We start from the raw sequence: 56648 nt of genomic DNA, 5'->3' as shown, positions 1-56648 counted from the left end.
AAGGCGGAGGTCGGCAAGAGCGTCCGGGAGACCGACGATCTGGTCGTGAGTGTGCTGCGCGGCCACCGGCTGATCGGTTACGACGATCCGGCGGCCGGCCCGCTGCAGTTGACGGACCGCCTGATCACGATTGTGCGTGTCTCGGGCGGCGCCTCGCCACTGACTACGCCGCGCCAGCAAGGGGTGTGACAGCCTGCGGTGACTCGCCTGCGGTGAGTCGCGCGTGCTTCGGACGGAGGCGGGCAACGTGTCGTCCGCCTCGGACGGCAGGCGACCGCGACGCGTCGTAACCCCGCCGCCTACCCGTCGCGCCGCCGCCACGGAGTAGCCTCGCCGCCATGCATGCGATCACAATCCCCGCACCCGGTGGCCCCGAGGCGCTCGTATGGGCCGAGGTCCCCGATCCCGTACCCGGCGAGGGCGAGGTCCTCGTCGAGGTCGTGTCCAGCGCGGTCAACCGCGCCGATGTTCTGCAGCGGCAGGGCTTCTACAGCCCACCGCCCGGCGCGTCCCCGTATCCCGGTCTGGAGTGCGCCGGCCGGATCACGGAGGTCGGCCCCGGCGTCACCGGCTGGTCGGTCGGCGACGAGGTGTGTGCGCTGCTCGCGGGCGGCGGGTACGCGGAGAAGGTCGCCGTGCCTGCCGGGCAGCTGCTGCCCGTACCGGACGGCGTCGATCCCGTGATGGCCGCGGCGCTGCCCGAGGTGACGGCCACGGTCTGGTCGAACGTGTTCATGGTGGCCCATCTGCGCCCCGGCGAGACGCTGTTGGTGCACGGTGGCTCCAGCGGTATCGGCACGATGGCGATCCAGCTCGCCAAGGCCGTGGGCGCACGGGTCGCGGTGACTGCGGGCGGTCCCGAGAAGCTGGCGCGGTGCGCGGAGCTCGGAGCCGACATCCTGATCGACTACCGGGAGCAGGATTTCGTCGAGGAGCTGAGCAAGGCGACGGACGGGGCGGGCGCGGACGTCATCCTCGACATCGTCGGTGCGAAGTACCTGGACCGGAATGTGAAGGCGCTCGCCGTCAACGGCAGGCTCGCCATCATCGGCCTGCAAGGTGGCGTCAACGGCGATCTCAATCTGGGCGCTCTGCTGAACAAGCGCGCCGCGATCACCGCAACGTCCCTGCGCGGCCGTCCGCTCGCCGAGAAGGCCGCCATCGTCGCCGCCGTGCGCGAGCATGTGTGGCCGCTGATCGGCAGTGGCGTGGTCCGGCCGATCGTGGACCGTACGCTGCCGATGTCGGACGCCGCGGAGGCCCACCGGGTGCTGGAGTCCAGCACCCACATCGGCAAGGTGCTCCTGCGCACGCCGGCTGCGGCCTGAACGCAGCCGGAGACACAGCGGGCCCGGCACACGCTTCTGTGTGCCGGGCCCGCTGTCGGTATGTACGTGGATGAGATTGAGGTGCGGAAAGGCCGGCGTACGGCCCTTACAGGTACGGGCCCGATCGGATCGCTCCGTGCGGGTCCGAGCCGTCGTCGTCCTCGTGACCGCTGCCCGGCGGAAGCGCACGGCGCATCTGTTCCAACTGCGCGCGGGCCGCCATCTGCTGGGCGAACAGTGCGGTCTGGATGCCGTGGAAGAGACCCTCCAGCCAGCCCACCAACTGGGCCTGTGCAATCCGGAGTTCCGCTTCGGAAGGGACCGACTCCTCCGTGAACGGCAGGGAGAGTCGTTCGAGCTCCTCCACCAGCTCCGGCGCGAGGCCGTCCTCCAGCTCCTTGACGGAGCTTGCGTGGATCTCCTTGAGCCGGACCCGGCTCGCCTCGTCGAGAGGAGCCGCCCTGACCTCTTCCAGGAGCTGCTTGATCATGCTGCCGATGCGCATGACCTTCGCGGGCTGTTCGACCATTTCTGTCACCGGGACCTCACGCGATTCGTCGTCAGTGCCACCGCCGCCGCCGATCGCCATGCCGTCCTGTCCCACTACGAGGACTTGGGGGTGCTCGTGCGACCGTTCATTCCTCGGCATCTCCATGCCGCCATTGTCTCGCACACGTGCTGTTCAACAGGGTGGTGCCCCCGATTACGGTTGATCCACCATTCTCGGGGGCAACGAAACCGCCCGGTCAGCCCCGCAATCAGCCTTCGACCGCGGTGTCCGGCCGCGCGTCACCCGGCCCGGCGCGCCACGGTCTGCCGTGAGCGGGTGAACGCCGCCGCACCCAGCCCGGCCAGCAGTGGCACCACCACGGCCAGCAACCCGATCGTCGCCCACGGCAGCACGATCGGCGTGTAGGCGGACTCCATCGGCTGCACCCGCATGTTCTTCACGGCCTCACGCAGATCGATGAGCCGGAGCGCCACCGCGGGCACCAGACCGGCTGCCGTGCCGAGCAGGACGCCGGTGAGCGCGACGACCAGGCACTGGAAGCCGGAGAGGGTGCGCCGTACGCGTGGGGGTGCGCCCACCGCGCTGAGCGTGGTGAGGTCCGCCTCCGCGTCGGCCTTGGCGAGACCGGTCGCGATCGCGGCCGCGCCCAGGGTCACCACTCCGGCGAACAGGGAGAGGAACAGCAGGATCGTGTCCTGCCGCCCGGACGGACCCCTCTCCGACTGGAGATAGATCCCGCCGCCGGCCACTTCGACCGCTGCCGAGACCCGCTGGTCCTCGCTGTCCGTCGGCTCATGGGCGACCGCGTAGACACTGCCGTACATCTCGGTGTGCAGACCGAGCTGTTTCGCCGTCTGCAGGGGCAGGATCATGCGAACCCCGGGTGTGGTGGCGTACTGCTCGGGTGCCTGATACACCTTCAGCCGGTCGGTGCGGGTTTCGGCCTTGCCCGGGTGCAGCTTGCGGTTCTTCTTGTCGCGGTCGTTGTACTTGTGGACGGCTTTGAGGATGACCTCGCCGTTCTTCGCGTACGCCGGGTTGAGCAGCACGGGGGTGCCGGCGGCCAGGGCCTTGGCGGCCGCGGGGTCCTGGAGCTTCACATAGGTGGAGAGAAACTTGGCGTCGCCCAGGATGACGCCGTCCGCCAGGCCGATGAACGGGCTCGCGTACATCAACTCGTCCAGGCAGGCGGGGGACCGCATCAGCTTCCTGTGCTCTTCGGCGGAGAGACTCGCGGCGAGTTTTTTCGCGCCCTTGCCGACGAGCGGGCAGGAGTGGCCCTTGCCGGCGGGCTTGATCAGCTCGACCGAGCCGCAGCCGTTCTCCTCCTCGTAGTAGACGTTGCAGTCGCTGCCCGCCCAGACCCGGCCGACTTCGGCGTGTCCACCGGTGACGGCGAGGTTGCGTTCGACGGCGGAGCGGGCGAGCGGGAGCCGGTCGACCGCCTTGCCGTCGGAGGCGATGAGCGCGACCGTGCCCGGGGTGAGGTTCGCCGTGTACTCGAACTCCGATTCGGCCTGGCCGCTGGACATGTAGGTGGCGATGGCCACCGAACCCGCGACGGCTGCCATCACGGCCGCGACCGCGGGGGCCGTACGTCCCCGGTTGCGGGCCGCGTCGCGCAACGCCATCCGCGGGGAGAGCGGCAGCCTGCGGCCGAGTCGTCCGAGGAATCCGACGATCACCGGGATGCAGCCGAGCAGGCCGAGTTCGGCGACGACCGATCCGCCGGCGACCAGTGTCGAGTTGCCGCTGGTGCCGCCGTAGACCGAGACCGCGATGCCGATCAGCAGGGTGATGGAGCCCAGCACCGGCAGTACCCGGGAGCTGCGGCGGATGCCGCGGCGGCCGCTGAGCGACTCCAGCACGGACTGCCGGCTCGCCACGATCGCGGGTACGAGGGCTGCCAGCAGACCGGTGACCAGGCCGATCACGGCGATGATCAGCAGCTCCGACGGGTGCACGGCCAGCGATCCGAAGCGGTGTCCGGCCCAGCCCTCGATCATCGGGCGGAACACCGCCGTGAGCGCGAATCCGGCCGCGACACCGGCCACGGCACCGACGCCGCCGAGCACCAGCCCACCGGAGAGGACCACGGCCCGGACATGGCGCCGGTCGCCACCGCACGTACCGACGAGTCCGAGCTGGCGGCGGGAGCGGCGGGCGCCGACCGCGAAGGCCGGTCCGGCGAGCAGCACGAGCTCCAGGACGGCCATGGCCACCACGGTGATCAGTGCCGCGCTGAGTTCCTCGGAACCGCCGTACGAGCTGCCGCTCATGGACCGGGCCATCGGGACCTCGGAGTCCGGCGGCGGGTCGATGACGACCTGCCGGGACACGACGAGGACACCCTGAGCGTTGGCGGCGAGCACGTCGGACCAGCTCACGCCGGCCCCTTCGGCTCCCTTGACCAGCCACTCCTTGGAGTCGGCGTTCGGCGGCAGCACCTTCTTGTCGTGCTTCGCCGTGTTCGTCCACGGGGCGATGACCGCCCCCGGCTCGGCGTACAGCGCCGCGGACTTGAGGTCGTCGGGCTGTTCGACGACACCGGTGATGGTGTACGTGCGTTCGGCTCCGTGCAGAGTGGTGCGCGAACCGACGTGCAGCCCCGACTTCGTCAGGAAGGGCTCCGTGGCAGCCATCTCGCCGTCGCCGTGCGGGAAGGCGCCCCGCACGAGGGCGACCTTGCCGCGGGCCATCGGGTCCGACGTCCGGAACTCGACGATGTCGGCGGTGGTGATGCCGTACTTGGTGGTGACGGTGGCCGGGACGGACTGAAGGCTGATCGCGTGCGCACCTTTGGGAAGCGCGGTTCTTATGTCGATCGGCGGAACGGGTTCGTCGCCCGGCCCCGCGCTGTCCTCCGAAGCCGGGCTGTACGACTGCCCGTCGGGCATCTGCTGGATCGCACCTGCCCCCATCCCCGGATCGCTGAACAGCGCGTCCGCGGAGCCCATCGAGGCCGTCAGCTTCTCGGCCCGGGTCGGCTCCACACTGCGGTACGTCACATCGGCGGCCGTCACCCCGAGCACCGGCAGTGCGATCATCGCGACGACCAGTGCGCTGCGGCCCTTGGCCCGCATCGCGTCGCGCCGGGCGATCCTGAGGGCGGCACGCCAGCCCGTGAACACGCTCACTTGGCGCCCTCGGCGGCGAGCAGCGAGTCGGCACCGGCGGTCAGTGTCTGGTCGACGATCGAGCCGTCCCGGAGGAACACGACCCGGTCCGCCCAGGCGGCGTACCGCGGCTCGTGCGTCACCATCACCCCGGCCGCACCCTGGTCGCACCGATTGCGCAGCAGGGCGAGGACGGCCTCACCGGTCTCGGAGTCGAGTGCCCCGGTCGGTTCGTCGGCGAGCACCAGGCGCCGGTCCCCCACCAGCGCGCGGGCGATCGCGACCCGCTGCTGCTGGCCGCCGGACATCTCGTCGGGGAACCGGTCGGCGATCTGCAGGAGGTTCATCTCCTCCAGCGCGGCCCGCGCCTCCTTGCGCGCCTTGCGCACGGAGACCCCGTCGAGCTCGCGCGGCAGGGCGATGTTCTCGGCCGCGGTCAGCGCCGGGATCAGGTTGTAGTCCTGGAAGACATAGCCGACGCTGCGTCGGCGCAGGGCCGCGACGCCCTTGCGGCCGAGGGCGGAGATGTCCTGCCCCTCGATGATCACCTGGCCGCCGGTCGCGGTGTCGAGACCACCGGCCAGGGTGAGCAGGGTGGACTTGCCGGAGCCGGACGGGCCCATCACGGCCACGAGTTCACCGGTGTGCACCGAGAGGTTGATGCCGCGCAGGGCGTGCACCTCGGCGATGCCGGTTCCGTGGGTACGGGTGAGGGCGCGGAGTTCGAGCACGGGAGCGTCGACCGGCAGGGGCGCGGCGGACAGCCGGGGCGACGGGGTTGCGGACGGGTCGTGCGAGGACATGGTGAGTGGTTCCCCCTCAGGAATGGTCTGTGGTCAAATCCGGGTACGCGGGCGGCCTGCGACGTGGCAGAAGGCGGCCGGCGCCGCATGCGGGCGGGCAAGCGCCGCGATCGAGAACAGCCGGTGCTGCGTACGCGAGTGATCAGCGCCGTGTACGCGGGCGGGCAGGCGTGCGCGCCTGGGCATGGTTGGCCGTACGCGCCTCTGGTTCCGGATCCGTGGCAGCGGCCTCGGCGAGACGGACCAGCCGCGACTCGCAGTGGTCCAGCCAGCGGGCCTCGGCCTCGGCCTGGAAGATCAGCTGTTCCAGCACGAGCAGCCAGGCCACCTCGTCGCGGTTGCCCGGGACGTCGGCGAGGGCCTGCGCCTTCAGCCGGGTGTAGTCCTGCATCGCTCTCACCGTGTGGTGGCGCTGGGACTGGATGACGGCCCGGATGTCGACTCCGGGCGCGCCGACCGCCATGGCGAGCTTGATCGCCAGCTCGTCGCGGGGCGGGCTGCTGCGGTCGACGGGTGTCTCGAACCAGTTCCGCAGCTCGGTGCGCCCGTCGTCGGTGATCGAGTAGAGGGCGTGGCCCTGGTCGTCCTCGCCGTCCTGGATGACCAGGCCGTCGCGTTCCAGCCTGCTGAGTGTTGTGTACACCTGGCCGACGTTCAGGGGCCAGGTGGAGCCGGTGCGCGACTCGAATTCGGTGCGGAGCTGGGAGCCGTAGCGAGGCCCGCGCTCCAGGAGGGCCAGGAGCCCATGGCGGATCGACATACTCAGTATGTATACCGAGTATGTCGATCGGTGCAAGCCCCCTGAGCCGTTCAGTTCGTACGGCGCAGACGGAGTCCGAGGAAGCCCAGACCCAGCCCTATCAGGGCGATTCCGGTGCCCAGCGACACCAGCTGTACCTGCCGCGCGGCGGGCTGTTCGAGGCCCTGCGGCGCGAACCGGCCCGGCACCGGGGAGCCGCTGACCGTGGTTGTCGCCGTGATCGTCGCCGAGGGCGGTACCGCCGGGGCCGTCGCGGCAGGCAACTGGTCGGACTGCTCGAAAGAGTCGTCCCGTTTCGCGAGCTCCTGCGTGGAGAACGGCCGCCCGGGCCGCAGCCGCCCTTCCCCGGCCTCTCGCCCGGCCAGCGGGGGCTGCGCCTTTGGGTGCGCGGGCCGTCGGGTGGACCAGCCGGCGGACGGCGAGGGTGAGGGCCGGTCGGAAGCGGAGGGCGAGTGGGAGTCGGAAGCTGAGGGCGATGGCGAGTGGGAGTCGGAAGCTGAGGGCGATGGCGAGCGGGAGTCGGAAGCGGACGGCGAGGGCGAGGGCCGGTCGGAAGCGGACGGCGACGCCGGGGCGGAGGGGGTGGCCGGGGCGCTGTCGGACGGGGTCGCAGTCGCCCGATTAGGAGGTTTCGACGGCGGTTCGGCCGAAGGGGCGATGGGCCGCTCGGCCGGTGGGGCTATGGGGGTATCGGCCGAAGGGGCGGCCGGCGGATCGGCCGGGGGAGCGGCGGCCGGCTCGGCCGGGGAGTCGGCGGACGGCCCGGTGGACGGAGAGGAGGGGGGAGTCGTGGGGGTCTCGGGGGCCGCCGGGGCGGCTGCCGATGGGCTGGTCGGCCTGCGTGTCGACCCCGGCGTCCAGCCGGTTTCGCGCTGATCCGCGCGCGCCTGACCCTGCACCGGCCCTAGCGCCGCCCCCGTCGCTATCACCAGGCAGGCCAGGCACCTCGAAGCCCATGGGGGGAGGAGTCCTGAAGCCATGAGGCCAGCGTCACATGTACCGATATGTCCGGCATCCGGTGGAACAGAAGGCGAACCGGCCCGGCACACCTCACGCGTGCCGGGCTGTCACTTCCGTACGAACAGCGCTGCCGTCGAGCAGCGGTACCGCTGAACGGGCTACCGCCGAACAGCGCTACCGGCTTGCTCAGGCCGGGTCGCCGGTGGAGATGCGCAGCTCGAAGTGGGCGCCCTTCTCGGGGATGGCGGTACCCGCAGAGGGGAACTGGTCGATGATCTGGTCCTCGGCATAGGTGTTCCCGGCGACCTCGATCGTCTTGATCGTCCAGCCCGCGGCCAGGGCGCATTCCTTCGCGGAGACGATGTCCTTGTACAGGAAGCTCGGCGCGTCGACCTTGTTCGGGTCGTCGTTGTCCTCCATGGCGTCCGTGCAGTCCTCGGTCTTCATCGTCCGGTTCCGCTCCGGATCCTTGTGCTCGCCGGCCACTGTCGAGCTGCTCGGGTCGCCGCCGTTGCCCGAGTCCGAGCCCGGGTCGTCCCTCAGCGACAGCACCGTGATCAGCCCGCCGATCGCGATCAGCGCAACCACGATCGAGCCCACGATCACGGGCATGTTCCGCTTGCTGCCACCACCGCTGCCGGAACCGCCACCACCCACCGGCTGCGGGGCGATGTCGTACGGCGCCGGTGTCCGGTACTGATGCTGCACCGGAGTCGGGGTCCCGTACGCCTGGTTCGCCTGCGGGTAGCCGTACGACGGGGAATGGGCAGGGGTTGGTGTCGGCGGGCCGTACGGGCCGGGCTGCTGCTGGTACTGCTGCGGCTGGTACGGCATCTGCACGCTCTGCGGCGCAGGTGTGGACTGGTCGACCGGCGGGAAGACCGCCGAGCCGACGCCCGAGCCGCTGTTCGCCGGTGCGCCGCCGCCGACGATCACCGGGGCGCCGGTCCGGCCGCCCGCGTTCAGCACGCGCGTGATCTCGTCCTGCATCGCCGCCGCGCTGGGGAAGCGCTCGTTCGGATTCTTCTTCAGCGCGCGGGCCACCAGCGCGTCCATCGCCGGGGTGATCGACCGGTTGATGGAGGACGGCGCGACCGGCTCCTCCTGGACGTGTGCGTACGCGATGGCGAGCGGGGAGTCCGCGTCGAACGGGATCCGGCCGGTCAGCAGCTGGAACAGCATGATGCCGACCGAGTACAGGTCGGAGCGCGCGTCCACGCCACGGCCGAGGGCCTGTTCGGGAGAGAGGTACTGGGGGGTGCCGACGACCATGCCGGTCTGCGTCATCGACGTGACGCCCGACTGCATGGCGCGGGCGATGCCGAAGTCCATGACCTTCACGACACCGCGCTTGGTCACCATGACGTTGCCGGGCTTGATGTCGCGGTGGACCAGGCCCATTTCGTGACTGGTGTCCAGCGCGGCCAGCACGTCGCCGGTCACCTTGAGCGCCTTTTCGGCCGGCATCGCACCGTAGTTACGGATGTCCGCCTGGAGTACGGAGCCGAGCGGCTCCCCTTCCACGTACTCCATGACGATGTACGGCATCAGCGCGCCGCCGAGCTCGTCCTCGCCGGTGTCGAAGACCGAGACGATGTTGGTGTGCTGCAGCTTGGCAACAGCCTGCGCCTCGCGCCGGAACCGCTCACGGAAGGACTGCTCGCGCCCCAGCTCCGTGTGCAGCGTCTTGATCGCCACCTGGCGGTCGAGCGCGGAGTCGTACGCCAGATATACGGACGCCATTCCGCCTTCGCCGAGCAGGTCGCGGAGCTGGTAACGGCCACCGGCGACCGAACCGCCCGCGTAGCGACCCTGGGCACCGTGTGCGCCGTCCTGGCTCATGACTTGCTCCCCCTAGGCGCGCGTCTCACGCGAAGATCCCTATTACGCGCCAAGTCTGCCCGAGGGGTACGTCACGTCAAGCCGGGTACCCGTTCCGTGACCCTATGCACAAGAAGCGTCTCGGAAGCGTTACAGGAACCGCATGGAATTTGCGTGAGCGGTGCGGCAGCCGGTTGGATGGCCCGTCCCTCTCGAAACGGGGTGTCCGACAGAGGCTGTAGCGTGACGTGGCAATGCAGCAAGGCATGCAAGACACCGTGAGAACGCGCGGACGCGCGGACAGATACGACGGCGAGGACTGATGGCACCCGGACCCGAAGCAAACGGCGGCGGAGTTTCGGATGCGGCCGACTCCTGGGGCATCGGCGGTGTGGTCGGTGACGGACGTTATCGGATGACGCACCGGCTCGGCCGGGGCGGCATGGCCGAGGTGTTCGCGGCCGAGGACGTCCGGCTCGGACGTACGGTGGCAGTGAAGCTCCTGCGTTCCGATCTCGCCGAGGACCCGGTCTCCAAGGCCCGGTTCACTCGTGAGGCACAGTCGGTCGCGGGCCTCAACCACCACGCGATCGTCGCGGTGTACGACTCCGGCGAGGACGTCGTGGGTGGCCAGACCGTCCCGTACATCGTGATGGAGCTCGTCGAGGGCCGCACCATCCGTGACCTGCTGCTCAATGCCGAGGCCCCGCCGCCGGAGCAGGCGCTGATCATCGTCTCGGGCGTGCTGGAGGCCCTCGCCTACTCCCATCAGCACGGCATCGTGCACCGCGACATCAAGCCGGCGAACGTGATCATCACGCACTCCGGTGCGGTCAAGGTGATGGACTTCGGCATCGCCCGTGCGCTGCACGGCGCGCAGTCGACGATGACCCAGACCGGCATGGTCATGGGAACGCCGCAGTACCTCTCCCCCGAGCAGGCACTCGGCAAGGCCGTCGACCACCGCTCCGATCTGTACGCCACCGGCTGTCTGCTGTACGAACTCCTCGCTCTGCGGCCTCCGTTCACGGGTGAGACGCCGCTGTCCGTCGTCTACCAGCACGTCCAGGACATCCCGGTCCCGCCGTCCGAGGTCGCGGACATGGTGCCGCCGGAGCTGGACGGGCTCGTCATGCGTTCGCTCGCGAAGGACCCGGACGACCGGTTCCAGAGCGCCGAGGAGATGCGCGGGCTGGTTCAGTACAGCCTGCAGATGCTTCAGGTGCAGGGCGGTCACACGGGTACCTGGAACACCGGCCCGGTCGCCGTGCACGAGGGGGGCCACACCCCCGCCATGGGCATGGCGGGCGGCACGATGGCGATGGGGCACCCGCAGCACGGGGACACCTCGCAGGGCCCGATCCTGCCGCCGATGAACCCGGACGACGGCGGATACGACGGCGGTCACGGGGGCGACGGCGGACGCGGCAAGCTCTGGCTGTTCGTCGTCCTCGCGCTGATCGCGATCGGGGCCGGTGTCGCCATCGCGGTCAACGCGGCGAACACCGGCGACAACAACCACAGAAAGACGCCGACCACGACCTCCAGCACCCCGGCGCCGACGAAGAGTTCGGAGGCGCCCAGCGACGAGGACACGAAGGTGGTCCCGCCGCAGGACGAAACAACCGGCGGGGAGCAGCAGCCGAGCTGGCAGCCGTCCACCTCCCCGTCCACCACGCCCAGCAAACCGTCCGAGGCCCCGTCCGAGACGACCACCCCGCCGGACACCGGCACCACCGGTGGCGGCACGACGACCGACGGCGGTACGAGCACGGACGGTGGTACGACGACCGACGGGGGCACGACGACCGACGGTGGTACGACGACCGACGGTGGTACGACGACCGACGGGGGCACGGCCGGCGACGGCGGGACCACCACCGGTGTCAACGGAACGGCGGGAACCGCCGCGGGCACCACTCCCTGATGTGCCGGGGCCCTCACTCGGTGAAGGCCTCGCGCACCGTCTCGTACTCCCGCGTCCACCAGACCGCCAGGGCCGACACCGCAGGAAACTGCGGGTCGGCCCTTCGGTCGTGCAGGCGGTACCGCCAGTGCAGTATCCAGAAGTCGTTGAGCCGCTCCCACCACACCCGGTGCACCGCGGCGGCGAGTTCGGCGGCGCTCGCCCCGGCTGCCCGCCGGTAGGCCCGCGCGTACGCCCGTACCTTCTCCAGTTCCAGCTTCCCGGTCGGCTGTACGAAGAAGATCACCGCGGCCCTCACCGCCTCCTCGGCGCGCGGCTGAACCCCCAGCCGGTCCCAGTCGATGATCGCCACCGGGTCCTCGTCCCGGTACAGCACGTTCAGCGGGTGGAAGTCGCCGTGCACCCAGCCGGTCGCCGGGATGTCGGGGGTGGGCGGCCGGTGGTCGGCGTACTGCTCCAGCAGGGCGCGGCGCTCGACGAGGCGGTGTTCGGCCAGCTCGTCGAAGGCGTCCCGGGGGCGCCGGCCGCGCGCCGCGGCCAGCAGATCGTCGATCAGGGCGAACGTGTCGGCGGCGTCCGGGCCGGCATGTCCGCGCACCTGGGCCACCCCCCTCTCCATCACCTGCGCGAGCCCGGTGTGTACGGCTCCGAGAAGCGCCCCGAGCCGCTGCGACTGGGCGGTGGTCAGCTGGGCGCCGACCCGGTGCAGTCCGTCGACCCAGGGATGCAGGGCGTAGCACCGGCCGCCGATCTCCGTGACCGTGTCGCCCTTCGTGTCCTCGACGGGCGGGGCGACGGGCACCCCGAGCGACTGCAGCCGCTGGGTGGCGCGGTGCTGGCGGACGATCGTCGCGCGGTCGCCGGTGGAGTCGTCGAGGTGGTGCTTGAGGAAGTACGAGCCGCGGGTGGTGGAGACGCGGTAGCCGTGGTTGAGGAGGCCCAGGGTGATGGGCTTGCAGGTGAGGGGCTCACCGGCGTTCGGATAGCGGCGCAGCACCTCGCCGACCGGCGGAACAGGCGGGAGGGTTACAGATGAGCGCGGCACTCACCAAATGTTAGATCACGCTGTGTGGTGGCTCGGTTGACTTGCGTGGAAGTCCAGAGTGTGCATGGTGACGAAGTGCGTGTCGAGGCGGAGATAGACCGGCTCGAAGGGTTCGCCGTTGACCTGCAGCGGCGCCGCACCGAAGCGCGTGCGCTGCTCCTCCGTGGGGTGCACGACCTCGGCGGGTCCGGTGAACTGCACCGACCACAGAGCGCCGCTGTCCTCGCCGGCGCTCTCGCCGGTGGCCGCCGCGTCGAAGTTGTCCACTCCGTACGCGACGACGGTGCCGTCGCACGACTCGTGGTGCCCGAGACCGCTGTGCATTCGCAGGACCACACGCCCGTCGATCACGACATGGCGGGCCACCGCCAGGAACGGGAGAGCCCGACGGGTGGTCGCCAGCCGGCCGTACCGCACCCGGCGGATCAGCTCGATCGCTCGGACTTCCATCACTTGGGCATCCATCGCTCGGGGTTCCGCAGAGGACATGGGTCCACTTTCCGGTACCTCGACGGGCGCAGAAAGAGGCCGCGGGCCCCGGTGATCGGGGACCAAGGTCCCGAAACCCGCAAATCCCCTCGCGAAGCCCCGCCCGCGCGGCTCAGCGCTGCTCCGCCTGCAGCCGCGCCACATAGGCGGCGGCCTGCGAGCGCCGCTCCATGCCCAGCTTGGACAGCAGGCTGGAGACATAATTCTTGATCGTCTTCTCGGCGAGATGCAGCCGTTCGCCGATCACCCGGTTCGTCAGGCCCTCGCCGATCAGATCGAGGATGCGGCGTTCCTGGTCGGTGAGGGCGGACAGCTTGTCGTCGCCCCGGGCCTCCTTGCCCTCGCGCAGCCGCTCCAGCACGCGCGCGGTCGCGACAGGGTCGAGCAGGGACTTTCCGGCCGCCACGTCCCGTACCGCGGCCAGCAGCTCATTGCCGCGGATCGCCTTCAGTACGTATCCCGACGCGCCCGCCATGATCGCGTCGAAGAGGGCCTCGTCGTCGGCGTACGAGGTCAGCATCAGGCATTTGATGCTCTCGTCCTTGGAGCGGATCTCCCGGCAGACCTCCACCCCGCTGCCGTCCGGCAGCCGCACGTCGAGCACCGCCACATCGGGCCGGGTGGCGGGGATCCGGAGCAGCGCGTCCGCCGCCGTGCCCGCCTCGCCGACGACCTCGATGTCGTCCTCGACCGCGAGCAATTCGTGCACTCCACGGCGGACGACCTCGTGGTCGTCCAGTAGAAATACGGTGATTTTTCCTTCTTCGCGCACAAATGCAGTCTCACACACTCCCCTCTTCCCTGCTGCTGAACGGCGGGATAACGTGCCGTTGTTCCGGCGGCCTGCAAGGCTGTTACCAGTGCTGTGACCAGCGAAAGTTCCCGACTTTTTCGATTTACTTGGAAATCCAAGCAAAATCGCAGGTCAGATAGGGTTTCGCAGTTGTGCGACGCACTGGGTAACGTGCCTTTGACAGGACGCTCGCCGGGGCACCTGTCACGCCTGTTCCCGGCCGAGCGGCACCCACCCCGTGCACGGGTACGGACACAGGCGAGCCGCACTGGTCTCCCGGCAGACCCCGGGGGCCGGACCGACGGAGGAGCACGCACGTGACCGTGGAGAGCACTGCCGCGCGCAAACCGCGACGCAGCAGCAAGCGGACCAGCGCCGCGAAGACGCCACAGACTTCCGAGCCCGAGCTCGTACAACTGCTGACGCCCGAGGGCGAGCGGGTGGAGCACCCGGACTACACGATCGACCTGACCGCGGACGAGCTGCGCGGTCTGTACCGGGACATGGTCCTGACCCGCCGCTTCGACGCCGAGGCCACCGCGCTGCAGCGTCAGGGCGAGCTGGGCCTGTGGGCCTCGCTGCTCGGCCAGGAGGCCGCCCAGATCGGCTCCGGCCGGGCGCTGCGCGACGACGACTATGTGTTCCCGACCTACCGTGAGCACGGCGTCGCCTGGTGCCGCGGGGTCGACCCGACCAATCTGCTCGGGATGTTCCGCGGTGTGAACCACGGCGGCTGGGACCCGAACACCAACAACTTCCACCTGTACACGATCGTCATCGGCTCGCAGACCCTGCACGCCACCGGCTACGCCATGGGCGTCGCCAAGGACGGCGCGGACTCGGCCGTGATCGCGTACTTCGGTGACGGGGCCTCCAGCCAGGGCGACGTCGCCGAGGCGTTCACTTTCTCCGCGGTCTACAACGCGCCCGTGGTGTTCTTCTGCCAGAACAACCAGTGGGCGATCTCCGAGCCGACCGAGAAGCAGACCCGGGTGCCGCTCTACCAGCGCGCACAGGGCTTCGGCTTCCCCGGCGTCCGGGTCGACGGCAACGACGTACTGGCCTGCCTGGCCGTCACCAAGTCGGCGCTGGAGCGGGCCCGCCGCGGCGAGGGTCCCACCCTCGTCGAGGCGTTCACCTACCGGATGGGCGCGCACACCACCTCCGACGACCCGACGAAGTACCGGGCGGACGAGGAGCGCGTCGCCTGGGAGGCCAAGGACCCGATCCTGCGGCTGCGTACGTACCTGGAGAAGCAGGAACTCGCCGACGAGGCGTTCTTCACCGCGCTGGACGAGGAGAGCGAAGCCCTCGGCAAGCGGGTCCGCGAAGCGGTACGGGCCATGCCCGACCCGGACCGGATGGCGATCTTCGACCACGCCTACGCCGACGGGAACCCGCTCGTCGACGAGGAGCGCGCCCAGTTCGCCGCCTACCAGGCTTCGTTCGCCGAGGAGGGCAACTAGTCATGGCCACCCAGAAGATGTCCCTTGCGAAGGCGCTCAACGAGTCGCTGCGCAAGGCCCTCGACACCGACCCCAAGGTCCTCATCATGGGTGAGGACGTCGGCAAGCTGGGCGGAGTCTTCCGGATCACCGACGGGCTCCAGAAGGACTTCGGCGAGGACCGGGTCATCGACACCCCGCTCGCCGAGTCCGGCATCGTCGGCACGGCGATCGGTCTGGCCCTGCGCGGCTACCGGCCGATCGTGGAGATCCAGTTCGACGGCTTCGTCTTCCCGGCGTACGACCAGATCGTCACGCAGCTCGCGAAGATGCACGCCCGAGCGCTCGGCAAGATCAAACTGCCGGTCGTCGTCCGGATCCCGTACGGCGGCGGCATCGGCGCCGTCGAGCACCACAGCGAGTCACCCGAGGCCCTGTTCGCACATGTCGCGGGGCTGAAGGTGGTCTCGCCGTCCAATGCATCGGACGCCTACTGGATGATGCAGCAGGCCGTCCAGAGTGACGACCCGATCATCTTCTTCGAGCCGAAGCGGCGCTACTGGGACAAGGGCGACGTCGAGACGGACCTCATCCCCGGACCGCTGCACAAGGCCGCGACGGTACGGGAGGGCTCGGACCTCACCCTCGTCGCGTACGGCCCGATGGTGAAGGTCTGCCTCGAAGCGGCCGCGGCCGCCCAGGAGGAGGGCAAGTCCATCGAGGTCCTGGACCTGCGGTCGATGTCCCCGATCGACTTCGACGCCGTCCAGGCGTCGGTCGAGAAGACCCGCAGGCTGGTCGTGGTCCACGAGGCGCCGGTGTTCTACGGCTCCGGGGCCGAGATCGCCGCCCGCATCACGGAGCGCTGCTTCTACCATCTCGAAGCACCGGTGCTCCGGGTCGGTGGCTACCACGCCCCGTATCCGCCGGCGCGCCTCGAGGACGAGTACCTGCCGGGCCTGGACCGCGTGCTCGACGCCGTCGACCGCTCGCTGGCGTACTGAGGAGAAGGTTCGTGACGACGATGACCGAAACGTCTGCTCGCTTCCGTGAGTTCAAGATGCCCGATGTGGGCGAGGGACTGACCGAGGCCGAGATCCTCAAGTGGTACGTCCAGCCGGGCGACACCGTCACCGACGGCCAGGTCGTGTGCGAGGTCGAGACCGCCAAGGCGGCCGTGGAGCTGCCGATCCCGTTCGACGGGGTGGTGCACGAGCTGCGCTTCCCCGAGGGCACGACCGTCGACGTCGGTCAGGTGATCATCGCGGTGGACGTGGTGCCCGGCGGCGGCGAGGCGGCGGCGGAGCCGGCGGCTCCGGCCGTGGCCGAACCGGAACCGGCTGCGGAACCGGAGGCACCGAAGGCCCGCCAGCCCGTGCTGGTGGGCTACGGCGTGGCCGAGTCCTCCACCAAGCGGCGCGCCCGCAAGGGCACCGAGCCGCCGGCTGCCGCGGCTGCTGCTGTCCAGGGCGAGCTGAACGGCCACACCACCGCCACCGCCGTCCCCGCCACCACCGTCGTCCCGGAGAGCCGCCCGCTCGCCAAGCCGCCGGTGCGCAAGCTGGCGAAGGACCTGGGCATCGATCTGGCGACGGTCACCCCGACCGGTCCGGGCGGGATCATCACCCGCGAGGACGTGCACGCGGCAGCCACGCCCGTACCGGCGCCGGCAGCCGCACCCGCCGCCCCGGCCGCGGCACCCGAGGCTGTTGCGGTGCCCGTTGCCGCAGCCCCCGTCCCGGGCGCCCGGGAGACCCGCATCCCGGTCAAGGGCGTACGGAAGGCCATCGCGCAGGCGATGGTCGGCAGTGCGTTCACGGCGCCGCATGTCACCGAGTTCGTGACGGTCGACGTCACGCGCACGATGAAGCTCGTGGCGGAGCTCAAGGAGGACAAGGACATGGCGGGGGTCCGGGTCAACCCGCTCCTGATCATTGCCAAGGCGCTCCTGGTCGCGATCAAGCGGAACCCGGAGGTCAACGCCGCCTGGGACGAGGCCAACCAGGAGATCGTGCAGAAGCACTATGTGAACCTGGGCATCGCGGCCGCCACCCCGCGCGGTCTGATCGTGCCGAACATCAAGGACGCGCACGAGCAGACCCTGCCGCAGCTCGCCGCCTCGCTGGGCGAACTGGTCTCCACGGCGCGCGAAGGCAGGACGTCCCCCGCCGCCATGGCGGGCGGCACGGTGACGATCACCAACGTCGGCGTCTTCGGCGTCGACACGGGTACGCCGATCCTGAACCCGGGCGAGTCCGCGATCCTTGCGGTCGGTGCGATCAAGCTGCAGCCGTGGGTCCACAAGGGCAAGGTGAAGCCCCGTCAGGTCACCACACTGGCACTGTCGTTCGACCACCGTCTGGTCGACGGTGAGCTCGGTTCCAAGGTCCTGGCGGACGTCGCCGCGATCCTGGAACAGCCCAAGAGGCTCATCACCTGGGCCTGACGGCTGTGTGAGACATGAGAATGCGGGCCTGCGCGGAGTTTCCTCCGCGCAGGCCCGCTTCTGCTGCCGGGTCAGGTCACTTGGCGGGTGCCAGGATGACCCAGGCCGCGGCGGGTGCCGCCTCGGTTCCGTCGTCGAGCACGGGCGTCACCCGGTAGAAGTGGGTGGTGCCGGCCGGAGCGGTGGCATCCGTGTACGACGCCTCCGTGACGGGTCCGGTGGTCAGCTGCTCGTAGGCGTCCGTGGCCGGGTTCCAGCGTTCGACCAGGTAGCCATTGGCGTCCGCGACCGTGTTCCAGGACAGGTCCACCGAGGTGCCGGTGGCGCCCTTGAGCGCGGTGAGCGTGAGGGACGCGTTGTCCGGCGTCTCGACGGACGGTGTCAGATCCCGCTCGGTGACGACGGCGATCTCGGCGTCGTGAGTCGCCCGGAAGCTGTAGTTGCCGGAGGTGTCCTCGACGTCGACGAAGTAGCACCGCTCCTCGCCGTCGGGCAACCGCTCATCCGTGTAGGACGTGGTGCCCGCGCCGAGGTACACGGACGAGACGCCGTAGCAGACCCGCTCGTCCTCGCTGTCGATCAGCTCGCCGACGTACACCACGTACCGCTTGAGGTCGGGCTCGGTGTTGGCGTTCCAGTGCAGCTCGATGCCGTACTCGGTCGCCTCGGTGGCGAGCCCGGTGACCGCCGCGGGCGGGGTCAGGTCCCTGGCGAGTGTGGGTGACGGTGATGCTGCGGGAAGCCACCGACTCGGTCGCGGTGTTGTCCCACGCCTTGATCACATAGTGGTACGTGGCGCCGCCTGCCGGTGAGGTGTCGGTGCAGGTGTACTGGAGCCGTCCGTTGTCGAGTCTCTTGTAGGTGGTGCTGCACCGGATCGGCTCGGTCGAGGTGTCCACGGGGAGCGTCTCGGAACGGTAGACGTGGAAGTCGTAGATATTGCCGTCGATGTCGTGATCGGTCGTCCAGGTGAACGTCGCCCTGCTTATCCCCGGTGTCGCGACGATGTCCTGCGGTGCGGCTACCAGTCGGTACGCCAGGGCGGCGGGGTTGTTGGCAGCGGTGGGCTCGGAGTACCGGGCGCCGTCCCCCGCGCTCACCCGGTACTGCCATATCGCTGACCGGGCGACCGCGGTGTCTGTGTGGCTCGTGCCCTGGATCGTTCCGACGTTGACCGTCTTCCCGGCATGGTCCGTACGCGTCAGGTAGTAGCGCGTCGCGCCGGCCACCGGGTTCCAGGTCAGCTTGATCCCGGCGTCCGTGCCGGTGGCCGCGAGACCCGTCGGCGTGGTCATGACCGGCGAGGTCACCGGCATGTCGGTGGAGCCGGTGGAGACGTTCCCGGCCTTGTCGTAGGCGCGGACCTCGTAGTAGTACGTCTTCCCGCCCTCGGGCGGGAGACCCGCGTACGAGGTCGCGGTGGTCGTCTTGACGTGGGTGAAGGTGCTGGAGCCCTTGAGCCGGCGGTAGACCCGGTAGCCCGCGAGGTCCATCTCGTTGTTCTTCGTCCAGGTCACCTTGGCGTTGGCCGTGGCGTTGTCGAGGACCGCCTTCACGCCGACCGGGGTGAGCGGTTTGACCTTGTCGACGGTGGCCGACGTCCGCGGTGTGTAGGCGAACTTGACGTTGGCGGAGCCCGTCCAGTTGACGAAGTCGATGCGCAGGGAGTGCTTGCCCTTGGGGACGGTGACGTTGACCGTCTTCTTCTGCGTGGTGGAGACGTTCTTCCAGATGTCGACCTTGCGCACTCCGTCGACGTAGACCCGGATGCCGTCCAGGGCCGACGCGGTGAAGGTGAACGGGCCGCCGGAGCCGAAGTCCCGGGTCAGGGACCAGCGGACACCGAAGTTGTTCGTCGGCAGACCGGAGGCGGGTGCGCCGGTGCCCCAGTTCTGGTCGATCACCGAGTCGCAGTCGGTCTTCTTCGGCGTTCCGGAGAACGTGGTGTTGGCGAAGAACTGCCGCTTGAAGACGGGCGAGGCGCACGTCGTCGCCGCCGAAGCGGTCGTGGTACTCACAGCCGTGAGCAGACTGCAGGAGGTCGCCGCGACCGACAGCGCGGCGACGGTGCGCAGGCGTCTGTGAGAAATACTGGTCAAGTCCGTGTTGCCCTTTCAGGCCGGATGGCGGGGAGGGCCCGGGTGCGGGAAGGGACCCGCCGCAGTGCGCGGCGGGCCCCTCCTGGTGTCCCGGGTGCGGGATGGGGGACTACTTCTTGAAGGAGTAGTCCATGATCTTCTTCATGTCCGAGGTGCGGGCGGTCGCGCTCGTGGAGGCGAGCACGGTGCCGATGACCGTCTTGCCGTTCCGGGTCGCGGCGAAGACCAGGCAGTACTTGGCCGTCGGGCCGGAGCCGGTCTTCACACCGATCGCACCGCTGTAGCTGCTGAGCATGGTGTTGGTGTTGGACCACGACATGTAGCGGTAGCCACCGCTCTTCGTGGTGACCTTCTGCTTGGTCGACTTGGTCTTCACGACGGCGCGGAACGTGGAGTTCTTCATCGCGCTGCTGGCGATCTTCGTCAGGTCACGCGGCGTCGAGTAGTTCGAGCCGTTCCCTATGCCGTCGAACGAGTCGAAATGGGTGTTCTTCAGACCGAGGGACTTGGCTGAGGCGTTCATCTTGCCGATGAACGACTTCACGCGGGCCGCGCGGGTGGTGCCGGTGCCGAACTTGTCGGCGAGGGCGTACGCGGCGTCGCAGCCGGACGGCAGCATCAGACCGTACAGAAGCTGGCGGACAGTGACCTTGTCGCCGACGATCAGGTGGGCCGACGAGGCGCCCTTGGAGACGATGTAGTCGCTGTACGCCTTCTGGATCGTGACCTTGGAATCCAGGTTCAGGTTCTTCTGCGCCAGCACCACCTTGGCCGTCATGATCTTGGTGGTGGAACCGGTGGAGCGACGGGTGTCCGCGGCCTTCGTGAAGAGAGTCTTCGCGGTGCCGTTGTTCATCACGTAGCCGCCCTTGGCGACGATCGTGGGTGTGGGCGGCGTGGCGGCCTGCGCCGTGGCAGCGAAGACGCTGCCTGCAAGGACGGCACCCGCGGTCAGGGCCACGGTGACAGTGGCGGATGCGCGGTTTATGCCCTTAATGCCGATTTTCAACTTGAACGCTCCAAATGCCCCTGGAATGCGGCTACGTGAAGGTGCCGCTCGGTGGTGAGACTCATGAGGCGGGCGGATGGATGTGCCGATTCCCGAGGTAATTTCCGGGGCTTTGCCGTCCAGATCCCGGACGCCGGCCCGGCATGCACACATGTTGTATCTATGCTGTGTGCATGCCTGCCGCACCCCCTGCCGTGACCCGCCCGCCCGTCAAACAGCCGCCCGCCGCCGAGCGTGTCTACACCCACATCAAGCAGGCGGTGCTCGACCGCCGGTACGAGGGCGGGACGCTGCTCACCGAAGGGGACCTGGCGGAAGCCGTCGGCGTCTCCCGGACACCGGTGCGCGAGGCGCTGCTGCGGCTGGAGGTCGAAGGGCTGATCAAGCTCTACCCGAAGAAGGGGGCCCTGGTGCTCGCCGTCTCCGCACAGGAGATCGCGGACGTGGTCGAGACCCGGCTGCTGGTCGAGGAGTTCGCCGCCCGCAAGGCCGTGCCTGCCTCGGCGAAGCTGATCTCCCGGCTGGAGGAGCTGCTCGACGAGCAGCGGCAGCACGTGGCGGCCGGCGACCTCGCAGCCGTCTCGGTCGCGGACCGCTGCTTCCACGCCGAGATCGTGCGCAACGCGGGCAACGAGATCCTGTCGCGCCTCTACGACCAGCTGCGCGACCGGCAACTGCGGATGGGCGTCGCCGTGATGGAGGCGCACCCCGACAGGATCGCCGCCAACATCACCGAGCACGGCGAGCTGCTGGAGGCGATCAGGGCCGGTGACGCGGACGATGCCGCACAGGTCGTACGGCGCCACGTCAGCCGGGTCAAGGTGCTGGTCCGGGGTGAGGACCGGTGAGCTCTGCCGCCGCTCCCACCCTGTCCCTGCCCGGTGATCCGCCCGGCGGCCGGCGTGCCGCCCGGGTCTGGGGCATCGGCGTCGCCGTCTACTTCGTCGCGATCATCTTCCGTACGAGCCTCGGGGTCGCCGGCCTGGACGCCGCCGACCGGTTCGGCGTCAACGCCTCCGCCCTGTCTACGTTCTCCATCCTTCAACTGCTCGTCTACGCAGGCATGCAGATACCTGTCGGCCTGATGGTCGACCGGCTCGGCACCAAGAAGGTCCTCACCATCGGGGCCGTCCTGTTCACCGTCGGGCAGCTCGGCTTCGCACTCTCCCCGTCGTACGCCACGGCACTGGCCTCCCGTGCGCTGCTCGGCTGCGGCGACGCGATGACGTTCATCAGTGTGCTGCGGCTCGGCGCCCGCTGGTTCCCGGCCCGGCGTGGGCCGCTGATCGGCCAGATCGCCGCGCTCTTCGGCATGGCCGGCAACCTCGTCTCCACGCTCTTCATCGCCCGCGCCCTCCACGGCTTCGGCTGGACCGCCACGTTCGCGGGCAGCGCGGTCGCCGGGGTCGTTGTGCTGGTGCTGCTGCTCCTCTTCCTGAAGGACCACCCGGAGGGGCACGAGCCGCCGCCCGTCGAACACGCAGGCGCGGCATACGTACGCAAGCAGATCGCCGCCTCGTGGCGGGAGCCCGGCACCCGGCTCGGGATGTGGGTGCACTTCACCACGCAGTTCCCGGCCATGGTGTTCCTGCTGCTGTGGGGGATGCCGTTCCTGGTGGAGGCGCAGGGGCTGAGCCGGTCCACCGCCGGTGAGCTGCTCACCCTGGTGGTGCTCTCCAACATGGCCGTCGGTCTCGTCTACGGGCAGGTCATCGCCCGCCACCATGCCGCGCGTGCCCCGCTGGCCCTCGGCACGGTCGCGGTGACCGCCGTCCTGTGGGCGTCGGCCATCCTGTACCCGGGCGACCATGCGCCGATGTGGCTGCTGGTCACGCTCTGCGTCGTGCTCGGCGCCTGCGGTCCCGCCTCGATGATCGGTTTCGACTTCGCGCGCCCGGCCAACCCGCCGGAGCGGCAGGGCACCGCGTCGGGGATCGTCAACATGGGCGGCTTCACCGCCTCGATGACCACCCTGTTCGCCGTCGGTGTGCTGCTCGACGCGACGGGCGACAACTACAGCATCGCCTTCGCCTCCGTCTTCGTGCTGGAGGCGCTCGGGGTCGTCCAGATTCTGCGGCTGCACGCCCGGGCCACGCTGCGGGAGCGGAACCACTATGTGATCAGCCGCGTGGAGGCCGTGCACGTACCCGCGTGACCCCTGCGGCCGCCGGCTCGGCGGCGCGCCCGTCTCTTCACTTCACGACTTCACGAAAGACGGGCGCCGCCGACCGTGCCGTTACGGCGTCACGGCGAACTTCTGCAGGATCGCCGTCGCCAGCTCCTGGTCGCCCTCGACCTTGATCCGGTCCGCGACCGCCGCCGGGCGAACCCGGCCGCAGGCCAGCCGGACGTAGGTCTCCCAGTCCATCGACAGCGTCACCGCAGGCCCCAGTGAAGGCGAACCGTCCACCGAACCACGGCCGTCCGCGTCGACCCTGACCGTGCGCAGGAACTCCACCGGCCCGTGCACATCGAGCACGACCGCCGAATTGGGCGGCGCGCCCGCGTCCTTGGCGACCACCTTCGGCAGCGCGGCGAGCAGCGTGTCCCGGGCGATGGTGGCTCCGGGGGAGTCCAGGTTGCCGGGCGCACCCAGCGTCGTCCGCAGATCCTGCTCGTGCACCCAGACGTCGAAGGCCCGCATCCGCAGCGCCAGTTCCAGGGTCTGCTCGGCGCCGAGCGGCGCGCGGGTCATGGTCTCCGGGTCACGCGACTCGTTCCGCAGCTGACGGGAGCGGCGGATGATCGTGTACTCCAGCTCGGAGGTCATCTCGGGTGCGGTGTGGTGGCGCCGCACATCGACCTGCATCTCCATGTAGCGGGTGAAGTCGTTCTGTACGTGGTAGAGATCGCGCGGCAGCGTGTGGATCGGCCGCGGATCGCCGAGCTGCTCGCACTCCATGCCGATGATGTGCGAGACGATGTCGCGCACCGACCAACCGGGGCACGGTGTACGGCGGTTCCACTCCCCCTCGGCGAGCGGCTTCACCAGCTCGGCTATCGACTCGACGGAGTGGGTCCAGGCATCGGCGTAGGTCTGGAGGCTGGGATGGACGGTCACGGGACCCCTCGTGCGGTTCTGCGGTGCATGGGCTGGGCTGCTGGGCGCGGTCGGCGGGCGGCGGCTGCGGGCTGCGTGGGAGGTTCGGTCGCTAAGTTACGCTGCGAGCAGGCACCCCGGCAGTGCTTTCGTGTGACGATCGTAGGCCCGTGTTGACGGCTCGAATGCCAGGACGGTGGTAGTGTGCGCGCCTCCCTCATCCAGATCGCAGTAGACCCGGACGAATCCGTCAATTCCCGCAGGGATCGCGTGGCGTCGTTGGTCGCGGACCAGCGGGGCGCCGATCTGGTGGTCCTTCCCGAACTCTGGCCGGTCGGCGCGTTCGCGTACACCGCCTTCGCCGACGAGGCCGAACCGCTCCGCGGGCCCACCCACGACCTGATGGCGAAGGCCGCGGCCGACGCCGGAGTCTGGCTGCACGCCGGCTCCTTCGTGGAGCGCGCCGACGACGGCACGCTCTACAACACCTCGCTGGTGTTCACCCCGGAGGGCGAGCGGGCAGCCGCCTACCGCAAGATCCACCGCTTCGGCTTCGACAAGGGCGAGGCGGTGATGATGGGCGCCGGCGAGGACCTCGTGACGGTCGCCCTGCCGCAGACCACGCTCGGCCTCGCCACCTGCTACGACCTGCGCTTCCCCGAACTGTTCCGCGGCCTCGTCGACGCGGGCGCGCAGACGCTCGTCGTCCCGGCGGGCTGGCCGGAGCGGCGCCGCGCCCACTGGACGCTGCTGGCCCAGGCGCGCGCCGTCGAGAACCAGGCGTACGTCCTGGCTGTCGGCACCGCGGGCACCCACGCCGGGGTCGAGCAGGCCGGGCACAGCATCGCCGTCGACCCATGGGGCGAGGTGCTCGCCGAGGCGGGCGCGGACGAGGAGGTGCTCACCGTGGAGTTCGACCCGGCTTTGGTCGCCGCCACGCGGGAGCAGTTCCCGGCGCTCAAGGATCGACGGCTGGGTCTCGCCCCGCCGTCGAGCGGCCGCTGACGCATCGGTCCGACCGGACTCGCACCACCGTCGGGTATCCGCTGATGCACCCGTCGGACCGGGCCTCGCCCCAGCGTCGGGCGGGGCCCGGTTTCACGTGAAACGTCCGGTGGGACTCCCCGGGACGTGTGAGGCCTCCGCCATGCCTGAGACCCTCCGGAATGCGGACGCACCACGGTGATGTTGACTGTTCACATGGCAATACGTACGCGCGTCAGGGCCCCCGAGCTGGTCGGTAAAGGCGGCTGGCTCAATACCGGCGACCAGCAATACACCCTCGCCGACCTGCGGGGACGCATCGTTATTCTGGATTTTTGGACGTTCTGCTGCGTGAACTGTCTGCATGTCCTCGATGAGCTGCGCGAGCTGGAGGAGAAGCACCGCGACACCGTGGTGATCATCGGCGTGCATTCGCCGAAGTTCGTCCACGAGGCCGAGCACCAGGCCGTCGTCGACGCCGTCGAGCGGTACGAGGTCCACCACCCCGTTCTCGACGACCCCGAGCTCGCCACCTGGAAGCAGTACGCGGTACGCGCCTGGCCGACGCTCGTCGTCATCGACCCCGAGGGCTATGTCGTCGCCCAGCACGCCGGCGAGGGCCATGCGCACGCCATCGAGAAGCTCGTCGAGGAGCTGGAGGCCGAGCACGCCGCGAGGGGAACGCTGCGCCGCGGCGACGGCCCGTATGTGGCGCCCGAGCCCGTCGCCACGCATCTGCGCTTCCCCGGCAAGGCCCTGCTGCTGCCGGACGGCGGCTTCCTCGTCTCCGACACCACCCGGCAGCGCCTCGTCGAGATCGAACGGGACGGTGAGACGGTCCGTCGTCACTTCGGCACGGGGGACCGTGGGCTCGCGGACGGCGCGCCCGACGAGGTCCGGTTCAGTGAGCCGCAGGGGCTCGCTGTGCTGCCCGACGGCCGGATCGCCGTCGCCGACACCGTCAACCACGCCATCCGCGCCCTCGACCTCACGACCGGGGTGACGACGACCCTCGCGGGCACCGGCCACCAGTGGTGGCAGGGCTCCCCGACGTCCGGTCCGGCGCGAGAGGTCGACCTCTCCTCCCCGTGGGACGTCGCCTGGTTCGGCGACCGGCTGTGGATCGCCATGGCAGGCGTCCACCAGCTGTGGTCGTACGACCCCGAGTCCGGAACCGTGCAGGTCGCCGCGGGCACGAGCAACGAAGGACTTGTCGACGGTCCGGCGGACGAGGCCTGGTTCGCCCAGCCGTCCGGACTTGCCGCCTCGGCCGACGGCGCCCGGCTCTGGGTCGCCGACTCGGAGACGTCCGCCCTGCGGTACGTGGACCGGGACGGGACCGTGCACACGGCCGTCGGCACCGGCCTCTTCGACTTCGGTCACCGCGACGGCGCCGCCGACCAGGCGCTCTTCCAGCACCCGCTGGGCGTGACCGCGCTGCCCGACGGGTCCGTCGCCGTCAGCGACACGTACAACCACGCCCTGCGCCGTTACGACCCTGCCACCCGCGAGGTCACCACGCTGGCCACGGATCTGCGCGAGCCGAGCGATGCCGTGGTGGTCGACGGCGATCTCGTCGTCGTCGAGTCCGCCCGGCACCGGCTGACCCGGCTGCGGCTGCCCGAGGAGGCCGTACGGGTCGCCGACCAGGCACACCGCACCCAGCGCGCGGCCACCGAGATCGCCCCGGGCACGCTCCGGCTGGACGTGGTCTTCCAGGCGCCCGCCGGTCAGAAGCTGGACACCCGGTACGGTCCCTCGACCCGGCTGCTGGTCTCGTCGACCCCGCCCGAGCTGCTGGCGGAGGGCGCCGGCCCCGGCACCGATCTCTTCCGCGACCTGGTCCTGGCCGACGGCGTGACCGAAGGCGTCCTGCATGTGTCCGCGATGGCGGCGTCCTGTGACGACGACCCGGCGAACGAGTACCCGGCCTGCCACGTCCACCAGCAGGACTGGGGCGTCCCCGTCCGCGTGAGTGCGCAGGGGACGCCGCGGCTTCCGCTGGTGCTCGCCGGAATGGACGAGCAGGCCTGACGCGCTGACGGGCTCAGAAGTCGGCGGCGCCGTTGCGGAGCTCGGGCGTCCAGTAGCCCGTCGCCCACTTCGAGGGCCGGTGGTTCGTCCTCCCCGGGGCGTCCATCAAGTGGCTCATGGGGCGGGGGCGTTGGGGTTCAGGAGCAGTGCGGCGAGCGGACTGCGGCGCTTGGCGGGGCCGAGTGGCAGATCACCGGATTCGGTGGCTACGGACATCGCACCGAGCAGGTGGAACTCCACCGTCACTCCTCCCCCGGGCAAAGAACTGAGGTTCCTGCCCGGGGGCCCCGCCGAACCGCTGTGAGCTGCGCCGCAACAGCAAAGAGGCCGGCATGCGGTTCAGATTCCGCGGCGCTCGTCCTCGGACACGACCGTGGTGCTGGGCGGTACGACCATCCGGCGGCGCCGCGCGATGCTCGCGTAGACGAAGACTCCGATGATGCCGACGATCATCATGATCCAGCCGACCAGGTCGACATTGACGGTGTCCATCTGCCAGTCGGTGGCGAAGGTGAGTATCGCCCCGACGGCGATGAGGATGATAAATCCTCCGAGTCCCATGGTCATGCCTCCTCGGCGGCCCGGAGGCTCCGGACCGTGTACGGATCGCGTACCCGGCCGGGCAACAACCATGTGCGGAAGGCGGATCGGCCCGCGAACAGCAGCGGTGTGTCCGCCTGTCCTCAGCGCCGGAGGGCCTCCACGGGCTGGATGCCGGTGGCCCGCCAGGCCGGGCAGATCCCGGCCGGTACGCCGGTGAGCAGCCCGATCGCCGGTGCGGCGGCGACCGTGACGGTGTGCACACCACCGGCGTCCGGTCGCGGATCACCGCCACGGCGACCGTGCCGGTGCTGGTGCCGAGCAGTCCGCCCAGGGTGCCCGGCGCACCCGACTCGGCGACCGGCCCGGCCGCCGGTGCACGGGCAGGCCCCGAAGGAAGGGCCGGCCCGGCAACTACCCGTGTGGGGAAGGCGGATCAGCCCGCCAGGAACGCCGCCAGCGCGTTGGCCAGCAGATACGGGTCGTCCGCGCCGCACAGCTCACGCGCACTGTGCATCGACAGGATCGCGACGCCGATGTCCACGGTCTGGATGCCGTGCCGGGCCGCGGTGATCGGGCCGATCGTCGTGCCGCACGGCATCGAGTTGTTGGAGACGAACGTCTGCCACGGCACGCCCGCCTTTTCGCACGCTGCTGCGAACACGGCACGCCCGCTGCCGTCCGTCGCGTACCGCATGTTGACGTTGACCTTGAGGATCGGCCCGCCGTTCGCCACCGGGTGGTGTGTCGGGTCGTGGCGCTCGCCGTAGTTGGGGTGGATCGCGTGACCGGTGTCGGAGGAGAGACAGACGGTCCCCGCGAAGGCCCGGGCGCGGTCCTCGTACGTGCCGCCACGGGCGAAGACGGAGCGTTCCAGCACCGTGCCGAGCAGCGGTCCGTCCGCGCCGGTGTCCGACTGCGAACCGTTCTCCTCGTGGTCGAACGCGGCCAGCACCGGGATGTACGGGATCTCGTCGTCCGGCTGTCCGGCGACGGCGGCCAGCGCGGCCGTCGCCGCGTGCACGGAGAGCAGGTTGTCCATCCGCGGCCCGGCCAGCAGTTCGCGGTCCCGGCCCAGGTAGGCCGGCGGCTCCACGGCGTGCGGCATCAGGTCCCAGCCGGTCACGTCCTCGGCGCCGACGCCCGCGTTCTCGGCGACGAACCGGATCAGGTCGCCCTCCTCGACGTCCCCGAGCCCCCAGATCGGCTGCATGTGCTTCTGCCGGTCGAGCTTGAGACCGTCGGTGTTGGCCGACCGGTCCAGATGCACGGCCAGCTGAGGCACGCGCAGCAGCGGCCGGTCGATGTTGACCAGCCGGTGCGTGCCGTCGCGCAGGCTGATCCGGCCCGCGAGACCGAGGTCCCGGTCCAGCCAGGTGTTGAGCAGGGTGCCGCCGTACACCTCGACCGCGATCTGCCGCCAGCCGTACGACCCCGTGTCGGGCAGCGGCTTCACCCGCAGATTCGGCGAGTCGGTGTGCGCCCCGGCGATCCGGAACGGGGTGTGCGCCCCGGCGCCCTCCGGCACGTACCAGGCGATGATCGCCCCGCCGCGCAGCACGTACTTCCCACCGGTGGACGCGTCCCAGGCCGCGGTCTCCTCGACCTGCCGGAAGCCGGCCTTCTCCAGCCGCGCCGCGGCGGTGGCCACGGCGTGGTACGGGGAGGGGCTGGCCATCAGGAAGGCCATCAGGTCGTCGGTGTGGCCGCGGTCGAAGCGGAGGGGAGAACTCATGTTCTTCACTGTAACGACGATGGGCCGGGAAGAATCCGCGTACCGCCACCCCGGCCCGTACCTATCCCGCGGCCGTCACCGCCGACGGCTTCTTGCCGTCCTGCGCCTGTTGCGCGCGCTCGGCGAACATGGCGGCCAGTGCGGTGAGCTGCTTGTCCGGCAGCTCGGTGCGGCTGTGGGAGGTGTTGATTCCCAGCAGGGTCGTCCCGACTCGGATCAGTGACATGGTGGACCGGCCGAACACGGGATCGTTGCCACGGCCGGCGAAGCGCTCGTCGCCGATGTTCTCCAGGTCCACCTGCGTGGGGTCCTCGCGCAGCATATGGCTGTAGAAGTTCTTCCACAGTGCTCTGTGGGCTGCCGCGGCGGCCTTCTCGTCGCGGTACGTGAACACCCAGAACAGCGCGTCGGTCTTGCTCTCAGGGTCGAGGAAGGCCGTTCTGCCGTCGAGGCGGACATCGGTGCAAGGCGTCGTGTCGGACAGCGCCATGGGGCACATGGATGGCGGGGTCTCGGTCTGCTCCGGGTATGTCGAGCGACGTGCCACGGCCTTCTCGACATTGCGCCAGCCCGTCATGGCGGGCGCGTCCGGCAGGACCGACATGACCTGCTTCGTGTTCAGAGTCTTGGCCGCTTTTGCGGGGCGACCGCCGGAGTCAACGCCTCCACCGTCGCAGCCCGTGAACAGCACCGCTGCTGTCACCGCCGCCGCGCATCGCACGTACGACCGCTGGTTCTTCAAGGTGAGCCCTACTGATCTGTGATCGACGCCGACGGCTTCATGCCGTCCTGCGCCTGTTGCGCGCGTTCCGCGATCACGGTGGCGAAGGGTGCCCTCCCGGCGGATACGGATGCCGATCATAAGGACCGGCCAGATCGAGGTTCGAGGCGGGCAGCCTGGGTGATCACCGGACCTGTCCTCGCCACAGGCGGCGCGACGATACGAAAGCGCCGCCACCCGAACGAATTCGGGTGGCGGCGCCTCGTTGACCGACGCTGTGGGCCGAAGGCTAGAACGCGGCCTCGTCCAGCTCCATCAGCGAACTGTCGACCGCCTCGGCGAGCGCGCGCTCGGCCGAGACGCCCGGCAGGACGTTGGCCGCGAAGAACTTCGCCGCGGCGATCTTGCCCTGGTAGAAGGCGACGTCCTTCGCGGAGGCGGTCGGCAGCTTCTCGGCCGCCACGGCCGCCCCCTTCAGCAGCAGGTAGCCGACGACGACATCGCCGGAGGCCAGCAGCAGGCGGGTGGTGTTCAGGCCGACCTTGTAGATGTTCTTGACGTCCTCGCCGGTCGCGGTGAGGTCGGTGATCATCGTGCCGACGATCGCCTCCAGGTCCACGGCCGCCTTGGCGAGCGAGTCCAGCGCACCGGACAGCTCCTCGTTGCCCTGGGCGCCGGCGAGGAACTTCTTGATCTCCTCGGACAGCGCGTTCAGCGAGGCACCCTGGTCGCGGACGATCTTCCGGAAGAAGAAGTCCTGGCCCTGGATCGCCGTGGTGCCCTCGTAGAGGGTGTCGATCTTGGCGTCCCGGATGTACTGCTCGATCGGGTACTCCTGGAGGTACCCGGAGCCGCCGAACGTCTGGAGCGACTGCGCCAGCTGCTCGTACGACTTCTCGGAGCCGTAGCCCTTCACGATCGGGAGCAGCAGGTCGTTGAGGCCGTGCAGCGACTTCGCGTCCTCGCCCGCGGCCTCCTTCTCCTGGATCGCGTCCTGGACGGAGGCGGTGTAGAGCACGAGGGACCGCATGCCCTCCGCGTACGCCTTCTGCGTCATCAGCGAGCGGCGCACGTCGGGGTGGTGCGTGATGGTGACCTTGGGCGCGGTCTTGTCCATGAAGTGCGCCAGGTCGGTGCCCTGGACCCGCTCCTTGGCGTACTCCAGCGCGTTCAGGTACCCCGTCGAGAGGGTGGCGATGGCCTTCGTGCCGACCATCATCCGGGCGAACTCGATGATGCGGAACATCTGGCGGATGCCGTCGTGCTTGTCGCCGATCAGCCAGCCCTTGGCGGGGTGCTGGTCGCCGAACGTCATCTCGCACGTGTTGGACGCCTTGAGGCCCATCTTGTGCTCGACGTTCGTCGCGTACACGCCGTTGCGCTCGCCCAGTTCACCGGTGGTCCAGTCGAAGTGGAACTTCGGGACCATGAAGAGCGACAGGCCCTTCGTGCCCGGACCCGCGCCCTCGGGTCGGGCCAGCACGTAGTGAATGATGTTCTCGGACATGTCGTGTTCGCCCGAGGTGATGAAGCGCTTCACACCCTCGATGTGCCAGGAGCCGTCCTCCTGCTCGACGGCCTTCGTGCGGCCCGCGCCGACGTCCGAACCGGCGTCCGGCTCGGTCAGCACCATCGTCGAGCCCCACTGCTTCTCGACGGCGATCTCGGCGATCTTCTTCTGCGCCTCGTTGCCCTCGTCGAAGAGGATGCCGGCGAACGCCGGGCCCGAGGAGTACATCCAGATGGCCGGGTTCGAGCCGAGCAGCAGCTCCGCGTAGGACCAGATCAGGGAGCGCGGGGAGGTCGTGCCGCCGATCTCCTCGGGCAGGCCCAGGCGCCAGTACTCGGAGTCCATGAACGCCTGGTACGACTTCCTGAACGTCTCCGGGACCGGCGCCGTGTTGGTCTCCGGGTCGAAGACCGGCGGGTTGCGGTCGGCGTCGGCGAAGGAGTCGGCCAGCTCGTTCTCCGCGAGGCGGGCGACCTCGTCGAGGATGCTCTTCGCCGTCTCGACGTCCATCTCGGCGAACGGGCCGGTGCCGTACAGCTTGTCGCGCCCGAGGACCTCGAAGAGGTTGAACTCGATGTCGCGGAGATTCGACTTGTAGTGCCCCATGGGAAGGCTCCGTAATCAATAGCAGTGGCGCGCAGCGCCCCGGTCAAGGGGTGAGGGCCGGGCGGGCGACGAGCTGGCGGTAGGCATATCAGCTGACCTCCCCGATGATGCTACCCGTCAGTAATAAGACGCAACCCCTCGAGGGGTGGATGTGTCCCATTACTCTTTGGGGTATGTACGGCTACGACCAGAACCAGGGCGCACAGCAGCAGATGGGTGGCGGCTACGGCGAGCAGCCGCTGTATCCCGAGCCCTCGCCGCCCTCCCTCGGTGACGCGGTACGGGCCTTCACCACCGGATCCCTGTCCGCCGAGGACTTCCAGCAGATCTTCGCGACCTCGAAGGTCTACTGCCCGCGCGGCGACAACCCCGGCTTCCTCGCCCTGCATAACACCCAGCAGCCGGTGATCCCCATGTTCACCACGCTCAAGGAGCTGCGGCTGTACGCAGGCAAGGAGTCCAAGTACTTCGTGATCACCGGGGCCGAGGTGATCGATCTGCTGCCCACCGGCTACGGCTTCGTCCTCGACATGGAGGGCGAGCACCGCATGGTCTTCGACGCCAAGGCCGTGGAGCAGATGGTCGACTTCGCGATGCGCCGCATGTATGGCTAGTGCCCCTCCCGGCAAGCTTCGCCCCGTCGCGCCGCCCAGCACGCACGCTCGTTGCGTTGGCCGAAAGCCCTGGTAGCTCCTTCCCCAAGCTCTCAGCTTCGTTCGAGCAGGGGAGACCCCACCCAAGGACTTCCGGCCGCCTTGCGATCTCACGCACTGGACGACGCTCCTTCCGGGCGAACATTGCCGGTCGCGGCACCAGACGCCATCGCCCTCAGACGGCTGACCGCCGGCCTTCCGGACGCCAGGAGGGGCCCGTACCGCCCAGGTACGGGCCCCTCCTGCTGTGTGTGACGGGCCGGGAATGCGGCGCCCCTTGCAAGATGTTCACTGTTCAACTAAATTGAGGCAGAACAATCCCGGAGGTGGCTCCCATGCCCGCAGTGACCGTCGAAAACCCACTGACCCTGCCCAAGGTCGCCGCCTCGGGCGACGCCACGGCCCGACCCGTGCTCGCCGTCACCACGGCGCCGAGCGGATTCGAAGGCGAAGGCTTCCCGGTTCGCCGCGCGTTCGCCGGGATCAACTACAAGTACCTCGACCCGTTCATCATGATGGACCAGATGGGCGAGGTGGAGTACGCGCCGGGCGAGCCCAAGGGCACTCCCTGGCACCCCCACCGCGGCTTCGAGACCGTCACGTACATCATCGACGGCACCTTCATCCACCAGGACAGCAACGGTGGCGGCGGCACCATCCGCAACGGTGACACCCAGTGGATGACGGCCGGATCCGGCCTCCTCCACATCGAGGCCCCGCCGGAGTCCCTCGTCATGTCGGGCGGCCTCTTCCACGGCCTCCAGCTCTGGGTGAACCTGCCCAAGGCCGACAAGATGATGGCCCCCCGCTACCAGGACATCCGCGGCGGCCAGGTCCAGCTCCTCGCCTCCCCGGACGGCGGCGCGCTGCTCCGCGTCATCGCCGGTGAGCTCGACGGGCACGAGGGTCCGGGCGTCACCCACACCCCGATCACGATGGTCCACGCCACCGTGCGCCCCGGCGCCGAGGTGACCCTGCCGTGGCGCGAGGACTTCAACGGACTCGCGTACGTGATGGCCGGCCGTGGCGCGGTCGGCGAGGAGCGCCGCCCCGTCCACATGGGGCAGACCGCGGTCTTCGGCGCCGGATCCTCGCTGACCGTCCGCGCGGACGAGAAGCAGGACGGCAACACCCCGGACCTGGAGGTCGTGCTGCTCGGCGGACGTCCGATCCGGGAGCCGATGGCGCACTACGGGCCGTTCGTCATGAACAGCCAGGCCGAACTGAAGCAGGCGTTCGAGGACTTCCAGGCCGGCCGTCTCGGCACCGTGCCCGCGGTCCACGGCATGGGTGAGTGACCCTGCGGCAAGGGCCACGCTGACGGACCGTCACCCGTACGGCTGTGCAGGCGGGACATGACTGCCGCACCGTGATCGGGTGGGAGGGTGCATACCCAAAAGCCCCTCCTGCCCGACGCCGCGCGGCGGACAGCGGCCTGGTGCGCCGTACTTCTGCTGGTCACCGGTGTCGCCGCGGTCGCGATCTGGTTGTGCATCGTCTTCAAGACCGCGATCACACCCGTCCTGCTCGCCCTGCTCGGTACGGCGCTGCTCGGTCCCGTCCACCGGTGGCTGGCCGACCACCGGGTGAACCGGTCGGTGGCCGCCGGGCTCACCTGCGCGCTGCTCGTCGCGGTGGGCGGCGCCGCCGGGTACATCGTCGTCACCGCGCTCATCGACACCGGCGGCCAGATCGTCCGGTCGCTGAAGGACGCCGGTCAGTGGGTCATCGACCACTTCGGGTTCGCGCGCGACATCAATGTGGACGACCTCGCGGCCAACGCGCAGAAGCTCGTCGAGAAGTTCGGCGCAAGCGCCGCGGGCGGGCTGCTCACCGGCATCAGCCTGGTCGGCTCACTGATCGCGACCGGCGTTCTCGCCCTGCTGCTGACCTTCTTCTTCCTGCGCGATTCCGACCGGGCCGTGGACCTCGCCCACGCCGTCGCCCCGCGCGGCACCGGTGAGCTGGTCGAGGCGATGGGGCGGCGGGCCTTCGAGGCCGTCGAGGGCTTCATGCGCGGCACCACGTTCATCGCGCTGATCGATGCCGTCTGCATCACCGTCGGCCTGCTGATCCTGCGGGTGCCGGGCGCGGTGGGGCTCGGGGCGCTGGTCTTCGTCGGCGCGTACATCCCGTATCTCGGCGCGTTCCTCTCGGGCGCTGTCGCCGTCCTGGTCGCGCTGGCGGACCGGGGCGTCGTGATCGCGCTCTGGGCGCTCGGAGTGGTGCTCGCGGTCCAGGTGCTGGAGGGGCACGTGCTGCAGCCGGTGATCCAGAGCCGTACGGTCCAGATGCACCCGGCCATGATCATGATCGCGCTGACCGCGGGGGCGAGCGTGGCGGGCCTGCTGGGGATGCTGCTGGCGGTACCGGCGTGCGCGGCGGCCTTCGGCGTCCTCGGCGAACTCCGCAAGGGTTACAGCCCCGAGCCGAACCCACCGCCCCCCGCCACCCCGCCCGACCCACCGACGCCGCCGGACACACCACCACCCGGCACATCGAACCCGCCCGGCGATTGAGGGCGCTGCGGCCAGCCGGACGCGTCCGGCCCGCGCCCGGCCTCTACGACTCGTGCAGCTCGAACCAGATCGACTTCCCCGCCCCCCGCGGATCCACCCCCCACGCGTCGGCCAGCATCTCCATCAGCACCAGGCCCCGCCCGCTGGAAGCCATCTCGCCCGGCCGCCGCTTGTGCGGCAGTTCGTCGCTGCCGTCCGCCACCTCCACCCGCAGCCGCCGTTCGCCCCGCTCCCCGGTGGCCTCGGCGACCATCAGCGCGTCGCCGTCCGTGTGGACGAGGACGTTCGTGGTCATCTCGGAGACCACCAGCACGGCCGCGTCGATCTGTTCCGGGTCCTCCCAGTCGTGCAGCAGCTCGCGCAGCTGCTGCCGGGCGGCCGAGATCCGCTCGGGTTCGGCCTGGGCGATGGTCATCACGGTGCGGCGCGGCGCGGTCCGCGGCATGATGCCGGCCTCGCGACGCAGCACGAGCACCGCGATGTCGTCCTCGCGGCGGTCGGCCAGCGGGCCCGTCGTGTAGTGCGACGTCGGCCCGTGCACGGCCTGCACCAGCTCGTCGGCGAGCTTCTCCAGGTCACCGATCTGCTGCTCCAGGACCGGTCGGAGCCGGTCCCAGCCGGTGGCCATGTCGTGGCCGCCGGTCTCGATCAGTCCGTCCGTGCACAGCATGATCGTTTCTCCGGTCTCCAGGACGAGCTGGGTCGTCGGATAGTCGGCGTCGGTCTCGACACCGAGCGGCAGCCCGCCGCCGGTCTGCCGGATCACCGCGGTCCCGTCGCTGCTGATCACCACCGGGTCGGGGTGGCCGGCCCGGGCGATGTCGAGAGTGCCGGTCTCCGGGTCGACCTCCGCGTACAGGCAAGTCGCGAACCGCGGACCGGTCTCCTCCCCGTCGTCGTAGGCGTCGGTGAGCCCGGAGAGGAACCGGGAGGCACGGGAGAGCACCGCGTCCGGGCGGTGTCCTTCGGAGGCGTACGCCCGCAGGGCGATCCGCAACTGGCCCATCAGCCCGGCCGCCCGCACGTCATGGCCCTGGACGTCGCCGATGACGAGGGCGATACGGCCGTTGGGGAGCGGGATCATGTCGTACCAGTCGCCGCCCACCTGGAGCCCGCCACCGGTCGGCACATACCGGGCGGCGACCGTCATGCCGGGGATCTCGGGACCCAGGGTCGGCATCATCGACCGCTGGAGCCCCTGCGACAGCTCCCGCTCGGTTTCGGCCTCCCCGGCCCGTGCCAGGGCCTGGGCGAGCATCCGGGCCACCGTCGTCAGCACCGAACGCTCGTCCGGCGAGAACGACACCGGGTGCCGGAACCCCGCCATCCAGGCACCCATCGTGCGGCCCGACACGATCAGCGGAAGGAAGGCCCAGGAACGGCGCCCGAAGCGGCTGGCCAGCGGCCAGGTGGCCGGGAAGCGGCGGTGGTACTCCTCGGGCGAGGGGAGATAGATCGCCCGCCCGGTCCGTACGACCTGGGCGGCCGGGTAGTCGGTCTCCAGGGGCATGTCGTTGAACGGGTCCTCGTCGCCCGTGTTGTGCCCGTGGTGGCCGATGATCGTCAGCCGTTCGCCCGCGACACCGAAGACGGCGAGCCCGTCCGGTGAGAACCCGGGCATGGAGAGCGAGGCGGCGACCCGCAGCACCTCCGCCGTGGAACGGGCCTCGGCCAGCGCCCGCCCCGCGTCCAGCAGGAAGGCCTCGCGGGACCGGCGCCAGTCCCCGGTGATCGGGGTATGCGCCCCGGTGGTGCCCGGCTGCGGTTCGGCGACCTCCTGGAGGGTGCCGACCAGTAGGTAGCTCTCGCTGCCGGCCGATGCGACCGGCAGTGGTTTGGAGCGGCTGCGTACGGTACGCAGCACCCGGCCGTCCCCGTCCACGATCCGCAGCCTGGCCTCGGCCAGGGTGCCCTCGGCGAGTGCGAGGTTCACCACCCCGTGGATCTCGTTCCAGTCGACCGGGTGGAAACGCGCGCGCACTGCGGCCTCGCGGAAGACGCCGGCCTCGGCCGGGAGCTCGAGCAGCCGGGCCGCCTCCGCATCGAGCGTGACCGAACCGGCTCCGTGGTCCCAGCGCCACAGGCCGGTCGCCGTCGCGGCCAGGACTTCCTCGGTGCGCATTGCCCCACTTTATGAAGATGTGCTCGGCCGACGCCACCGAGGGCGGCCGTCGGCGGGTGGTCCTGACCCCGCCGGATGATCTTGAAGTGATTATGACAATGAAGTCGTGGGGGCGCGGGCGGTAGCCTGGGGAGGCTGAATCCACCCCAACCGCGAAGACTGGATGAACGACGATGCATCGGTACAGGTCCCACACCTGCGGCGAGCTCCGCGCCTCTGACGTCGGCACCGACGTCCGGCTGAGCGGCTGGCTGCACAATCGTCGAGACCTGGGCGGCATCCTCTTCATCGATCTGCGCGACCACTACGGTCTCGTGCAGCTCGTCGCCCGCCCCGGCACACCCGGCAACGAAGCCCTGTCGAAGCTCACCAAGGAGACCGTCGTCCGGATCGACGGCAAGGTCTCCGCACGTGGCGCCGACAACGTGAACCCGGACCTCCCGACCGGCGAGATCGAGATCGAGGTCACCGAGGTCGAGGTGCTGGGCGAGGCCGCCCCGCTGCCCTTCACGATCAACACCGACGACGGGGTCAACGAGGAGCGGCGTCTGGAGTATCGCTTCCTCGACCTGCGCCGTGAGCGCATGCACCGCAACATCATGCTGCGCTCCGCCGTCATCGCCTCGATCCGCTCGAAGATGGTGACTCTCGGCTTCAACGAGATGGCGACCCCGATCCTCACCGCGACCTCCCCCGAAGGCGCCCGTGACTTCGTCGTCCCGTCCCGGCTGAACCCCGGCAAGTTCTACGCGCTGCCGCAGGCCCCGCAGCAGTTCAAGCAACTTCTGATGATCTCGGGCTTCGACCGCTACTTCCAGATCGCGCCGTGCTTCCGCGACGAGGACGCCCGTGCCGACCGCTCGCCCGGCGAGTTCTACCAGCTCGACGTCGAGATGTCGTTCGTCGAGCAGGAGGACGTCTTCCAGCCGATCGAGAAGCTGATGACCGAGCTCTTCGAGGAGTTCGGCAACGGCCGCCACGTCACGTCGCCGTTCCCGCGGATCCCGTTCCGCGAGTCGATGCTGAAGTACGGCAACGACAAGCCCGACCTGCGCGCCAAGCTGGAGCTCGTCGACATCTCCGACGTCTTCGCCGGCTCGGAGTTCAAGGCGTTCGCCGGCAAGCACGTCCGCGCCCTTCCGGTGCCGGACACCGCGGGCCAGTCCCGTAAGTTCTTCGACGGCCTCGGTGAGTACGCCGTCGAGCAGGGCGCCAAGGGCCTCGCCTGGGTCCGCGTCGGCGAGGACGGCACCCTCGCCGGCCCGATCGCCAAGTTCCTCACCGAGACGGACATCAAGACCCTCACCGAGCGCCTGGCGCTCGTCCCGGGCCACGCCGTCTTCTTCGGCGCCGGCGAGTTCGACGAGGTCTCCAAGATCATGTCGGCCGTCCGGGTCGAGGCCGCCAAGCGCGCCGGCCACTTCGAGGAGGGCGTCTTCCGGTTCTGCTGGATCGTCGACTTCCCGATGTACGAGAAGGACGAGGAGACCGGCAAGATCGACTTCTCGCACAACCCGTTCTCCATGCCTCAGGGCGGCCTGGAGGACCTGGAGACGAAGGACCCGCTGGACATCCTTGCCTGGCAGTACGACATCGTCTGCAACGGCATCGAACTGTCCTCCGGCGCCATCCGTAACCACGAGCCCGAGCTGATGCTCAAGGCGTTCGAGATCGCCGGTTACGACCGCGAGACCGTCGAGCACGAGTTCGCGGGCATGCTCCGTGCGTTCCGTCTCGGCGCCCCGCCGCACGGTGGCATCGCCCCCGGTGTCGACCGCATCGTGATGCTGCTGGCCGACGAGCCGAACATCCGCGAGACGATCGCCTTCCCGCTCAACGGCAACGCGCAGGACCTGATGATGGGCGCGCCGACCGTGCTGGACGAGGCGCGGCTGCGCGAGCTGAACATCCAGCTCCGGAAGCCCGCAGCGACGGCGAAGGAGAAGGCCGAGGCCAAGGACTCGGTAGCGAGGGACACCGGCGCGAAGTAAGCGTCAGCGGTTCCGCTTACGTTCCACGTGAAACAGCCCCTGGCCGTCGGCCGGGGGCTGTTCCCCGTCTTGGCCGCCTTCCACAGCAACGCACAGCTGACGCACACGCCCCTGCCAGCTGCCCTGCCTAACCTCACTTCGCATGACAGAGACTCAAGGACCCGCACACAAGAAGGACATGACGCGTCGCCGGATGGTGTTCGCCGGTGGTGCGGCGATCGTGGCCGCCGGGATCGGCGCGGGCGTGGTCGCCGGTGCCTCGGCCGACGAGGTCACGAGCAGCGGCAGTGGGAAGAAGTCCGCCGCCGGGCAGGGCGAGGAGTGCTACCGGCTGACCTCGGAGACCACTGAGGGCCCGTACTACATCGACGCCGACAAGATCCGGAAGGACATCACCGAGGACAAGGAGGGCATCCCGATGACCCTCCGCCTCAAGGTGATCGACTCGGACACCTGCAAACCCGTGAGCCGGGCGGCCGTCGACATCTGGCACTGTGACGCGCTGGGCATCTACTCCGGTTACGAGTCGATGAGTTCCGGCGGCCCCGGCGGTGGCGGCACTCCGCCGAGCGGGGCTCCGACGGATGCTCCGACCGGCACCCCCACCGACGCCCCGACGGGTACGCCTCCGTCCGGTGGGCCCGGTGGGCCCGGTGGCGGCGGTGGCGGACACTCGGAGCCCACCGACGACGAGCGCTATCTGCGCGGCACCCAGCTCACCGACAAGCACGGCTATGTGGAGTTCAAGACGATCTTCCCGGGCTGGTACCAGGGCCGTTGTGTGCACATCCACACCAAGGTGCACGTCGGCGGGAAGATGACCGACGCCGGGTACGAGGGCGGACGCACCTGCCACACCGGTCAGTTCTTCTTCGCGGAGTCCGCGGTGCTCGACTCGGCGAAGATCGCGCCGTACTCGACCAGCACCACCACGCGTACGACCCTCACCGAGGACACCATCTACGACCAGAGCGGTGTCACGGGCGGGCTGATGAAGCTCTCGTACCACAAGAACCACATGGCGCGCGGCGTCGTCGGTTCGATCACGATGGGCGTGGACCCGGACGAGACGCACGACGGCACGGACCTCTGAGGCTTCGTTCCCCCGCCGAGGGGACGGGCCCGGAATCGCCACGACAGGGCGCGGTTCCGGGCCCTGTCCCTCGCGTGAGCGGTCACATTCGGACAGCAGGACACGCCCGAGATGACAGGTCGCACCGGATCGGATGCGGCCGTATGGCCGCTTTGTCTGATTAATCGTCGGTCGGCTCGGCAAAGACTGGCTCGGGGACTTTGGTGCGGGGATCTCTGTCCCCGCTGCCCTCGACGCCGACTGCTAGGAGCCCCCCGTGCCTGTTCCCGAACCCGTGCCCCGTCCCGGCCCTCGCGCGTCCAGACGTCCCCCGTACACGGTCTGTGCGGCGCTCCTCCTCCTGCTGCTGACCGGGTGCGCCGCGGGAGGTACGGCACCCGGACCCACCGCCGTGCGCACCGGCGCCCACGCGCCCAGCGGCAGCATCGGTGCGGCGGGCCCCGGGGCCGTTGCCGCGGGCGGGCCGGCCGCCCCGACCTGGCCCCGCGAGATCCGGATGCTGGGGCAGACGGCCAGGTCCGCGATCCCGGCCGAGTCCCGGCAAGCGCTCGTCGTGACCGGAGACTCCCCCGAATCCAGCGAGGCCACGGCCGTCCTCTACACCCGCGACGATCCCACGGTTGGCTGGTTGCCGGCCGCCGGCCCGTGGCCCGCCCACAACGCCCTGTACGGCTGGACCGACGAGCACCGGGTGAACGACCTCCGGACCCCCATCGGCGTCTACGGACTGACGGCCGCGGGCGGTCTGCTCGAAGCTCCGGGCACCGAGCTGCCTTACGTACAGAGCCCGGCCTTCACGGCGAGCGGCGAAGGCTTCGACGGGGAGTCCCTGAAGGGGTCGTTCGACTACGTCATCGCCATCGACTACAACCGCGTCCCCGGCGCCTCCCCGCTGGACCCGACCCGTCCGCTCGGCGAGGAGCGGGGCGGCGGCATCTGGCTCCATGTCGACCACGGCGGGCCGACCCAGGGCTGCATCTCGCTTCCCGAGGACCGGATGGAGGAGCTGCTGCGCATCCTCGACCCGGCAAAGGTTCCGGTGATCGTGATGGGTGACGGGGCGGCGCTGGCCCGCTGACCGGACGTCACGTATATGAGTTGCGCCTACGCACGCATACGAGAGGGGCCCGGACCGTCACCGGTCCGGGCCCCTCATCTGCGTACCGAGCCCTGTGCGGGCCCCCGTGCCCCTACGCGGGCTTCTCCTCCAGGCGCGGGAACAGCACCGCACCCTTCGTCACCGTCGCGCCCGCCGGCAGCTGCCCCCAGCCGCCCGCGTCCTGCACGCGCTGGTCGGGCAGCGCGCCCAGGGACTCCTCGGCGCCCAGCGACTCCCACAGCTTCTGCGAGGTCTCCGGCATCACCGCGTTCAGCAGGACCGCGACACCGCGCAGCGCCTCGGCGGCCGTGTACAGGATCGTCGCGAGTCGGGCCCGGCCCTCGGGCGACTCGTCCTTGGCGACCTTCCAGGGCTCCTGCTCCGTGATGTAGCCGTTGACCTGCTTCACGAACTCGAAGATCGCCAGGATGCCGGCCTGGAAGTCCAGCTCCTCGCCGATCTTCCGGTCGGCCGTGGCGACAGCCTTTGCGAGACCCTCCTGGACCGCCTTCTCGGCCTCGCCGGGGGCGGTGGCCTCAGGGAGCGCCCCGCCGAAGTACTTGCCGACCATGGCGGCGACGCGCGAAGCGAGGTTGCCGTAGTCGTTGGCGAGCTCGGAGGTGTAGCGGGCGGTGAAGTCCTCCCAGGAGAACGAGCCGTCGTTGCCGTACGCGATCGCCCGCAGGAAGTACCAGCGGTACGCGTCCACACCGAAGTGCGAGGTCAGGTCCTGCGGCTTGATGCCGGTCAGGTTCGACTTCGACATCTTCTCGCCGCCGACCATCAGCCAGCCATTGGCCACCACTTTGCCGGGCAGCGGCAGGCCCTGCGCCATCAGCATCGCGGGCCAGATGACCGAGTGGAAGCGGAGGATGTCCTTGCCGATCAGGTGCACATCGGCCGGGAACGTCCCGTCGAACTTCTCCTGGTTGGCGCCGTAACCGACCGCCGTCGCGTAGTTGAGCAGCGCGTCGATCCACACGTAGATGACGTGCTTCTCGTCCCACGGCACCGGGATGCCCCAGTCGAAGGTCGAGCGCGAGATCGACAGGTCCTGCAGGCCCTGCCTGACGAAGTTCACGACCTCGTTGCGGGCCGACTCGGGCTGGATGAAGCCGGGGTTGTTCGCGTAGAACTCCAGCAGCTTCGGGCCGTACTCGCTCAGCTTGAAGAAGTAGTTCTCCTCCTTGAGGATCTCCACCGGCTTCTTGTGGACCGGGCACAGCTTCGTGCCGTCCTCCGCCTCGATGAGGTCGCCGGGGAGCTTGTACTCCTCGCAGCCCACGCAGTACGGGCCTTCGTACCCGCCCTTGTAGATCTCGCCCTTGTCGTACAGGTCCTGCACGAACTCCTGCACACGGTCCGTGTGCCGCTTCTCCGTCGTACGGATGAAGTCGTCGTTCGCGATGTTCAGGTGCTCCCAGAGGGGCTTCCAGGCCTCCTCGACGAGCTTGTCGCACCATTCCTGCGGGGTGACGTTGTTCGCCTCGGCAGTGCGCATGATCTTCTGACCGTGCTCGTCCGTGCCGGTGAGGTACCACACCTTCTCGCCACGCTGGCGGTGCCAGCGGGTGAGCACGTCGCCTGCGACGGTCGTGTAGGCGTGGCCCAGGTGAGGAGCGTCGTTGACGTAGTAAATGGGGGTCGAGACGTAGTACGCCGTCGCCCCCTGCTTCTCGGATCCAGTGGCCGCCATGGTCGAAATCCTAACGGCCCGTGGGTGATCCACTCACACCGATAAACGCCGCCGCCCCTTCCGGGGGCCATGACCCACCCTGGGAGGGAGCGGAGATGCTCGTGGAACTCGCCGCCACGGAGGCTGCGCCGGCGGGAAACACCCGCCGGAGCGGCACGTCCGGCTCGACACGGTGCGGGGCGTCGTGTCCCGGGACGAGCTGGACCTGCCGTCGGACGGGCCGGGGTCGGGGCTCGGTCTTTCGATCGAACGTTCTGTAGCGGTGGTGCCCGGCGGCACGGTCACGGCGGTGCCCTGCCCGCGGGCGGGCTCGCCGTGACCGTACGTCTGCCGGTCGACCTGCCTGGTCAGCCGTTGTCGGCAGCGGTCTCGCGGGCCGCGAGCCAGGCGGGGAGCGCGGCGAGGATCTCCTGGTAGAGCGTGGCGTCGGGCACCTCACTCGGGGCGGGGCCGGCGTGGAAGAACGCGGCGTTCGGGGCGTCCAGCTTCCGCAGGAAGTCGAAGCCCTTCGCGTCCTCGTCGCCGAACGCGACGAACTGGAAGAACAGCGGCAGCCGCGCCGCCTCGGCGAGCGCCTGCTTGGCGGGCTGCTTGGCGTCCGGCGGTCCGTCCGTCTGGAAGATCACCAGGGCGGGGCCGGTGGCCTCCGACTTCTCGTAGTGCGCGACGACCTCCTCGACGGCGCGGTGGTAGCTCGTACGGCCCAGGCGGCCGAGGCCCGCGTGCAGTTCGTCGATCCGGCCCGCATGGTCGTTGAGGCCGACCGTGCCGGTGCCGTCGATGTCGGTCGAGAAGAAGACGACGGGCACGGTGGCGTTCTCGTCGAGGTGCGCGGCGAGGGCGAGTGTGCGGTCACCGAGGTGCTGGGCGCTGCCGTCCTTGTAGAACGGCCGCATCGAGCCGGAGCGGTCGAGCACCAGGTACACGGTGGCCCGAAGCCCGGTCAGACCGTGCGTCTTCAGCCCGGCCTGGGCCGCCTTGTAGGCGTCGACGAGTGCGGGTGCGCCGGCCTCGACCCGGGCGAGGGCGACGGCGGGGGCCTCGGCCACCTCTGCGGGTGCGGATGCCTCGGGGGCGGGCGCCTCGGCGACCTCTGCCGATGCGGGGGCGGTGTCCGGCTCGGACGGCAGGGCGTCGGTGACCGGCGCGGCGTCGGCTGCCACGGCGACCGGCTCGGGCTCGGGCTCGACGGCGGCGGCGACGATGACCGGCTCGGGCTCGGTGGCGACCTCGGGGGCGGGGGCCGGCTCCAGGACCTGGGCGACCTCGGCCTCGGGTTCGTCGAGGACGGGTTCCGCCTCGGCCTCGGCCTTGCCGGCCGGTGCGGTTCCGGTCTCCGGCTCGGGGGTGGTGACCGGTTCTGCTTCGGGCTTGATCTCGGCCGGTGCGAGGTCGGGCTCGACCTCGGCGGCCGGTGTGGTCTCGGCCTCCACCTCGGGGGTGGTGACCGGTTGTGCCTCCGCCTCGACCTCGGCCGGTGCGGTCTCGGCCTCCATCTCGGCCGCGGCGGTGGCCGGCGCTACCTTCTCGGCTTCGGCGGCAGCCGGCTCCGGCTCCACCTCGGCGGCAGCCGACACCGGCTCCACCTCCGGCTCCACCTCGGCGGCAGCCGACACCGGCTCCACCTCCGGCTCCACCTCGGCGGCAGCCGACACCGGCTCCACCTCGGCCGCAGCCGGCTCCGCCTTCGCCGAGGCCTCGGCCATGACGCGCTTCGAGGCCGAGCCCTGGGGCGGGACCGTGTGGGTGGGCTTCGGGCTGGGTGCGGAGGCCTTGTCGAAGGCCTCCGCCACCAGGTCCGTCGCCAGGCCGCTGTCGCCCGAGAGGGTCCGGGGCGAGGCGGGGGCGGGTACCGAGACCTTTGCGGCGGACGCGGGTTCGACTGCCGGTGCGGTCTCGGACACCGGCTCGTCCACCGCGACCGACTCCGACTCCGTGGGCCGGGTGCGCTCCGTCTGGGGCGGGACCGTGGCCGTCGTCGGCTCGTCCTGCTCCGTACGGTCGCGGCCGAACACCTTGCGCAGCAAGCTCCGAATGCCCATGGGCGAGGCCTTTCGCATGAGTTGAGTGCGATGAATGTCCGTACTGCGGGAATTGATCCCTGGCCAGGGCGGATACGTAAGGTTAGCGGCCGGATCCGGCCGTTCGGTGGCGCGGCCCGCCTCCGTGTCAATCGGACGGCGGTGGCCCCGACTTCACTCTGCATTCTTTTGGAGTCTCTCGTACCGCGTGATCGCGCACCTAGCATCACGCCGGACTCGGCGAGCCGGGCCAGTTGCCGACCGTGTCGAACGGCGCCGGACCCGAGGTCCGTCGATCCAGGACCGCCGGGTGCTCGTCCGTCCGGCGCAGGATCGGCCGCGGCACGGAGCCGGGGTTCCATCCGCGCACATCGGTTCATGCGGTGGCGACCTGGCGGCGCCACCGCGCGAACTGGGCCGCCGCGTCCCCGGTGTACGACCACGGCGCCCGCACCGCCCGGCCGTCCAGCAACCGGAACGCGTCCGCGGCCTCCGTCGGCCGCCCCGCGTAACACGCGGCGTGCGCCAGGTAGTTCAGCTCGCCGACCTCCTCCGCCTCCACCGGTCCCGCGTCGCGCATTCCGAGCCACCGGTCCCAGGTGCGGCGCACGTCCGTGACGGCCAGTTCGTGGTTCCAGTGCTGCTGCCCGGTGAGCGGCGCGACGACGGGCCGCCCGTGCGTGGCGTCGGAGACGTACCGGTGTTCCTCGACCCTGGCGATCTGCACCAGCACCGGCAGCGGCGAACCGGGCGGTGCCGCACCCGCCGCGTCGCGCGCGAAGTCGTACATGGTGCCGTGGGTGCCGTGCCAGCGCGCCGAGTAGTACCGCAGCAGCTGGGTGTGCCCCTCCATGTGGTGCGGATCGCGGCGGAGCAGCTCGTCCCACCACTGTGTGACGCGTCGCCTGGCCCCGTCCTCGTACAGCCGTGCCGCTGTCAGCAGCGACGCCCAGGGCATCGGATCGGGCGGGCAGACGTCGGCGGCCCGCAGACAGCAGTCGACGACCCGGTCCACCCGGTTCTGGTCGAGTCCGGTGCCCCGCCCCGCCGCGACGGCCCGTCCGAACAGCCGGACCACTTCGGTCGCCGCCTTCAGCACCTGCGCGTCGGCGCTCTTCGGCTCGGCGCCCAGCCAGGTCTCCACGGTGGTGCTGCCGGCGACGGCGTGGGCGAGGATCCGGATCCGGTGGGTCCGCAGGGCCCACCGGTTGCCGGAGGCGTGCAGCAGATCGCGTACGCCCTGCCAGCGGCCGATGACGATGTCCTGGCGGGCCGCGGTGAGCGGCCGGTCGCCGAGATCCGGGTCGAAGTGCACCGGCGGGGGTGTACGGCGGCGTACAGCCATCAGTAATCGGTGACGATCGTCGTGGAGTCGGCGTAGTCGGACGGTTCCTCGGCCCGTACGGTCTGCGAGGCGTCGAGTTTCGCCGGCCGGTAGTACGAGCTGCCGCGCCGCCAGTACCAGAGCATCGGGACGGCTCCCACGGCGAGACTGCCCAGGCCGAGCGCGAGCGCCGTCGCGCTGAAGTCGCCGAGCGCTTCGAAGAAGATCCAGAACATGAAGAGCGAGCCGGTCAGCGGCCAGAGTCCGCCGAGGACGAGGTCCGCGACCGAGCGGCACAGCAGTTTGCGGTACGCGACGACCGCGGCCAGGCCCGCGAGGCCGTAGTACACGGCGACCTGAAGCCCGATGGCCTCGACGGCCACGCCCAGGATGTGGTGGACCGGGCCGAGGGCGAGGGAGGCGAGGATCAGGGCGAGAGCGACGCCTCCGACGGCGGCGACCGCCACCCACGGGGTGTTCCAGCTGCGGTGCACCCGGCCGAACGCGGCGGGCATCGTGTGGTCGCGGCCCATCGCGAACAGCGAGCGCGTGACCTGGACGAGTGTGGTCTGCAGCGTGGCGACGGTCGACAGCATCACGGCCACCACCAGCAGCTTTCCGCCGACGCCGGGCCAGACCCGTTCGCCGAGCACGGTCAGTACGTTGGCGCTGTGCCGCTCGATGTCGTCGGCCGAGAGGATCACGTTCACCGCGATGGTGAACACCTCGACGAGCGCGAAGACGGTGAGCACGCCCACGATCCCGGCCAGGCCCGTGGTGCGGCGGCTGTTGCGGGTCTCCTCGCTGAGGTTGCCGGTGACGTCCCAGCCCCAGTAGTAGAAGGCGGCGATCAGTGCACCGGAGGCGAAGCCGGAGACGCCGTCGAAGTGCTCGAAGCCGAGCCAGGACCAGTCGAAGGCGTGCGCGACGCCGGGTCCGGCACCCGTGCCTTCACCCGGGCCGGTCCCGCGGACGAGTGCGACGACCGCGAAGACCAGCAGGATCACCAGCTCGACCCCGGAGATCACCAGCTGGGTGCGGGCGCTGAGCCGGGCTCCGCCGAGCACGACGAGCAGCATCACCAGGAACCAGCCGGCCCCGATGAAGGTGGCGAGCGTCGTGTCGTCGGCGAGCCGGGAGTCGATCACGGTCAGCGTCATCGTCCCGGCGGGCAGCGATCCCGCGACCATGAACAGGGTCGCCGCGACGACGAGTGCCCAGCCGCTGAGGAAGCCGAGGAACGGGTGCAGGGTCCTGCCCACCCAGGAGTAGCCGGCGCCCGCGTTCACGTCGATCCGGCCGAGCTGCCGGTAGGCGAGGGCGATACCGAGCATCGGTATCGCGCAGTACAGCAGGGCGGCGGGACCACCGAGACCGACCGTGCCGACGAGCACGGCACTGGTTGCGGCCAGCGAGTAGGCGGGGGCGCTGCCCGCCACGGCCATCACAATCGTGTGGAACGTGCCGAGGACATTGGGCTGGAGCCCACGGCCGGGCCGGTCGGGCATGCTGCGCATCGCTGTTCTCAACTGCTTCCGGAAGTGGGCCGTGCCCCGGCCGGAGTCCCGTACATCCTTCAGCGGCACGACATGTGGCGGCATGTCAGAAACAGATCTTCGAAAGTCCGAACGGAAGTGGTTGGTCCGTTCGGGAAGACTGTCCGCATCGTAGTCCCGTGATTACAGCTGAGTGGACCTGGACGCCACGAGCGTTACGTGACGTCTGCACGGCGTCTAGAGTCGGATCCATGGTTTCCGGTGAGGCACCGCAGGCGGAGGGAAGCGTCCGCGTCGACAGTTGGATCTGGTCGGTACGGCTGACCAAGACCCGCTCGCAGGCCGCTGCCGCCTGCCGCGCCGGGCACGTCAGGGTCAACGGCGACCGGGCCAAGCCCGCGCAGACCCTGCATGTGGGGGACGAGGTACGGCTCCGGCACGGCGGCCGGGACCGGATCGTCGTGGTGTCGCGCATCGTGAAGAAGAGGGTCGGCCCTCCGGTGGCCGCGGAGTGTTTCGTCGACAACAGTCCGCCCCCGCCGCCGCGGGAAGCGGTCATCCAGGTGCCGGTCCGCGACCGGGGTACGGGCCGCCCGACCAAACGTGACCGCCGCGAGATGGAGCGCCTGCAGGGCCGTGGCCCCGGGGACCACCCGGTCTGAGCCGGGCACCGGCGCGCAGCCGCGGGCTGCATACCGCTGCGGGAACGCGACACATGCGCCCTGATCCGTCACGTTCCCGCGGCCCTCTACGGCTGTGGTGAGGCGATCGCCCTTGCCGCCGCCACCTCCTGGCGCAGCGGCGCCAGCACGCCTTCCTCGTCGCCCGGCAGTTCGGTGCGCACTCCCACCAGGACCTCGGTCGCCCGCAGCCGTTCCGCCAGTTCCCGCAGGTGCTGCCGGATCTCGGCCACCTCCGCGGGCGCCGGTTCCGGCGCCCCGTGGTTCACCCGGACCCGGGCCGCCGTCGCCGCGTCCACGATCCGCTCGACCGCGACGACCAGCGGCAACCAGGCAGCGGCCCGGGTGCCGACCGGTGGCGGTTCGGTCAGGGCGCGCTGGAACTCGGAACGCACGGAGGACAGATCGCGGTAGATGCGGAGCCGGGACCGCGCCCGTTCCGCCTGGTCGGTGCGGGTGACCCCGCTGCCGTCGCACCCCGGGTCGAACGCGCAACCCACATAGTCGGCGATGTCCGCCACCGCGTCCGCGAGCCGGTGGCCGATCCGGGTGTGCCAGCTCTCCGGCCACAGCAGATAGCCCGCCACCAGCACGATCGCGCAGCCGATCAGGCTGTCCACCAGGCGGGGCTCCACCAGACCGACGCCCCGGTGGCTCAGCAGATCGGACAGCAGCAGGATGACCGGCGTGATGGCCGCGGTCTGGAACGCGTACCCCTTGGCCGTGAGCGCCGGGATCAGCGCGGCCAGCAGCACCATCACCGGCACGTCCCACCACCCGATCGGCACCTCGGCGAGGACGGGCGCGGCGATGACGAGACCGGCCGCCGTGCCCACCGCACGCAGCACAGCGCGGGAGAAGACCGAGCCGAAGTCCGGCTTGAGCACGAACGTGACGGTCAGCGCCACCCAGTAGGAGCGGTCCACGGAGATCAGTGAGGTCAGTGCCTGGGCCAGGCCGATGCACAGGGCCAGCCGCAGGCCGTACCGCCAGGAGGTCCCGGAGAACAGCACGGCGCGGGTCGACCGCCGGATCCGTATCCCCAGCGCGGCGGGGCGTCCGAGCCGGTCGTCGATGTTGTACGCATCGGCCTCGGCGTTGTGCACGACGGCCGCCGCGTGGCGCAGTGCGCTGTCCACCGCCCGGGTGGCGGGTGAGTCGGGCGCGGGCAGTTCCGGTTCGGTACCGCCGGTGCGGCTCTCCTCGACGGCCTCCGCCAGGTCACGTACCGCCGCCGGGATCGAGTCGGGCAGCGGACGCCGCCGTACATGCACCGCGGGCGCCGCCTCGACGAGCGGGATGACCACATTCAGCTGGGCGACCAGCCGCGCCATCGAACCGCTGCGGCCGTGGTAGCGGGCCCGGCGGGCGAGGATCAGGTCGTACGAGGTGTTCAGCGACCGGGTGACTGCCTGCCGGCGCTTCTCGTACGCGTCGGTGCCCGCGGCGGCCAGCAGATCGGCGACCGTGAGGTAGGTGTCCGCGACCGAGACCCGTTCCGGCAGTTTCCGCCGCAGCGGCCATGCCAGCAGCGTCAGGGCGAGCACGAAGAGGCCGCCGAGCATCAGCAGCAGCGGCGCCACCCACCAGGGCTTCGGCAGCGGCAGTCCGGCGGCGACAACCGAGTTGAGCAGGAGCAGCAGTCCGGACACGGAGGCCACGGCGCCGATCGTCGACATCATTCCGGAGACCAGGGCGACGGCGGCCAGCGCACCGACTGCCGGCCAGTCCGTCCCGTACACGAACGAGCCGAGCATGATGCCGAGCGCGCCGAACAGCTGCGGAACGGCGATGTTGATGATCCGCATCCGGTACGCGTCGGCGGTGTCGCCGATGACACCGGAGAGCGCGCCCATGGAGACGAGCGCGCCGTACGCGGGCCGGTCCAGCGCGAAGCCGACGGCGAGCGGTGCCGCCAGGGCGATGGAGGCGCGGACGACCGCGGCCCACGGCACGGGGGCGGGCTGCGGCCGAAGTCCGGTCAGCAGCCAGGCCGGTGGCGCGGACCGTTTCCTGTCCGCCTCGGCATCAGCCAATGTTCTCCGCCTCCGGTGCCGTGCGTTCAGCTCTGGTAACCCTCCACCTCGCCGGGCGAGCGCACCCTCGCCCCGGACGGGTCCTCGCCGAACTCGCTGAGCGCGCGGCGCTGCCGCAACAGATCCCAGTACTGTTCGAGTTGGGTCTCCACCGTGCGCAGACGTGACTTCTCGTCCGTGGAGAGGCCCGTCTTCTCCCGGGTGGAGCGGTCGCGCAGGTCCCGCTCCTCGGAGACCAGACCGCCGATGTTGTCGATGATCTCCCGGTCGTCCATGACGCCTCCTTCGGCCTCGTTCAGGCTTGTTCGGACCCCCTCTGCGAGCGGTTCTTCCGGGGCGCGGGTCAGAGCGCGAACAAGGTCTTGCCGCGGGCGCCGCCCGTGCGGTTCCGGTCGAGGGCCTGCGGGGCCTTCTCCAGCGGGAGTTCGATGTCGATGAGCACGTTCAGCACACCCTCCGCGGCGCCCGCCGCCAGGACGTCGAGCAGAACGGGCGTCGGTTCGAGCCGGAAGTCGATGGACCCGACGCCCTCGGGAACAGCGGCCCCGCCGGCGACGCCCCGCGTGCTGACGGCGACACCGCCGCTCCGCACCAGCGCCGCCATGCCCGCGAACGCCTCCGGCGTGGTGGAGACCAGGTCGACGAGCGCATCGACGCCGCCCGGAGAAACCTCCCTTACCGCCTCTTCGAGCGGACGAGCCGTCGTGTCGATGGTGACGGCGGCGCCGAGCGCCCCCATCCGCCACCCCTCGTCGCCCCGCACCGCCGCGAGGACGCGCAGGTCCCGGGCGGCCGCGAGCTGGGTCAGACAGCTGCCGACGCCGCCCGCCGCCCCGAGGACCAGCAGGCTCTCGTGGCCGCGGAGCACCGCCGTCTCCAGGATCTGGGCGGCGGTCATCCCGGCGGTCGGCAGCGCGGCGGCGATCCGCAGGGGGAGGCCGTCCGGGACCAGGGCGATCGCGGAGTCCTGTGGGACGGACACGTATTCGCAGTAGGTGCCCGCGCCGACCGGCGATGCGGTGACCCGTCCGAAGACCGCGTCGCCGACCCGGAAGCGGTTGTCGCCGGTGCCGATCATGTCCACCCGGCCCGCGTAGTCCACGCCGATGACCAGGGGGAAGACATGCGACGCCTGTCCTTCCAGGGCGCCGTCCGCGGTCTGCCAGTCGGACGGGTTGAGCGCGGCGTACTCGATCCGCACCCGTACGTCGCCTGCTGCGGGAATCGGCTTGGGCACCTCGACCAGGGTCGGCTCGGCCCGGAACGCGCTGACGGCTACGGCTCGCATACGGATGACCTCTCAGTCGCCCAGACAGTGACGCAGTCTCGGGCTCCACTCTTCCCCGGCCCGCGCGTCGCCGCACGTCGAACCCGGCGTCAGCGGTCGTTCCCGGGGACGGGGCCTTTCGCGGTGAGCGGCGTCAAAGGCCCGGATCCTCTTCCGGGTGCGGCCGGCTCGGGCCGTGCGGACCTGCGCCCCGCCCACATCCGCGCGAACGCCGCGCACAGCGCCACCGCCAGCCCGGCGGCGAGAGCGATCCACACCGCGGTACGGAGCGGACTCGTCAGCGCGTCGTACACCGCCGCCGCCCCGTCGCGATCACTGCCAGGCACCCCGGCCAGCACCCGGTTCCGGGCGACCGCGATCGCCCCGCGCAGCACCAGCGCACCGATCGCGAGGCCGAGCCCGACGACCGCCGTGGCGGCCAGCGCGGCGAGGGCGGAGCCCCGTCGTCCGGGCCCGCCGCGCACCGCCGCCACCAGCACGGCGGCGACGGCGAACACCAGCGTGCCGACGGCGGGCCAGATGCTGCCGGCCCGCAGCAGGCGGAACGTCTGGCGCAGCTGGTCGGCGCGGCCGGCGGAGAGCAGGGTGACGTCGGTCCGCCGGACCGGGAATCCGTCGGCGAACGGCACCCCGTTGTCCACGAGGTTCTGTTTGGCCTGCCGCATCACCGGCGCCAGGTCCATGACCACGGCCTCGCCGCTCTCACCGTTCAGCGCGTCGGTGACGGCCTCGTGGGCGGTGCGGTTGGCGGCCACCCAGGCGGAACGGAAGGCATCCGTGGTGGTGAACGACTGCACCGCCCCGTGCAGGAAGTCCATCGAGGCGCCTTGGAGCAGCCCGGCGTCGATCTGCTTCGTCGCTTCGTCGGTGATCAGAGTGGACATGGTGGCCTGCACGCCGGGGTCGGAGGCGAGCGGCTCCACCGCCGCGACGTACCGGTCCGTGTTGTCGATCTCCAGATCGACCCAGGCGGACAGCGCGCTCAGCGGGACGAGGAAAGCGAGCAGCACCAGCACTACCGCCGACAGAGCCGCTGAGATATAGGTCCGCATTCCTCAAGGGAATCCCGGACGGCGACGCCGCGCCCAGGGCAGTGAGCCATTCGAGTTGCCGGGCGGCGCAACCGGGTGTGCCCTTGAGTGAACAGGGGGCCACGGAAGGAGTTCACGGCCATGGCCACACACGCTTCGATGTCACGCCGCGCCGCGCCTGCGCGCACCAAGCACCCCAGCACACTCAGCTGGGCCATGCCCGTCACGCTGGGCGTGATCGTGGGCTGGTGGGCGACGTCCATCGTGCGCGGCGGCGGTGTGCTCACCGGCACGCAGCTCGCGCTCGGTCTGATCTCCGGCGCCGTGCTGGCGGCTCTCTGCTACGCCCTCGGCCGGGCGCAGAAGCGACTGCCGGTGGAGGCCAAGGCCATCGCGTACGGCACGCTGTTCGGCGGTTCGGTCGGCTTCCTCTACAGCCTGTCCGACAAGACGAGCGTGCTCGCGGCCACCGTCCTGGGCCTGGTCACCGGCGCCGGGATGCTCGTGTGCGCGTTCTATGCGTTCTACGTGACAAAGGACTGAGCCCCGCGCTTCTCCGTCATCCTTGACCTTCTCCGCGGGGGAAGCCCCCAGCATCGGTGGGGCCGGGCGGACCGCCCGGTACGAGGAGGTCTGTGGTGGAACGCGAGGCGCGTGCGAAGGGCACGGCGGCGCTCGTGACGATCGGGGAGTTCGCCCGGTCGTCACGGCTGTCCGCGAAGGCCCTGCGCCGCTACGACGAGCTGGGCCTGCTCCGGCCCGCCCTGGTCGATCCGGTGAACGGCTACCGGTACTACGACGCGACGCAGGTGGGGACGGCCAGGCTGGTGGCCTGGCTGCGCCGGATCGGGATGCCACTGGCCGGGATCAAGGAGGTGGTCGCGCTCGATGCGGGCGCGGCCGCCGCGGCGATCCGGGCGTACTGGGCGGGAACTGGTCGCCCTGGCGCACGCGGCGGGTGGCCCGGACAACGTGGCCTGCGTCGTCGCGGACGTGGTGGCTCTGTAGACGCGGACGGCCCCGCGCGCACCGGCGCGTGGGGCCGTCCGTCCAGCGGATCGCTCAGGTCTCTCAGTCGCGGACGACCGTCACCGGGCATGGCGCGTGCTGGGTGACATGGAGGCTGACCGAGCCGAGCAGGGTCGCCTTGAACCCGCTGTACCCGCGCGCCCCGACGACCAGCAGGTTCGCGCCCTTGGCGCGGTCGAGCAGGGCCTGTGCCGGGTTGCCGATCACCACGATCTTGCTGACCGCGGCCGCGCCCTCCGCACCGAGGGCCTCCTCCAGCGCCTCGGTGAGCGACACGATCGCCACGGCCTGCGGGTCGAAGTCCTCCGGCATGCCCGGCATCATGGACGCCCAGCTGGTCGCGGGGTACTCCCAGCTGTTGACGGCCTCCACCGAGTCGCCGGTCAGCTCGGCCTGGCGTACGGCCCAGTGCAGCGCCTTGATCGACGACTCGGAGCCGTCCACGCCCACCACGATCCTGCCCATCTCTGCCTCCAGCTCGGTTCAGCACGCATCTGCCGATACGCCACAGCGCATTTTTTGCGGATAACTGTAATCAAACCGGACGTGGGATCGACTGTCGGTCCGGCCGCCGTCATTTGGGCGTCCGGGTATCCGTGCGCCCCGGCGTTCAGTCCAGCCGCAGATCGGCGAGCTGCTGCTCGAACGGCACCACCTCGTCGTCGAGCCCAAGAGCCCTCGACGCCCCGGAGGCCGCCCGGCCGCCCGAGATCATCCGCGCGAGCTCGCCGCCCGCGCGCCGGATGCGCGACGGCAGCCCCTCGGTGTACTCGTCGCCGGACGAGCCCCAGTCCTCCGACGCCGCGTACACGGAGGTCGGTACGACGGTGGCCCGCAGGTACGCGAAGAGCGGCCGCATCGCGTGCTCCAGGACGAGCGAGTGCCGGGCGGTGCCGCCGGTCGCCGCGATCAGGACGGGCTTGCCGGTCAGCGCCGTGTTGTCGATCAGGTCGAAGAACGACTTGAACAGGCCGCTGTACGAGGCGGTGAAGACGGGGGACACGGCTATCAGACCGTCCGCCGTCGCCACCGCGTCGATCGCCTCGTCCAGCGGCTGCGGCGGGAAGCCCGTCACCAGGTGGTTCGCGATGTCGACGGCCAGGTCGCGCAGCTCGATGACCTGGATCTCGACCGGCCTGTCCTGATCGGTGGTCAGCCGCTCCCGGGCGGCCGCCGCGAGCCGGTCGGCCAGCAGCCGGGTCGACGACGGCTGACTCAACCCGGCGGAGACGGCGACGATCTTCAGAGCCTCGGTCTGCATGGTGGGTCAGATCTCCTTGGTGCGGGCGGCGACGGCGGGGTGGACCGGTGCGGAGTCCGGCACTCCGGCCGGCCTCAGGTTGGCGAACTCCTTGCGCAGTACCGGGACGACCTCCTCGCCGAGGATGTCGAGCTGCTCCAGGACCGTCTTCAGTGGCAGTCCTGCGTGGTCCATCAGGAACAGCTGGCGCTGGTAGTCGCCCACGGCGTCACGGAACGACAGGGTCCGCTCGATGACTTCCTGCGGGGAGCCGACGGTCAGCGGTGTCTGCTGCGAGAAGTCCTCCAGGGACGGGCCGTGTCCGTAGACCGGCGCGTTGTCGAAGTACGGGCGGAACTCCCGTACCGCGTCCTGCGAGTTCTTCCGCATGAACACCTGACCGCCGAGGCCCACGATGGCCTGCTCGGCGGTGCCGTGCCCGTAGTGCGCGTACCGCCGGCGGTAGAGGTTCACCATCTTCTTGGTGTGCTCGATGGGCCAGAAGATGTTGTTGTGGAAGAAGCCGTCGCCGTAGTACGCGGCCTGCTCGGCGATCTCCGGGGAGCGGATCGAGCCGTGCCAGACGAACGGCGGGACGCCGTCCAGCGGGCGAGGGGTCGAGGTGAACGACTGCAGCGGCGTGCGGAACTTGCCCGCCCAGTCGACGACGTCCTCGCGCCACAGCTTGTGCAGCAGCGCGTAGTTCTCGACGGCGAGCGGGATGCCCTGGCGGATGTCCTTGCCGAACCACGGGTAGACCGGGCCGGTGTTGCCGCGGCCCATCATCAGGTCGACACGGCCGTCCGCGAGGTGCTGGAGCGTCGCGTAGTCCTCGGCGATCTTCACCGGGTCGTTGGTGGTGATGAGGGTGGTGGACGTGGACAGGATCAGGCTCTCGGTGCGGGCGGCGATGTAGCCGAGCGTGGTCGTCGGCGAGGACGGGACGAACGGCGGGTTGTGGTGCTCGCCGGTCGCGAAGACGTCCAGGCCCACTTCCTCGGCCTTCAGTGCGATCGCGAGGGTCGCCTTGATCCGCTCATGCTCGGTCGGTGTCCTACCGGTCGTGGGGTCGGTGGTGACGTCTCCGACGGTGAAGATCCCGAACTGCATGGCGCCCGCCTCCGTAAGCGTGAATAGCAATGGTTGAACCTTAAACCAATTCTTTCATGGCCTACAACGGGGCACCGGCCCTCTCTATTCCGGCGCCCGGGAGAGGCGCCGGCGGTACGTACCCTGGACGAGGACTTCCCGGTGCGCGCCGGGCACGCGGGACCGGGAGAGGCGGGGCCAGTGAGCGAGAGCGAGAGCTGGAAGGAGCGCGGCGTCGCGCTGCGCGTCTTCGTGTACGTCTTCGCCACGCATCTCTTCGCGGGCTTCGTCTACCTGTTGTTCTACGTGGGCGAGCACGCCCACAAGTGAGCCGTTCGCCGGACGGAACGCGAACGGCCGCGAGAGTCCTCGCCGCGATTGCGGCGAGAACTCCCACGGCCGTGAGCTGAGGACCTGACGGCCCTACTTGGTGAAGTAGAAGTACTTCCAGGCGCCGTAGGTGGTGGAGTTCACGTTGTCGCCGGACGAGCCGTTGATGTACGAGGCGCGCATGCGCAT

At 70.1% G+C, this 56648-nt stretch carries 50 protein-coding genes and 2 pseudogenes (1 of these 52 running past the window's edge); 22 read left to right on the top strand and 30 right to left on the bottom strand.

All coding sequences use genetic code 11. The annotated features are described in order from the left end of the window. Positions 1-189: the final stretch of a potassium channel family protein gene (locus ACIA8E_RS13745; protein WP_399297693.1), read on the top strand. It extends 945 nt beyond the left edge of the window; only the last 189 of its 1134 coding nucleotides appear in the window; its start codon lies beyond the left edge, outside the window; the stop codon is at positions 187-189. Between the two features lie 149 nt (positions 190-338). After that, entirely contained in the window at positions 339-1328 is a 990-nt protein-coding gene (locus ACIA8E_RS13740; RefSeq protein WP_399297691.1) for an NAD(P)H-quinone oxidoreductase, read from the top strand. Between the two features lie 106 nt (positions 1329-1434). Here ACIA8E_RS13740 and ACIA8E_RS13735 read toward each other — a convergent pair whose 3' ends face one another. The 5 genes from ACIA8E_RS13735 to ACIA8E_RS13715 form a co-directional block, all read right to left on the bottom strand. Beyond that, a complete protein-coding gene (locus ACIA8E_RS13735) occupies positions 1435-1983 on the bottom strand; it encodes a bacterial proteasome activator family protein (RefSeq protein ID WP_078879122.1) in 549 nt (182 codons plus the stop codon). Between the two features lie 134 nt (positions 1984-2117). Continuing rightward, on the bottom strand, positions 2118-4976 hold the full coding sequence (locus ACIA8E_RS13730) for an FtsX-like permease family protein (protein ID WP_399297689.1): 2859 nt from the start codon (positions 4974-4976) through the stop codon (positions 2118-2120). Then, the gene (locus tag ACIA8E_RS13725; RefSeq protein ID WP_399297686.1) at positions 4973-5758 is read right to left on the bottom strand and encodes an ABC transporter ATP-binding protein; all 786 of its coding nucleotides are present in this window, start codon (positions 5756-5758) and stop codon (positions 4973-4975) included. The genes ACIA8E_RS13730 and ACIA8E_RS13725 overlap by 4 nt, the downstream gene beginning before the upstream one ends. A 142-nt stretch (positions 5759-5900) precedes the next feature. Then, positions 5901-6518 (bottom strand): PadR family transcriptional regulator, encoded by a 618-nt coding sequence (locus ACIA8E_RS13720; protein ID WP_399297683.1) that lies wholly within the window; start codon positions 6516-6518, stop codon positions 5901-5903. Positions 6519-6568: 50 nt separating this feature from the next. Further along, complete coding sequence (locus ACIA8E_RS13715; protein WP_399297681.1) at positions 6569-6781, bottom strand: hypothetical protein; 213 nt, start codon at positions 6779-6781, stop codon at positions 6569-6571. A gap of 136 nt (positions 6782-6917) precedes the next feature. Here ACIA8E_RS13715 and ACIA8E_RS13710 point away from each other — a divergent pair, with 136 nt between their 5' ends. After that, the gene (locus ACIA8E_RS13710) at positions 6918-7394 is read left to right on the top strand and encodes a hypothetical protein (RefSeq protein ID WP_399297679.1); all 477 of its coding nucleotides are present in this window, start codon (positions 6918-6920) and stop codon (positions 7392-7394) included. Between the two features lie 270 nt (positions 7395-7664). On the opposite strand, the gene ACIA8E_RS13705 is transcribed toward ACIA8E_RS13710, so the two are convergent. Continuing rightward, positions 7665-9320, bottom strand: coding sequence for a protein kinase (locus ACIA8E_RS13705; RefSeq protein ID WP_399297677.1), 1656 nt, complete (start codon positions 9318-9320; stop codon positions 7665-7667). 301 nt (positions 9321-9621) lie between these two features. On the opposite strand from ACIA8E_RS13705, the gene ACIA8E_RS13700 reads away from it, so the two are divergent. Further along, the gene (locus tag ACIA8E_RS13700) at positions 9622-11226 is read left to right on the top strand and encodes a protein kinase (RefSeq protein ID WP_399297675.1); all 1605 of its coding nucleotides are present in this window, start codon (positions 9622-9624) and stop codon (positions 11224-11226) included. A 13-nt stretch (positions 11227-11239) separates the two neighbouring features. Here the strand turns inward: ACIA8E_RS13700 and ACIA8E_RS13695 are convergent, their stop codons facing one another. The 3 genes from ACIA8E_RS13695 to ACIA8E_RS13685 all read right to left on the bottom strand — a co-directional run bounded on the left by ACIA8E_RS13695 (position 11240) and on the right by ACIA8E_RS13685 (position 13532). Next, the gene (locus ACIA8E_RS13695) at positions 11240-12223 is read right to left on the bottom strand and encodes a phosphotransferase (RefSeq protein ID WP_399298131.1); all 984 of its coding nucleotides are present in this window, start codon (positions 12221-12223) and stop codon (positions 11240-11242) included. A gap of 63 nt (positions 12224-12286) precedes the next feature. Then, positions 12287-12760, bottom strand: a complete 474-nt coding sequence (locus ACIA8E_RS13690; RefSeq protein WP_399297673.1) for a pyridoxamine 5'-phosphate oxidase family protein — start codon at positions 12758-12760, stop codon at positions 12287-12289. A gap of 112 nt (positions 12761-12872) precedes the next feature. Beyond that, the gene (locus tag ACIA8E_RS13685; protein ID WP_399297670.1) at positions 12873-13532 is read right to left on the bottom strand and encodes a response regulator; all 660 of its coding nucleotides are present in this window, start codon (positions 13530-13532) and stop codon (positions 12873-12875) included. A 338-nt stretch (positions 13533-13870) separates the two neighbouring features. On the opposite strand from ACIA8E_RS13685, the gene pdhA reads away from it, so the two are divergent. Genes pdhA through ACIA8E_RS13670 form a run of 3 tightly spaced genes read left to right on the top strand, consistent with a single transcriptional unit; the run spans position 13871 to position 17444 of the window. After that, the gene (pdhA, locus tag ACIA8E_RS13680; protein ID WP_399297668.1) at positions 13871-15019 is read left to right on the top strand and encodes a pyruvate dehydrogenase (acetyl-transferring) E1 component subunit alpha; all 1149 of its coding nucleotides are present in this window, start codon (positions 13871-13873) and stop codon (positions 15017-15019) included. Between the two features lie 2 nt (positions 15020-15021). Further along, a complete protein-coding gene (locus ACIA8E_RS13675; RefSeq protein WP_376258306.1) occupies positions 15022-16002 on the top strand; it encodes an alpha-ketoacid dehydrogenase subunit beta in 981 nt (326 codons plus the stop codon). An 11-nt stretch (positions 16003-16013) separates the two neighbouring features. Further along, on the top strand, positions 16014-17444 hold the full coding sequence (locus ACIA8E_RS13670; RefSeq protein WP_399297666.1) for a dihydrolipoamide acetyltransferase family protein: 1431 nt from the start codon (positions 16014-16016) through the stop codon (positions 17442-17444). Positions 17445-17520: 76 nt separating this feature from the next. On the opposite strand, the gene ACIA8E_RS13665 is transcribed toward ACIA8E_RS13670, so the two are convergent. From ACIA8E_RS13665 to ACIA8E_RS13655, 3 genes are all read right to left on the bottom strand, one after another. Next, complete coding sequence (locus ACIA8E_RS13665) at positions 17521-18045, bottom strand: hypothetical protein (RefSeq protein WP_399297664.1); 525 nt, start codon at positions 18043-18045, stop codon at positions 17521-17523. Next, positions 17945-19462, bottom strand: coding sequence for a fibronectin type III domain-containing protein (locus ACIA8E_RS13660; protein WP_399297662.1), 1518 nt, complete (start codon positions 19460-19462; stop codon positions 17945-17947). Before ACIA8E_RS13660 ends, ACIA8E_RS13665 begins: the two co-directional genes overlap by 101 nt. Positions 19463-19652: 190 nt before the next feature. Beyond that, positions 19653-20552 carry a D-alanyl-D-alanine carboxypeptidase family protein gene (locus ACIA8E_RS13655; RefSeq protein ID WP_399297660.1) on the bottom strand — a complete coding sequence of 300 codons (900 nt, stop codon included), beginning with the start codon at positions 20550-20552 and terminating at the stop codon, positions 19653-19655. Positions 20553-20725: 173 nt separating this feature from the next. Between ACIA8E_RS13655 and ACIA8E_RS13650 the strand changes: the two genes are divergently transcribed. Continuing rightward, positions 20726-21400 (top strand): GntR family transcriptional regulator, encoded by a 675-nt coding sequence (locus ACIA8E_RS13650; protein WP_399297658.1) that lies wholly within the window; start codon positions 20726-20728, stop codon positions 21398-21400. Next, positions 21397-22707: a nitrate/nitrite transporter gene (locus tag ACIA8E_RS13645; protein ID WP_399297656.1), complete on the top strand. Its 1311-nt coding sequence runs from the start codon at positions 21397-21399 to the stop codon at positions 22705-22707. Before ACIA8E_RS13650 ends, ACIA8E_RS13645 begins: the two co-directional genes overlap by 4 nt. Positions 22708-22788: 81 nt before the next feature. Here the strand turns inward: ACIA8E_RS13645 and ACIA8E_RS13640 are convergent, their stop codons facing one another. After that, complete coding sequence (locus ACIA8E_RS13640; protein WP_399297654.1) at positions 22789-23613, bottom strand: maleylpyruvate isomerase family mycothiol-dependent enzyme; 825 nt, start codon at positions 23611-23613, stop codon at positions 22789-22791. Between the two features lie 183 nt (positions 23614-23796). On the opposite strand from ACIA8E_RS13640, the gene ACIA8E_RS13635 reads away from it, so the two are divergent. Both ACIA8E_RS13635 and ACIA8E_RS13630 read left to right on the top strand, forming a co-directional pair. Further along, on the top strand, positions 23797-24597 hold the full coding sequence (locus ACIA8E_RS13635; protein WP_399297652.1) for a carbon-nitrogen family hydrolase: 801 nt from the start codon (positions 23797-23799) through the stop codon (positions 24595-24597). A gap of 195 nt (positions 24598-24792) precedes the next feature. Continuing rightward, positions 24793-26610 (top strand): thioredoxin-like domain-containing protein, encoded by a 1818-nt coding sequence (locus tag ACIA8E_RS13630; protein WP_399297650.1) that lies wholly within the window; start codon positions 24793-24795, stop codon positions 26608-26610. 114 nt (positions 26611-26724) lie between these two features. On the opposite strand, the gene ACIA8E_RS13625 is transcribed toward ACIA8E_RS13630, so the two are convergent. From ACIA8E_RS13625 to ACIA8E_RS13605, 5 genes are all read right to left on the bottom strand, one after another. Then, on the bottom strand, positions 26725-26850 hold the full coding sequence (locus ACIA8E_RS13625; protein ID WP_399297648.1) for a hypothetical protein: 126 nt from the start codon (positions 26848-26850) through the stop codon (positions 26725-26727). A gap of 99 nt (positions 26851-26949) precedes the next feature. Continuing rightward, positions 26950-27171: a DUF6458 family protein gene (locus tag ACIA8E_RS13620; RefSeq protein WP_030930252.1), complete on the bottom strand. Its 222-nt coding sequence runs from the start codon at positions 27169-27171 to the stop codon at positions 26950-26952. A gap of 415 nt (positions 27172-27586) precedes the next feature. Then, the gene (locus ACIA8E_RS13615; RefSeq protein ID WP_399297646.1) at positions 27587-28885 is read right to left on the bottom strand and encodes a M18 family aminopeptidase; all 1299 of its coding nucleotides are present in this window, start codon (positions 28883-28885) and stop codon (positions 27587-27589) included. A gap of 61 nt (positions 28886-28946) precedes the next feature. Then, entirely contained in the window at positions 28947-29489 is a 543-nt protein-coding gene (locus ACIA8E_RS13610; RefSeq protein ID WP_327125948.1) for a hypothetical protein, read from the bottom strand. Between the two features lie 406 nt (positions 29490-29895). After that, the gene (locus tag ACIA8E_RS13605) at positions 29896-31722 is read right to left on the bottom strand and encodes an acyl-CoA dehydrogenase (protein ID WP_399297644.1); all 1827 of its coding nucleotides are present in this window, start codon (positions 31720-31722) and stop codon (positions 29896-29898) included. Between the two features lie 173 nt (positions 31723-31895). Here ACIA8E_RS13605 and ACIA8E_RS13600 point away from each other — a divergent pair, with 173 nt between their 5' ends. The 3 genes from ACIA8E_RS13600 (at position 31896) to ACIA8E_RS13590 (ending at position 34894) form a co-directional block, all read left to right on the top strand. Beyond that, positions 31896-32336 carry an SseB family protein gene (locus tag ACIA8E_RS13600; RefSeq protein ID WP_030930244.1) on the top strand — a complete coding sequence of 147 codons (441 nt, stop codon included), beginning with the start codon at positions 31896-31898 and terminating at the stop codon, positions 32334-32336. A 374-nt stretch (positions 32337-32710) separates the two neighbouring features. Continuing rightward, the gene (locus ACIA8E_RS13595; RefSeq protein ID WP_384108805.1) at positions 32711-33673 is read left to right on the top strand and encodes a pirin family protein; all 963 of its coding nucleotides are present in this window, start codon (positions 32711-32713) and stop codon (positions 33671-33673) included. Positions 33674-33760: 87 nt separating this feature from the next. Further along, entirely contained in the window at positions 33761-34894 is a 1134-nt protein-coding gene (locus ACIA8E_RS13590) for an AI-2E family transporter (protein ID WP_399297641.1), read from the top strand. Positions 34895-34937: 43 nt separating this feature from the next. Here ACIA8E_RS13590 and ACIA8E_RS13585 read toward each other — a convergent pair whose 3' ends face one another. After that, positions 34938-37016: a SpoIIE family protein phosphatase gene (locus tag ACIA8E_RS13585; protein ID WP_399297639.1), complete on the bottom strand. Its 2079-nt coding sequence runs from the start codon at positions 37014-37016 to the stop codon at positions 34938-34940. A 173-nt stretch (positions 37017-37189) separates the two neighbouring features. On the opposite strand from ACIA8E_RS13585, the gene aspS reads away from it, so the two are divergent. The 3 genes from aspS (at position 37190) to ACIA8E_RS13570 (ending at position 41178) form a co-directional block, all read left to right on the top strand. Beyond that, positions 37190-39007, top strand: a complete 1818-nt coding sequence (gene aspS / locus ACIA8E_RS13580; protein WP_399297637.1) for an aspartate--tRNA ligase — start codon at positions 37190-37192, stop codon at positions 39005-39007. A gap of 142 nt (positions 39008-39149) precedes the next feature. Next, positions 39150-40100 (top strand): intradiol ring-cleavage dioxygenase, encoded by a 951-nt coding sequence (locus ACIA8E_RS13575; protein ID WP_399297635.1) that lies wholly within the window; start codon positions 39150-39152, stop codon positions 40098-40100. A gap of 274 nt (positions 40101-40374) precedes the next feature. After that, positions 40375-41178 (top strand): hypothetical protein, encoded by an 804-nt coding sequence (locus ACIA8E_RS13570; protein ID WP_399298129.1) that lies wholly within the window; start codon positions 40375-40377, stop codon positions 41176-41178. Positions 41179-41290: 112 nt separating this feature from the next. Here the strand turns inward: ACIA8E_RS13570 and metG are convergent, their stop codons facing one another. Continuing rightward, entirely contained in the window at positions 41291-42895 is a 1605-nt protein-coding gene (metG, locus tag ACIA8E_RS13565; RefSeq protein WP_399297633.1) for a methionine--tRNA ligase, read from the bottom strand. 217 nt (positions 42896-43112) lie between these two features. Between metG and ACIA8E_RS13560 the strand changes: the two are divergent. Then, positions 43113-43312 (top strand): annotated as a pseudogene (locus ACIA8E_RS13560) (two-component sensor histidine kinase); the annotation flags it as partial. Here the strand turns inward: ACIA8E_RS13560 and ACIA8E_RS13555 are convergent. The 3 genes from ACIA8E_RS13555 to ACIA8E_RS13545 all read right to left on the bottom strand — a co-directional run bounded on the left by ACIA8E_RS13555 (position 43243) and on the right by ACIA8E_RS13545 (position 47748). Further along, positions 43243-44937 carry a VWA domain-containing protein gene (locus ACIA8E_RS13555; protein ID WP_399297631.1) on the bottom strand — a complete coding sequence of 565 codons (1695 nt, stop codon included), beginning with the start codon at positions 44935-44937 and terminating at the stop codon, positions 43243-43245. The pseudogene ACIA8E_RS13560 and the gene ACIA8E_RS13555 sit on opposite strands and share 70 nt — an antisense overlap. 355 nt (positions 44938-45292) lie before the next feature. Then, a complete protein-coding gene (locus tag ACIA8E_RS13550) occupies positions 45293-46261 on the bottom strand; it encodes a hypothetical protein (protein WP_399297629.1) in 969 nt (322 codons plus the stop codon). Beyond that, positions 46261-47748, bottom strand: coding sequence for an APC family permease (locus ACIA8E_RS13545; RefSeq protein WP_399298127.1), 1488 nt, complete (start codon positions 47746-47748; stop codon positions 46261-46263). The genes ACIA8E_RS13550 and ACIA8E_RS13545 overlap by 1 nt, the downstream gene beginning before the upstream one ends. 239 nt (positions 47749-47987) lie before the next feature. Here ACIA8E_RS13545 and ACIA8E_RS13540 point away from each other — a divergent pair, with 239 nt between their 5' ends. Continuing rightward, positions 47988-48398 carry an RNA-binding S4 domain-containing protein gene (locus tag ACIA8E_RS13540; RefSeq protein WP_399297627.1) on the top strand — a complete coding sequence of 137 codons (411 nt, stop codon included), beginning with the start codon at positions 47988-47990 and terminating at the stop codon, positions 48396-48398. 86 nt (positions 48399-48484) lie between these two features. Here ACIA8E_RS13540 and ACIA8E_RS13535 read toward each other — a convergent pair whose 3' ends face one another. The 4 genes from ACIA8E_RS13535 to ACIA8E_RS13520 form a co-directional block, all read right to left on the bottom strand. Further along, positions 48485-50452, bottom strand: coding sequence for an FUSC family protein (locus ACIA8E_RS13535; protein ID WP_399297625.1), 1968 nt, complete (start codon positions 50450-50452; stop codon positions 48485-48487). Between the two features lie 26 nt (positions 50453-50478). Continuing rightward, positions 50479-50727 (bottom strand): DUF2630 family protein, encoded by a 249-nt coding sequence (locus tag ACIA8E_RS13530; RefSeq protein ID WP_399297623.1) that lies wholly within the window; start codon positions 50725-50727, stop codon positions 50479-50481. A gap of 68 nt (positions 50728-50795) precedes the next feature. Next, the gene (locus ACIA8E_RS13525) at positions 50796-51740 is read right to left on the bottom strand and encodes an NADP-dependent oxidoreductase (protein WP_399297621.1); all 945 of its coding nucleotides are present in this window, start codon (positions 51738-51740) and stop codon (positions 50796-50798) included. A gap of 89 nt (positions 51741-51829) precedes the next feature. Then, entirely contained in the window at positions 51830-52792 is a 963-nt protein-coding gene (locus ACIA8E_RS13520) for a hypothetical protein (RefSeq protein WP_399297619.1), read from the bottom strand. A 120-nt stretch (positions 52793-52912) separates the two neighbouring features. Between ACIA8E_RS13520 and ACIA8E_RS13515 the strand changes: the two genes are divergently transcribed. Together ACIA8E_RS13515 and ACIA8E_RS13510 are read left to right on the top strand one after the other, a co-directional pair. Further along, complete coding sequence (locus tag ACIA8E_RS13515) at positions 52913-53314, top strand: hypothetical protein (protein WP_399297617.1); 402 nt, start codon at positions 52913-52915, stop codon at positions 53312-53314. A gap of 95 nt (positions 53315-53409) precedes the next feature. Further along, a pseudogene (locus ACIA8E_RS13510) lies at positions 53410-53700 on the top strand (MerR family transcriptional regulator); the annotation flags it as partial. A gap of 142 nt (positions 53701-53842) precedes the next feature. Here ACIA8E_RS13510 and ACIA8E_RS13505 read toward each other — a convergent pair. The 3 genes from ACIA8E_RS13505 to ACIA8E_RS13495 form a co-directional block, all read right to left on the bottom strand. Further along, complete coding sequence (locus tag ACIA8E_RS13505) at positions 53843-54265, bottom strand: universal stress protein (protein ID WP_030972581.1); 423 nt, start codon at positions 54263-54265, stop codon at positions 53843-53845. Between the two features lie 145 nt (positions 54266-54410). Next, complete coding sequence (locus ACIA8E_RS13500; protein WP_399297615.1) at positions 54411-55061, bottom strand: FMN reductase; 651 nt, start codon at positions 55059-55061, stop codon at positions 54411-54413. A 6-nt stretch (positions 55062-55067) separates the two neighbouring features. Beyond that, the gene (locus tag ACIA8E_RS13495) at positions 55068-56150 is read right to left on the bottom strand and encodes an LLM class flavin-dependent oxidoreductase (protein WP_399297613.1); all 1083 of its coding nucleotides are present in this window, start codon (positions 56148-56150) and stop codon (positions 55068-55070) included. 180 nt (positions 56151-56330) lie between these two features. On the opposite strand from ACIA8E_RS13495, the gene ACIA8E_RS13490 reads away from it, so the two are divergent. After that, entirely contained in the window at positions 56331-56459 is a 129-nt protein-coding gene (locus tag ACIA8E_RS13490; RefSeq protein ID WP_234432866.1) for a DUF6126 family protein, read from the top strand. Positions 56460-56648 lie beyond the last annotated feature (189 nt).

It is taken from the genome of Streptomyces sp. NPDC051664 (assembly GCF_044453545.1).
In the GTDB taxonomy this organism is placed as follows: domain Bacteria; phylum Actinomycetota; class Actinomycetes; order Streptomycetales; family Streptomycetaceae; genus Streptomyces.
The sequence above is the reverse complement of the archived record's forward strand: the minus strand, read 5'-3'. Positions and strand labels throughout refer to the sequence as shown.

Excerpts from the sequence above, each read along its gene's own strand:
- ACIA8E_RS13650 (WP_399297658.1), top strand. The coding sequence starts at position 20,726 with ATGCCTGCCGCACCCCCTGCCGTGACCCGCCCGCCCGTCAAACAGCCG.
- ACIA8E_RS13630 (WP_399297650.1), top strand. The coding sequence starts at position 24,793 with ATGGCAATACGTACGCGCGTCAGGGCCCCCGAGCTGGTCGGTAAAGGC.
- ACIA8E_RS13550 (WP_399297629.1), bottom strand. The coding sequence starts at position 46,261 with ATGGCTGTACGCCGCCGTACACCCCCGCCGGTGCACTTCGACCCGGAT.
- aspS (WP_399297637.1), top strand. The coding sequence starts at position 37,190 with ATGCATCGGTACAGGTCCCACACCTGCGGCGAGCTCCGCGCCTCTGAC.
- ACIA8E_RS13505 (WP_030972581.1), bottom strand. The coding sequence starts at position 54,265 with ATGGGCAGGATCGTGGTGGGCGTGGACGGCTCCGAGTCGTCGATCAAG.
- ACIA8E_RS13600 (WP_030930244.1), top strand. The coding sequence starts at position 31,896 with ATGTACGGCTACGACCAGAACCAGGGCGCACAGCAGCAGATGGGTGGC.
- ACIA8E_RS13555 (WP_399297631.1), bottom strand. The coding sequence starts at position 44,937 with ATGGGCATTCGGAGCTTGCTGCGCAAGGTGTTCGGCCGCGACCGTACG.
- ACIA8E_RS13595 (WP_384108805.1), top strand. The coding sequence starts at position 32,711 with ATGCCCGCAGTGACCGTCGAAAACCCACTGACCCTGCCCAAGGTCGCC.
- ACIA8E_RS13700 (WP_399297675.1), top strand. The coding sequence starts at position 9,622 with ATGGCACCCGGACCCGAAGCAAACGGCGGCGGAGTTTCGGATGCGGCC.
- ACIA8E_RS13705 (WP_399297677.1), bottom strand. The coding sequence starts at position 9,320 with ATGAGCCAGGACGGCGCACACGGTGCCCAGGGTCGCTACGCGGGCGGT.
- ACIA8E_RS13720 (WP_399297683.1), bottom strand. The coding sequence starts at position 6,518 with ATGTCGATCCGCCATGGGCTCCTGGCCCTCCTGGAGCGCGGGCCTCGC.
- ACIA8E_RS13500 (WP_399297615.1), bottom strand. The coding sequence starts at position 55,061 with ATGCAGACCGAGGCTCTGAAGATCGTCGCCGTCTCCGCCGGGTTGAGT.
- ACIA8E_RS13515 (WP_399297617.1), top strand. The coding sequence starts at position 52,913 with ATGGCCACACACGCTTCGATGTCACGCCGCGCCGCGCCTGCGCGCACC.
- ACIA8E_RS13620 (WP_030930252.1), bottom strand. The coding sequence starts at position 27,171 with ATGGGACTCGGAGGATTTATCATCCTCATCGCCGTCGGGGCGATACTC.
- ACIA8E_RS13585 (WP_399297639.1), bottom strand. The coding sequence starts at position 37,016 with ATGCGCACCGAGGAAGTCCTGGCCGCGACGGCGACCGGCCTGTGGCGC.
- ACIA8E_RS13495 (WP_399297613.1), bottom strand. The coding sequence starts at position 56,150 with ATGCAGTTCGGGATCTTCACCGTCGGAGACGTCACCACCGACCCCACG.
- ACIA8E_RS13615 (WP_399297646.1), bottom strand. The coding sequence starts at position 28,885 with ATGAGTTCTCCCCTCCGCTTCGACCGCGGCCACACCGACGACCTGATG.
- ACIA8E_RS13520 (WP_399297619.1), bottom strand. The coding sequence starts at position 52,792 with ATGCGGACCTATATCTCAGCGGCTCTGTCGGCGGTAGTGCTGGTGCTG.
- ACIA8E_RS13690 (WP_399297673.1), bottom strand. The coding sequence starts at position 12,760 with ATGTCCTCTGCGGAACCCCGAGCGATGGATGCCCAAGTGATGGAAGTC.
- metG (WP_399297633.1), bottom strand. The coding sequence starts at position 42,895 with ATGGCGGCCACTGGATCCGAGAAGCAGGGGGCGACGGCGTACTACGTC.
- ACIA8E_RS13735 (WP_078879122.1), bottom strand. The coding sequence starts at position 1,983 with ATGGAGATGCCGAGGAATGAACGGTCGCACGAGCACCCCCAAGTCCTC.
- ACIA8E_RS13610 (WP_327125948.1), bottom strand. The coding sequence starts at position 29,489 with ATGTCGGTCCTGCCGGACGCGCCCGCCATGACGGGCTGGCGCAATGTC.
- ACIA8E_RS13545 (WP_399298127.1), bottom strand. The coding sequence starts at position 47,748 with ATGCCCGACCGGCCCGGCCGTGGGCTCCAGCCCAATGTCCTCGGCACG.
- ACIA8E_RS13740 (WP_399297691.1), top strand. The coding sequence starts at position 339 with ATGCATGCGATCACAATCCCCGCACCCGGTGGCCCCGAGGCGCTCGTA.
- ACIA8E_RS13725 (WP_399297686.1), bottom strand. The coding sequence starts at position 5,758 with ATGTCCTCGCACGACCCGTCCGCAACCCCGTCGCCCCGGCTGTCCGCC.
- ACIA8E_RS13530 (WP_399297623.1), bottom strand. The coding sequence starts at position 50,727 with ATGGACGACCGGGAGATCATCGACAACATCGGCGGTCTGGTCTCCGAG.
- ACIA8E_RS13675 (WP_376258306.1), top strand. The coding sequence starts at position 15,022 with ATGGCCACCCAGAAGATGTCCCTTGCGAAGGCGCTCAACGAGTCGCTG.
- ACIA8E_RS13605 (WP_399297644.1), bottom strand. The coding sequence starts at position 31,722 with ATGGGGCACTACAAGTCGAATCTCCGCGACATCGAGTTCAACCTCTTC.
- ACIA8E_RS13575 (WP_399297635.1), top strand. The coding sequence starts at position 39,150 with ATGACAGAGACTCAAGGACCCGCACACAAGAAGGACATGACGCGTCGC.
- ACIA8E_RS13525 (WP_399297621.1), bottom strand. The coding sequence starts at position 51,740 with ATGCGAGCCGTAGCCGTCAGCGCGTTCCGGGCCGAGCCGACCCTGGTC.
- ACIA8E_RS13540 (WP_399297627.1), top strand. The coding sequence starts at position 47,988 with ATGGTTTCCGGTGAGGCACCGCAGGCGGAGGGAAGCGTCCGCGTCGAC.